This window comes from Paraburkholderia sp. SSBN10T (genome assembly GCF_056619545.1).
Genome location: NZ_JBWQQI010000002.1, coordinates 56,712 through 112,599 on the forward strand (window position 1 = coordinate 56,712; position 55,888 = coordinate 112,599).

General features: G+C 64.3%; 53 protein-coding genes and 1 pseudogene (1 of these 54 running past the window's edge). 35 read left to right on the plus strand and 19 right to left on the minus strand.

Annotation, left to right across the window (positions count from 1 at the left end; translation table 11 throughout):
* Positions 1 to 61: 61 nt before the first annotated feature.
* Complete coding sequence (locus tag AC1ECK_RS02860; RefSeq protein ID WP_480315679.1) at positions 62 to 520, minus strand: YraN family protein; 459 nt, start codon at positions 518 to 520, stop codon at positions 62 to 64.
* On the opposite strand from AC1ECK_RS02860, the gene rsmI reads away from it, so the two are divergent.
* Positions 519 to 1,421, plus strand: a complete 903-nt coding sequence (rsmI, locus tag AC1ECK_RS02865) for a 16S rRNA (cytidine(1402)-2'-O)-methyltransferase (RefSeq protein ID WP_480315681.1) — start codon at positions 519 to 521, stop codon at positions 1,419 to 1,421. The two genes, AC1ECK_RS02860 and rsmI, sit on opposite strands and share 2 nt — an antisense overlap.
* A gap of 128 nt (positions 1,422 to 1,549) precedes the next feature.
* Here rsmI and AC1ECK_RS02870 read toward each other — a convergent pair whose 3' ends face one another.
* A complete protein-coding gene (locus tag AC1ECK_RS02870) occupies positions 1,550 to 2,152 on the minus strand; it encodes a septal ring lytic transglycosylase RlpA family protein (protein ID WP_480315683.1) in 603 nt (200 codons plus the stop codon).
* Between the two features lie 622 nt (positions 2,153 to 2,774).
* Here AC1ECK_RS02870 and AC1ECK_RS02875 point away from each other — a divergent pair.
* From AC1ECK_RS02875 to AC1ECK_RS02885, 3 genes are all read left to right on the plus strand, one after another.
* Positions 2,775 to 3,419 (plus strand): MBL fold metallo-hydrolase, encoded by a 645-nt coding sequence (locus AC1ECK_RS02875; RefSeq protein WP_480315685.1) that lies wholly within the window; start codon positions 2,775 to 2,777, stop codon positions 3,417 to 3,419.
* Positions 3,416 to 4,084 carry a 3'-5' exonuclease family protein gene (locus AC1ECK_RS02880; RefSeq protein WP_480315687.1) on the plus strand — a complete coding sequence of 223 codons (669 nt, stop codon included), beginning with the start codon at positions 3,416 to 3,418 and terminating at the stop codon, positions 4,082 to 4,084. Before AC1ECK_RS02875 ends, AC1ECK_RS02880 begins: the two co-directional genes overlap by 4 nt.
* An 88-nt stretch (positions 4,085 to 4,172) precedes the next feature.
* Positions 4,173 to 4,631: an Lrp/AsnC family transcriptional regulator gene (locus tag AC1ECK_RS02885; protein ID WP_074263115.1), complete on the plus strand. Its 459-nt coding sequence runs from the start codon at positions 4,173 to 4,175 to the stop codon at positions 4,629 to 4,631.
* A gap of 90 nt (positions 4,632 to 4,721) precedes the next feature.
* Here the strand turns inward: AC1ECK_RS02885 and AC1ECK_RS02890 are convergent, their stop codons facing one another.
* The 3 genes from AC1ECK_RS02890 to AC1ECK_RS02900 all read right to left on the minus strand — a co-directional run bounded on the left by AC1ECK_RS02890 (position 4,722) and on the right by AC1ECK_RS02900 (position 7,543).
* The gene (locus tag AC1ECK_RS02890) at positions 4,722 to 5,918 is read right to left on the minus strand and encodes a cation diffusion facilitator family transporter (RefSeq protein WP_480315689.1); all 1,197 of its coding nucleotides are present in this window, start codon (positions 5,916 to 5,918) and stop codon (positions 4,722 to 4,724) included.
* Between the two features lie 268 nt (positions 5,919 to 6,186).
* The gene (locus tag AC1ECK_RS02895; protein ID WP_480315691.1) at positions 6,187 to 6,486 is read right to left on the minus strand and encodes an H-NS histone family protein; all 300 of its coding nucleotides are present in this window, start codon (positions 6,484 to 6,486) and stop codon (positions 6,187 to 6,189) included.
* 388 nt (positions 6,487 to 6,874) lie between these two features.
* Complete coding sequence (locus AC1ECK_RS02900; RefSeq protein WP_480315693.1) at positions 6,875 to 7,543, minus strand: HugZ family pyridoxamine 5'-phosphate oxidase; 669 nt, start codon at positions 7,541 to 7,543, stop codon at positions 6,875 to 6,877.
* Between the two features lie 218 nt (positions 7,544 to 7,761).
* Here AC1ECK_RS02900 and AC1ECK_RS02905 point away from each other — a divergent pair, with 218 nt between their 5' ends.
* Both AC1ECK_RS02905 and AC1ECK_RS02910 read left to right on the plus strand, forming a co-directional pair.
* Entirely contained in the window at positions 7,762 to 8,973 is a 1,212-nt protein-coding gene (locus AC1ECK_RS02905) for an MFS transporter (RefSeq protein WP_480315695.1), read from the plus strand.
* A 255-nt stretch (positions 8,974 to 9,228) separates the two neighbouring features.
* Complete coding sequence (locus tag AC1ECK_RS02910) at positions 9,229 to 10,884, plus strand: collagen-like triple helix repeat-containing protein (protein WP_480315697.1); 1,656 nt, start codon at positions 9,229 to 9,231, stop codon at positions 10,882 to 10,884.
* A 183-nt stretch (positions 10,885 to 11,067) separates the two neighbouring features.
* Here AC1ECK_RS02910 and AC1ECK_RS02915 read toward each other — a convergent pair whose 3' ends face one another.
* The 3 genes from AC1ECK_RS02915 to AC1ECK_RS02925 all read right to left on the minus strand — a co-directional run bounded on the left by AC1ECK_RS02915 (position 11,068) and on the right by AC1ECK_RS02925 (position 14,887).
* Positions 11,068 to 12,063, minus strand: a complete 996-nt coding sequence (locus AC1ECK_RS02915) for a cupin-like domain-containing protein (RefSeq protein WP_480316448.1) — start codon at positions 12,061 to 12,063, stop codon at positions 11,068 to 11,070.
* A 151-nt stretch (positions 12,064 to 12,214) separates the two neighbouring features.
* Positions 12,215 to 13,360, minus strand: coding sequence for a branched-chain amino acid ABC transporter substrate-binding protein (locus AC1ECK_RS02920; protein ID WP_480315699.1), 1,146 nt, complete (start codon positions 13,358 to 13,360; stop codon positions 12,215 to 12,217).
* Positions 13,361 to 13,780: 420 nt separating this feature from the next.
* A complete protein-coding gene (locus AC1ECK_RS02925) occupies positions 13,781 to 14,887 on the minus strand; it encodes an NAD(P)H-dependent flavin oxidoreductase (protein WP_480315701.1) in 1,107 nt (368 codons plus the stop codon).
* A 246-nt stretch (positions 14,888 to 15,133) separates the two neighbouring features.
* On the opposite strand from AC1ECK_RS02925, the gene AC1ECK_RS02930 reads away from it, so the two are divergent.
* Both AC1ECK_RS02930 and AC1ECK_RS02935 read left to right on the plus strand, forming a co-directional pair.
* On the plus strand, positions 15,134 to 15,832 hold the full coding sequence (locus tag AC1ECK_RS02930) for a dienelactone hydrolase family protein (RefSeq protein WP_480315703.1): 699 nt from the start codon (positions 15,134 to 15,136) through the stop codon (positions 15,830 to 15,832).
* Positions 15,833 to 15,847: 15 nt separating this feature from the next.
* Positions 15,848 to 17,338 (plus strand): amidase, encoded by a 1,491-nt coding sequence (locus tag AC1ECK_RS02935; protein ID WP_480315705.1) that lies wholly within the window; start codon positions 15,848 to 15,850, stop codon positions 17,336 to 17,338.
* Between the two features lie 33 nt (positions 17,339 to 17,371).
* Here the strand turns inward: AC1ECK_RS02935 and AC1ECK_RS02940 are convergent, their stop codons facing one another.
* The 4 genes from AC1ECK_RS02940 to AC1ECK_RS02955 all read right to left on the minus strand — a co-directional run bounded on the left by AC1ECK_RS02940 (position 17,372) and on the right by AC1ECK_RS02955 (position 21,695).
* Positions 17,372 to 18,661: an MFS transporter gene (locus AC1ECK_RS02940; protein ID WP_480315707.1), complete on the minus strand. Its 1,290-nt coding sequence runs from the start codon at positions 18,659 to 18,661 to the stop codon at positions 17,372 to 17,374.
* Between the two features lie 227 nt (positions 18,662 to 18,888).
* A complete protein-coding gene (locus AC1ECK_RS02945; protein WP_480315709.1) occupies positions 18,889 to 19,200 on the minus strand; it encodes a high-potential iron-sulfur protein in 312 nt (103 codons plus the stop codon).
* A gap of 113 nt (positions 19,201 to 19,313) precedes the next feature.
* Positions 19,314 to 20,420 carry an NAD(P)/FAD-dependent oxidoreductase gene (locus AC1ECK_RS02950; RefSeq protein WP_480315711.1) on the minus strand — a complete coding sequence of 369 codons (1,107 nt, stop codon included), beginning with the start codon at positions 20,418 to 20,420 and terminating at the stop codon, positions 19,314 to 19,316.
* A 297-nt stretch (positions 20,421 to 20,717) separates the two neighbouring features.
* On the minus strand, positions 20,718 to 21,695 hold the full coding sequence (locus tag AC1ECK_RS02955) for an AAA family ATPase (protein ID WP_480315713.1): 978 nt from the start codon (positions 21,693 to 21,695) through the stop codon (positions 20,718 to 20,720).
* Between the two features lie 311 nt (positions 21,696 to 22,006).
* Here AC1ECK_RS02955 and AC1ECK_RS02960 point away from each other — a divergent pair, with 311 nt between their 5' ends.
* Both AC1ECK_RS02960 and AC1ECK_RS02965 read left to right on the plus strand, forming a co-directional pair.
* Positions 22,007 to 22,498: a hypothetical protein gene (locus AC1ECK_RS02960; RefSeq protein ID WP_480316450.1), complete on the plus strand. Its 492-nt coding sequence runs from the start codon at positions 22,007 to 22,009 to the stop codon at positions 22,496 to 22,498.
* 28 nt (positions 22,499 to 22,526) lie between these two features.
* Positions 22,527 to 23,324, plus strand: coding sequence for an endonuclease/exonuclease/phosphatase family protein (locus AC1ECK_RS02965; RefSeq protein ID WP_480315715.1), 798 nt, complete (start codon positions 22,527 to 22,529; stop codon positions 23,322 to 23,324).
* A gap of 139 nt (positions 23,325 to 23,463) precedes the next feature.
* On the opposite strand, the gene AC1ECK_RS02970 is transcribed toward AC1ECK_RS02965, so the two are convergent.
* A complete protein-coding gene (locus AC1ECK_RS02970) occupies positions 23,464 to 24,432 on the minus strand; it encodes an aldose 1-epimerase (protein WP_480315717.1) in 969 nt (322 codons plus the stop codon).
* A 295-nt stretch (positions 24,433 to 24,727) separates the two neighbouring features.
* Between AC1ECK_RS02970 and AC1ECK_RS02975 the strand changes: the two genes are divergently transcribed.
* From AC1ECK_RS02975 to AC1ECK_RS03060, 18 genes and pseudogenes are all read left to right on the plus strand, one after another.
* The gene (locus AC1ECK_RS02975; protein WP_480316452.1) at positions 24,728 to 25,780 is read left to right on the plus strand and encodes a LacI family DNA-binding transcriptional regulator; all 1,053 of its coding nucleotides are present in this window, start codon (positions 24,728 to 24,730) and stop codon (positions 25,778 to 25,780) included.
* A gap of 115 nt (positions 25,781 to 25,895) precedes the next feature.
* Entirely contained in the window at positions 25,896 to 26,918 is a 1,023-nt protein-coding gene (locus AC1ECK_RS02980) for an ABC transporter substrate-binding protein (protein WP_480315719.1), read from the plus strand.
* A 276-nt stretch (positions 26,919 to 27,194) separates the two neighbouring features.
* Positions 27,195 to 28,760 carry a sugar ABC transporter ATP-binding protein gene (locus AC1ECK_RS02985; RefSeq protein WP_480316454.1) on the plus strand — a complete coding sequence of 522 codons (1,566 nt, stop codon included), beginning with the start codon at positions 27,195 to 27,197 and terminating at the stop codon, positions 28,758 to 28,760.
* Between the two features lie 13 nt (positions 28,761 to 28,773).
* Positions 28,774 to 29,784, plus strand: a complete 1,011-nt coding sequence (locus AC1ECK_RS02990) for an ABC transporter permease (protein ID WP_480316456.1) — start codon at positions 28,774 to 28,776, stop codon at positions 29,782 to 29,784.
* A gap of 59 nt (positions 29,785 to 29,843) precedes the next feature.
* Positions 29,844 to 30,803, plus strand: a complete 960-nt coding sequence (locus AC1ECK_RS02995) for an ABC transporter permease (RefSeq protein WP_480315721.1) — start codon at positions 29,844 to 29,846, stop codon at positions 30,801 to 30,803.
* Between the two features lie 333 nt (positions 30,804 to 31,136).
* A complete protein-coding gene (locus tag AC1ECK_RS03000; protein ID WP_480315723.1) occupies positions 31,137 to 31,907 on the plus strand; it encodes a ferredoxin--NADP reductase in 771 nt (256 codons plus the stop codon).
* 582 nt (positions 31,908 to 32,489) lie between these two features.
* Positions 32,490 to 33,404 (plus strand): sensor histidine kinase, encoded by a 915-nt coding sequence (locus AC1ECK_RS03005; RefSeq protein WP_480315725.1) that lies wholly within the window; start codon positions 32,490 to 32,492, stop codon positions 33,402 to 33,404.
* Between the two features lie 10 nt (positions 33,405 to 33,414).
* Positions 33,415 to 34,071, plus strand: coding sequence for a response regulator transcription factor RqpR (rqpR, locus tag AC1ECK_RS03010; RefSeq protein WP_480315727.1), 657 nt, complete (start codon positions 33,415 to 33,417; stop codon positions 34,069 to 34,071).
* 292 nt (positions 34,072 to 34,363) lie between these two features.
* Positions 34,364 to 35,806 carry a branched-chain amino acid transporter BcaP gene (gene bcaP / locus AC1ECK_RS03015; protein WP_480315730.1) on the plus strand — a complete coding sequence of 481 codons (1,443 nt, stop codon included), beginning with the start codon at positions 34,364 to 34,366 and terminating at the stop codon, positions 35,804 to 35,806.
* Positions 35,807 to 36,074: 268 nt separating this feature from the next.
* Positions 36,075 to 36,581 carry a (2Fe-2S)-binding protein gene (locus AC1ECK_RS03020; protein ID WP_480315732.1) on the plus strand — a complete coding sequence of 169 codons (507 nt, stop codon included), beginning with the start codon at positions 36,075 to 36,077 and terminating at the stop codon, positions 36,579 to 36,581.
* Positions 36,582 to 36,591: 10 nt separating this feature from the next.
* Positions 36,592 to 38,973, plus strand: coding sequence for a xanthine dehydrogenase family protein molybdopterin-binding subunit (locus tag AC1ECK_RS03025; RefSeq protein ID WP_480315734.1), 2,382 nt, complete (start codon positions 36,592 to 36,594; stop codon positions 38,971 to 38,973).
* A 15-nt stretch (positions 38,974 to 38,988) separates the two neighbouring features.
* Entirely contained in the window at positions 38,989 to 39,786 is a 798-nt protein-coding gene (locus AC1ECK_RS03030) for an FAD binding domain-containing protein (RefSeq protein WP_480315736.1), read from the plus strand.
* Positions 39,787 to 39,815: 29 nt separating this feature from the next.
* The gene (locus AC1ECK_RS03035) at positions 39,816 to 40,703 is read left to right on the plus strand and encodes an AAA family ATPase (protein WP_480315738.1); all 888 of its coding nucleotides are present in this window, start codon (positions 39,816 to 39,818) and stop codon (positions 40,701 to 40,703) included.
* Between the two features lie 5 nt (positions 40,704 to 40,708).
* Positions 40,709 to 42,028 carry a vWA domain-containing protein gene (locus AC1ECK_RS03040; RefSeq protein ID WP_480315740.1) on the plus strand — a complete coding sequence of 440 codons (1,320 nt, stop codon included), beginning with the start codon at positions 40,709 to 40,711 and terminating at the stop codon, positions 42,026 to 42,028.
* Entirely contained in the window at positions 42,019 to 42,594 is a 576-nt protein-coding gene (locus tag AC1ECK_RS03045; protein ID WP_480315742.1) for an SRPBCC family protein, read from the plus strand. Before AC1ECK_RS03040 ends, AC1ECK_RS03045 begins: the two co-directional genes overlap by 10 nt.
* A complete protein-coding gene (locus AC1ECK_RS03050; RefSeq protein ID WP_480315744.1) occupies positions 42,567 to 43,589 on the plus strand; it encodes an XdhC family protein in 1,023 nt (340 codons plus the stop codon). The genes AC1ECK_RS03045 and AC1ECK_RS03050 overlap by 28 nt, the downstream gene beginning before the upstream one ends.
* A 307-nt stretch (positions 43,590 to 43,896) precedes the next feature.
* Positions 43,897 to 44,202: pseudogene (locus AC1ECK_RS03055) on the plus strand (type II toxin-antitoxin system RelE/ParE family toxin); the annotation flags it as partial.
* Positions 44,203 to 44,287: 85 nt separating this feature from the next.
* A complete protein-coding gene (locus tag AC1ECK_RS03060) occupies positions 44,288 to 44,587 on the plus strand; it encodes a helix-turn-helix domain-containing protein (protein ID WP_480315746.1) in 300 nt (99 codons plus the stop codon).
* Between the two features lie 184 nt (positions 44,588 to 44,771).
* Here the strand turns inward: AC1ECK_RS03060 and AC1ECK_RS03065 are convergent, their stop codons facing one another.
* Entirely contained in the window at positions 44,772 to 45,800 is a 1,029-nt protein-coding gene (locus tag AC1ECK_RS03065; protein WP_480315748.1) for a serine/threonine protein kinase, read from the minus strand.
* Between the two features lie 70 nt (positions 45,801 to 45,870).
* A complete protein-coding gene (locus tag AC1ECK_RS03070) occupies positions 45,871 to 46,083 on the minus strand; it encodes a hypothetical protein (protein ID WP_480315750.1) in 213 nt (70 codons plus the stop codon).
* A 578-nt stretch (positions 46,084 to 46,661) separates the two neighbouring features.
* Here AC1ECK_RS03070 and AC1ECK_RS03075 point away from each other — a divergent pair.
* Positions 46,662 to 46,847, plus strand: coding sequence for a hypothetical protein (locus tag AC1ECK_RS03075; RefSeq protein ID WP_429266243.1), 186 nt, complete (start codon positions 46,662 to 46,664; stop codon positions 46,845 to 46,847).
* 43 nt (positions 46,848 to 46,890) lie between these two features.
* Here the strand turns inward: AC1ECK_RS03075 and AC1ECK_RS03080 are convergent, their stop codons facing one another.
* Both AC1ECK_RS03080 and mgrA read right to left on the minus strand, forming a co-directional pair.
* Positions 46,891 to 47,904 carry a fatty acid desaturase gene (locus AC1ECK_RS03080; RefSeq protein ID WP_480315753.1) on the minus strand — a complete coding sequence of 338 codons (1,014 nt, stop codon included), beginning with the start codon at positions 47,902 to 47,904 and terminating at the stop codon, positions 46,891 to 46,893.
* 166 nt (positions 47,905 to 48,070) lie between these two features.
* Positions 48,071 to 49,114, minus strand: a complete 1,044-nt coding sequence (mgrA, locus tag AC1ECK_RS03085; RefSeq protein ID WP_480315755.1) for an L-glyceraldehyde 3-phosphate reductase — start codon at positions 49,112 to 49,114, stop codon at positions 48,071 to 48,073.
* 279 nt (positions 49,115 to 49,393) lie between these two features.
* Between mgrA and AC1ECK_RS03090 the strand changes: the two genes are divergently transcribed.
* Positions 49,394 to 49,600: a DUF3185 family protein gene (locus AC1ECK_RS03090; RefSeq protein WP_480315757.1), complete on the plus strand. Its 207-nt coding sequence runs from the start codon at positions 49,394 to 49,396 to the stop codon at positions 49,598 to 49,600.
* Positions 49,601 to 49,717: 117 nt separating this feature from the next.
* Here the strand turns inward: AC1ECK_RS03090 and AC1ECK_RS03095 are convergent, their stop codons facing one another.
* Positions 49,718 to 50,488: a phytanoyl-CoA dioxygenase family protein gene (locus AC1ECK_RS03095; RefSeq protein WP_480315759.1), complete on the minus strand. Its 771-nt coding sequence runs from the start codon at positions 50,486 to 50,488 to the stop codon at positions 49,718 to 49,720.
* A gap of 468 nt (positions 50,489 to 50,956) precedes the next feature.
* Between AC1ECK_RS03095 and AC1ECK_RS03100 the strand changes: the two genes are divergently transcribed.
* Entirely contained in the window at positions 50,957 to 51,310 is a 354-nt protein-coding gene (locus tag AC1ECK_RS03100; RefSeq protein WP_480315761.1) for a hypothetical protein, read from the plus strand.
* Positions 51,311 to 51,411: 101 nt separating this feature from the next.
* Here the strand turns inward: AC1ECK_RS03100 and metK are convergent, their stop codons facing one another.
* Positions 51,412 to 52,599: a methionine adenosyltransferase gene (gene metK / locus AC1ECK_RS03105; RefSeq protein WP_480315763.1), complete on the minus strand. Its 1,188-nt coding sequence runs from the start codon at positions 52,597 to 52,599 to the stop codon at positions 51,412 to 51,414.
* A gap of 278 nt (positions 52,600 to 52,877) precedes the next feature.
* Between metK and AC1ECK_RS03110 the strand changes: the two genes are divergently transcribed.
* The 4 genes from AC1ECK_RS03110 to xerC form a co-directional block, all read left to right on the plus strand.
* Positions 52,878 to 53,762, plus strand: a complete 885-nt coding sequence (locus tag AC1ECK_RS03110; protein WP_480315765.1) for a lipid A biosynthesis lauroyl acyltransferase — start codon at positions 52,878 to 52,880, stop codon at positions 53,760 to 53,762.
* A gap of 94 nt (positions 53,763 to 53,856) precedes the next feature.
* Positions 53,857 to 54,720 carry a diaminopimelate epimerase gene (gene dapF, locus AC1ECK_RS03115; protein ID WP_480315767.1) on the plus strand — a complete coding sequence of 288 codons (864 nt, stop codon included), beginning with the start codon at positions 53,857 to 53,859 and terminating at the stop codon, positions 54,718 to 54,720.
* A gap of 97 nt (positions 54,721 to 54,817) precedes the next feature.
* Positions 54,818 to 55,531 carry a DUF484 family protein gene (locus tag AC1ECK_RS03120; RefSeq protein ID WP_480315769.1) on the plus strand — a complete coding sequence of 238 codons (714 nt, stop codon included), beginning with the start codon at positions 54,818 to 54,820 and terminating at the stop codon, positions 55,529 to 55,531.
* A 38-nt stretch (positions 55,532 to 55,569) separates the two neighbouring features.
* Positions 55,570 to 55,888: the start of a tyrosine recombinase XerC gene (gene xerC, locus AC1ECK_RS03125; RefSeq protein WP_480315771.1), read on the plus strand. 605 nt of this gene lie beyond the right edge of the window; the window shows 319 of its 924 coding nt (coding positions 1-319); the start codon lies at positions 55,570 to 55,572; the stop codon falls past the right edge of the window.

Genomic DNA, 55,888 nt, shown 5'->3' on the forward strand with positions numbered 1-55,888 from the left:
CCGTGCCACCCGCACGCGAGCGCAAGTTTATCGCACTCAGGTGCAATCTCCGCGCAGCGGCTTAGACTTCGTCGGCGCGAAACGCATCGCGCAGCCACACGAGCCGCCCTCCTTCGAACGCGACCACATCGAAACGGCACGCCGGCACAGCGCCCACGCGAGTCGCCAGATAATGCCGCGCGGCCCGCACCAGCCGTTGCCGTTTCTGCCAGCCAATGCTCGCGGCCGCTCCGCCATAGCGCCGCTGCGCCCGCGCGCGGACTTCGACGAACACCAGCGCGCCGTCGCGCTCGCGCATCACCAGATCGATCTCGCCGCCGCGGCACACCACATTGCGCGCGACCAGACGCAAACGCTGACGTTGCAAAAACACCAGGGCGTGGGCCTCAAAAGCCGCTCCGACGTCTTTGGACCCAGCGCGCCCCAAAAAGTTGTGAGCGTTCGCGAGGGGTGCCGAACCCTCTGCCGCTGCGTGGCACAATGTCGGCCTTGCTCCGTCTGTCTGCGTCTTCTGCCTCATGACCCCTCTCTCCGAACTTGCGCAAGGGCAGCAATATCCTGCCGCCGCGCTCTATGTGGTGGCGACGCCGATCGGCAACGTCGCGGACATCACGTTGCGCGCACTGCATGTGCTGGGACTGGTGGACCGCATCGCCGCCGAGGACACCCGCAATACCGGCCAACTGCTGGCGCGCTACGGCATCTCGAAACCGCTCCTCGCCGTGCATCAGCACAACGAGCGCGCCGCTGCGCTGCGCATCGTCGAACATCTGCAGGCGGGCGAGCGGGTCGCTTACGTGTCCGACGCCGGCACCCCCGGTATTTCGGACCCCGGCGCAAAGCTCGTCGACGCCGTGCGCGAAGCCGGCTTCCCAGTGATTCCGTTGCCGGGCGCGAGCGCGCTCGCCACGGCCCTCTCCGCCGCAGGCGATTGGGTTGCCACCTTCTCGTTTCTGGGTTTTTTGCCGCCCAAGGCAAAGCAACGCGCAGCAATGCTGCAGCCGCTCGCGACGCATTCGCACGCGATGGTCTTCTACGAAGCGCCGCATCGCATCGTGGAAACGGTCGAGGCACTCGGCGAAGCATTCGGCGGCGCCCGCAAATTGCTGATCGCCCGTGAGCTGACAAAGTTACATGAGGCGCTGCATCAGTGCACCCTGGCCGAAGGGCCAACGTGGCTGGCCGAAGCCCCGAACCGGCAGCGCGGCGAATTTGTCCTGGTGGTGGAAGGTGCGCAGGCGCAAGCTGCAGGCGAACACGACCACGACGTGTTGCTGGGCATCCTGCTGGAAGAACTGACGGTGAGTAGCGCGGCGAAGGTCGCGGCGGCCATCACGGGTGTGTCGCGCAACGCGTTGTACACGCGCGCGCTCGCCTTGAAGAAAGATGAGGACGACGAAGGCGAGGAAAGCGAAGACTGAAGTGCCGCGCGAGCGGCGCTCTTCAAACCCACACGCGAGCGGCAGGCCTGGCCGCGCGTGGGGTGAAGCGTGGAGGTAAGCAGCAGATCGGGAAGCAAAGAAAGCGGTAAGCCGCCGCCTCAGTTACATCATTTGACGTCGTTGCCGCTCGACGCCAGCATCTCGGCCTGTTCCGTCTTGGCCTCCTGCGGCGTCAAACCTTCGATCTGCACGCGCGCCGTACCGGCGTGCTGCATATGCAACACCGTCGCCGCTGCCATGGACAGATCGATCACCCGTCCGCGCGCGAACGGCCCGCGGTCGTTGATGCGGACGACCACCGAACGGTCGGTGGCCGGATTGGTCACGCGCACATACGAGCCAAGCGGGAGCGTGCGGTGCGCGGCCGTGAGCGCATGCATGTCGAAGCGCTCGCCGTTCGCGGTGCGGCGGCCGTGGAAGAACCTGCCGTACCAGGAGGCGCGGCCGGTTTCGTGGTAGCCGGCTGCGCTAGGGCCTGAAGCCCCGAGGGGCTGGGCGTCGGCTAGCGAAGTAGCGCTGGCGCCAGAAGCCGCTGCGGCAGGCGAACCGAAGGCTTGCGGAGCGAATGCGCCCGCGCCGCCTGCTTGCGCGCTCCGGGTGCTGAGCGGCGGGTTACTTGCCTGATTGGCCGCGTTCGGGGGCACTGCGCACCCTGCGAGCACAAAAAAGGCAAAAAGACTCCCCATACTTCGGGACGACCGAGTTTTCATAAGACGTGCAATCACAATGTCGAGCCGCATCACGCGATAGCTGCGTGTTGCTGCGACTCCGGCGGAAGGCGAACGACTACGCGCCGCGCAGCAATGCGCAGTACGCCGAAGCCCGCACGCGGCATACGCTGCCGCTCCCGCACGGTTAATTTTCACGTCTGGCGCAACCTGTCCCCGGCAGCCTGACCAGACCCCACAAGCCGCCATCGAACGTGGCAATCACGTTCTTGAGCGCTCAATACGAGCGCGCAGGAACGGCGGCGTAGGCCCCACCCAGCGTCACGGCAGTAAACCGTTGCAGGCGCGTGGCACCTGGCTGGACGAGACGTGCGCATCGGACGCATCCGATGCTCGATTTGCCGTCGAGAACACCGACGGCACTTACTTGACGACGATCAGCGCTCCATTTTTCATGGGGACGCATCGCTTTTTGGCAGTACGTTTTCCGTACACTAGGGCGCATTATACCCAAAAGATAATTTCGAGATGTCAAGGTGCTGATAACTCTGATGAATTTTCACTATTGATGCAAAAATAGGCATTGCGGACCAGCCATCCGGCATATCGGCGGAGCCCGGCAGCGCCGGTACAATCAACGTTTTTGCCGCGGCTCACCGTCCTCATGAAAGTCACTCTGATCCCTGTCACGCCGTTCCAGCAGAACTGCTCGCTGCTCGTTTGCGAGGCAACGGGACGCGCCGCCGTCGTCGATCCAGGCGGCGATCTCGAGGTCATCCAGGGCGAGGTCAAACGCCAGAATGTCTCGGTGGAAAAGGTCTTCCTGACGCACGGCCATATCGATCACTGTGCCGGCGCGAAGACGTTGGCCATGCATTACGGTGTGCCGATCGACGGCCCGCATCCTGACGAACGCTTCTGGCTCGACAAGCTGCCGGACCAAAGCACGCGCTTCGGCTTCCCGGCCGCGCAGGCGTTCGAACCGGACCGCTGGCTGCAGGACGGCGACACCGTCCAGTTCGGCGATGAAACGCTGGAGGTCTACCACTGCCCCGGCCATACGCCCGGCCATGTGATCTTCTTTAGTCGCGCGCACCGGCTCGCGCTGGTGGGCGACGTGCTGTTCGCCGGCTCGATCGGCCGCACCGATTTTCCGCGCGGCAATCATGCCGACCTGATTCGCTCGATCCGCGAAAAACTCTGGCCGCTTGGCGACGACGTCACCTTCGTGCCCGGCCACGGGCCCACCTCGACGTTCGGCGCCGAGCGCCGCACGAACCCGTATGTCGCAGATGGAGTCAGCGCATGAGCGCCGAAATCTATGTGAGCACCGATGTCGAAGCGGACGGTCCGATCCCCGGCCCGCACTCCATGCTCAGTTTCGCCTCGGCGGCCTATACCGAAGACAAACAACTGATCGGCACCTTCTCGGCGAACCTCGAACTGCTGGAGGGCGCGAGCCCCCACCCGGTCCAGGACGCATGGTGGAAGACCCAGCCCGAGGCCTGGGCCGCCTGCCGCGTGGATCTGCAGCAACCCGCCAAGGCGTTGGAAGCGTACGTGACGTGGGTCGAGGCGCTGCCCGGCAAGCCGGTCTTCGTGGCGATGCCGGCCGGCTTCGATTTCACCTTCATGTTCTGGTACATGATGCGCTTCACCGGCCGCTGCCCATTTTCATGGTCGGCGCTCGACATCAAGACACTTGCGTTTGCGATGACCGGTCTGCCCTATCGCAAATGCATCAAGCCGCGCTTGCCGCAGCGGTGGTTCGACGAACACCCGCACACCCACGTCGCGCTCGACGATGCGATCGAACAAGGCGCCCTGTTCTGCAACATGCTCGCCGAACTGCGCGGCAACCAGGCCGCCCTGGCCGGCCACACGAGCGCGATTGCCGCAGCGGCTGCGGCCACCGCAGCCGCAAAAGATGGGGACGGCACAGGGCAAAATGTCGCCGTCAAACCGGCAAATTAGGTAATCTCCCTCGCTAGGGCCGTTTTACATTGCGTTTCGTTTTCACCGCCTCTACTATTAGGAACATGGCATGCCAACGGAGGCGCAGTTGACACTCGATACGTTCTCTCAAAAGATCCTGCGCCTGTTGCAGCTCGACGCTCGCCGCTCGGTGCAGGAGATCTCCGACCAGGTCGGCCTGTCCAGCACACCGTGCTGGCGGCGGATCAAGGACATGGAGCAATCGGGGGTGATCCAGCGCTACACGGCCTTGCTGGATCGCGAAAAGCTCGGTCTGCATGTGTGCGCACTCGCCCACATCCATCTGACGCGGCACACGGAGGGCGGGGTCGAACAGTTCGAGCGGGAGATCGCCACCTGTCCCGAAGTGACCGAGTGCTACAGCACCACAGGCGAATCCGATTACATCCTCAAGATCGTCGCGCCGGACATCAAGGCTTACGATGCGTTTCTGCACGAGCGCATCTTCAAGATTCCGGCGGTCGCGCAAGTACGCACGAGCGTCGTGCTGCGCGAGATCAAGTTCGACACGCAACTGCCGCTTTAGGAGCTTCGGTGCCGCGCGGCTAACTGGCTGCGATGGTCTCCGCGCGATAGCCCGCCGGCCTGTGCGCCGGACCTGCCGGTCCTGCCTGTCCTAGGCGATATCGTGGCGCTGCGCGGACGGTTGCGTGGACGCCGCGCTGGGCAAATCCGCATCCATGGCCCGCAACACGCTCAGGTGGCGTGCGCCGAGCCGGTTCTTCAATCCCGTCAGGTCCAGTTGCGCCAGGCGCTGCGCGTCGCTATCGCTGGCGGACAGCGTTACGTCGACATCGAGACCGGTGCTCAAGTAGTGAATATTCACCGCAGCGGCGTGCTCGCCCTGCGCGGCCAAGGCCGCCTCGACCTCCGCGACGACGCGCTCGCGAGGCGGCAAGTTGGCCGGCGGCCGCGCCACTGCATCGTTTTCCGGATCGACGTGGATCAGCGCATCGAGCACCCGGCTATCGGTCAGCACGCGCGAGCGCGCCGACTCGGCAATGTAGTGCCCTTCAGAAACGGAGATCAACGGATCGACCAGGATGTGCGCATCGACGAGCGCGAAGTCGCCCATCTTGCGCGTGCGCAGTTCGTGCACGTCGCGCACGCCGGGTGTGGACATCAGCAGCGTGCGGACATCGTCGGTCGCGGCATCGTCGAGGGCGCGGTCCGAGAGATCCTGCAGCGCATCCCAGCCAAAGGTCCAACCCATTCGCGCGACCATGAAACCGACAATCGCGGCCGCAATCGGATCGAGAAGCCGCACGCCGGCCAGACTGCCGATAATGCCGATCGCGACCACCAGCGATGAAGCCGCATCGGAACGCGCATGCCAGGCGTTGGCAATCAGCATGGCCGAACGCACGCGTTGCGCTTCACGCAGCATGTAACGAAACAAGGCTTCTTTCGAGACGAGTACCAGCACGGCAACGGCGAGCGCACTCAGATGAACCGCCGGAATATCCTGCAAATCCGCAAGGCGCGTTCCGGCGCGCCACAACATCCCGACGCCCACGGCAATAAGCAGTGCGCCGAGAAACAGCGAAGCGACTGTCTCATAGCGGCTGTGGCCGTAATTGTGATCGGCGTCCGGCTGCGCACCACTGTGACGATTGGCAATCAGTACGACAAAATCCGAAACCAGGTCGGCGAGCGAATGCACGCCGTCGGCGACGAGTGCCTGCGAATGGGCAATCACGCCGATGACGATTTGCAGCGCCATCAACACCGTATTGAGCGCGATACTGACAAACGTACTTTTGCGCGCGACGTCGTGTTTTTCTGCGGATTGGGCGTCGAGAGTGGAGAGCATGTGTGCGGACTGGATTTTGAATGTCCGGATTCTAACCGCCGCACTGTGACAAATTCTCTAATCCCCTAAATTTTTCTTTTAAATCAGATGCTTATCTAAACACGAAGCATTCGTGTTCCATGTAAGGCCGAATGGTTGCACGAAGCACAGGAAACCTGTGTCCGCGCAGTGAGCAGGATAGATAGTGGAAGACAAAAAAAACCGCGCACCTGAAGGTTGCGCGGTTCTTTGGCCGGTAGCGCGATAATGCACTACCGGAGTAGTGCAATTAACGCTGGATCAGAAACTTCTCACGATCCTGACCGGCGATCCAACGCGGCGGTTTGCCGCGGCCGGACCATGTGCTGCCGCTATCCGGATCGCGATATTTCGGTGCGACGCCGGCACGCGGGCGGCCCACTTTCGCATTCTTGCCACGGCCGCCGCCCAACTCAGCGAGCGTAATGCCGTAGTCGGCCATCTTCTGCTTGATCTCGTTCAACACTTCCGCGTATTCACGCGACTTTGCTTCTTCGATCTGCTTTTCCAGCTTCTCTCGCTGCGCGAGTAGTTCCTTGTAGGAAGACATAGGTTCCCTTATGGTTTGGATAAATGACTACCAGTCTGAGCCGGTTTGCCCTTTGAAGGTGTTCATGCCTCGGAATTTGCAGGCGAGATTAACACAAAATAGAAAGCGCGGAAAAGTCGAACTCTTAAATTAATTAAGTTTCGTTTCGAAAAATTTCCGTTAGCGACGACGTTAGCAAACCTTTCATTTACTTCTTTTTCGCAGGATATGGAAAAACTAGCCGCCGAGGGAGTAAATGCTGGAATCAACTCTCAAATTATGAAAATTAATATGTGGATTGCACCAAAACATTTCACGGGATGAAAGCTTTTCCGTAGATTCATAGAAAAATACGAGATAAATAGTCCGGATGCATCAACGACTCGGTGTTTTCCCGCAATAGGAGTCGTCATGAATCGTTCATATGCCACGCTATGCAATCTTCTAGTGCTACGTGCAAGGAATCGGTGTCTTCGGCGACGCTTTTAAATGTGAAGCGGCTTCGCAAAGCCCCCTTCTTGAGATCCGCGCCATAGCGGTCGATGCCCAGCAGTTCCAGGTCACGCGTCCGCCGAGGGTGAGCGTCGAACCACGCCAGCAACGCGCACTCGTCGTCGAGCGGGACGGGGTCCAGCGGATCGAGCTCGGCGCCGTCGAGCCAGCCCATGGCGCCAAAGCCACCGATATAGCGCAGCCGCTCGAGCGTCATCACCCAGAAATCGAAATCGCCTAGCGCGAGGTAGCGCTCGGCGTCCGGGTGATAGCGCAAGTAACGGCGCACCGCGGCAGGCTCCAGTTCGACCATCTCGAACGAACCGAGCAGCGTGACCCGCTGACCGTTGAGCACGTCGCCATCCGGAGCGTGCGCCACCAGAAATCCGGCACGCGCATCAGCCTGCAGGTTGCGCGTGTGTTCGGCGAGCCGGCTCACGAGGATGGTCGGACGGTGCCGCGCATCGGGCGCAAACGGCAGAATCGACGGATAGGGAAAGCCCTCGGGCCGGCGCGAGTGGGTCGCGAGCGTGCCGGCCGCGGCCTGATGCAGCAGATGGAGCGGGGCGTGAGCAGGGATATTCAAGTGCGCGTCCTCGGTGGATGGCGTGTCCTCGAGCGTCTGCTGTGAAACAGCGCGGTCGTGAGAGCGGATAGATAGAGATATTAGTTCACCGCTCGTCTGCAGGACTGCGGCTGCTTCGTTAGAATCTGAAGTTCGCTTTCAGGCGGCTTTCTCGGCGTCGCCCGTTTCCTCATTTCCGATTCTTGCTCCTCCTAGCCGTGTCCGCCAACGAGACTTCCGTGTCCGACCGTCCATCCGGTTTCACCGCGCTTCCCGCCGCGCATCGCGACCTGCCGGCCGCCTCGCTCAAGCGCGCCCGCCTCGCGACCATGGCGCTCTTCTTTATCGCCGGGATGATGTACGCGTCCTGGGGGGTGCATGTGCCGACCGTGCGCGACCGCTTCCACCTGAATCCGGCGCTGCTGTCCTTCGCGCTGCTGGCGGTGGCGGGTGGTTCGATCACTGCAATGGCGACCAATGCGTCGTGGATTGCCCGTGTCGGCACCCGTCGCGCGTGTCTCGCCGGCGGCCTCGCGATGGCGCTCTGCGCGGCGCTGATCCTCGTCGTGCCGTTTTACTGGCTGCTGCTGGCGGTGCTGGCTCTGTTCGGCGCCGGCATGGCGACGCTGGACGTCGCCATGAACGCCGAGGCAAGCGCGGTCGAGCAGACGCTTGGACGGCCGATCATGTCCTCGCTGCACGGCATGTTCAGCGTCGGCGGGATGGTTGGCGCGGCCGTCGGCGGAGCGCTGCTGGCGCGCGGCATGGCGCCCGCCGTGCACCTGGCGCTGACCGCCGTGCTGAGCGCGCTGGTCCTGCTGATAGCCTGCCCCGCGGTCTTGCCGCACGTGCCGCACGCCGACCATCCGGATGCCGCGACGCCGCGCGCCAACCGCTGGCGCTCCCCGGCGCTGTGGGCGCTCGGAGCCACAGCCCTGGTTGCGTTGATCGCCGAGGGGGCGATGTACGACTGGGCCACCATCTATATGCGCGACGTTGTCATCACGACACCCGCGCTTGCGAGCGCGGCCTACGCGGCGTTTTCCGGCGGCATGGCGGCGGCCCGTTTTGCCGGCGATGCCGTGCGCGCCCGTTTCGGCGCGCCGCAACTGGTCATGGCGAGCGCATCGCTCGCGTGCGCCGGGATGATCGGCGCGCTGCTGCTGCCGTATTCGTTCACTGCGCTGTTTGGCTTCACGTTGATGGGCCTTGGGCTGGCGAACATGATGCCGGTGCTGTTCGCGGCGGCCGCGCGGGTCGAAGGCATCCACGCGGCCGAGGGGCTCGCGCATGTCGCGGGACTCGCCTATTTCGGCCTGCTGCTCGGGCCCGTGATCATCGGCGGCGTGACGCAGGTCACCAATCTGCCGATCGGGCTGTCGGTGGTCGCGGTGTGTTCGGCGCTGATCGCGTTCGCCGGACCGAAGGTGCTGCGCCGTTTGAAAATCTGATGCGGATTGGCTCAGCACGCCGCTGAGCGGCGTGTGCCGCCGCCGGAAACACACCCCCGTGAGTTACGTTACACGCGCCGGGTGCGAGGCCATGTTCCGTGACACATGGTTGCCCGCGGCACTCGCCGTGACGTTCTCACTTCCTTCCTTCGCCTTGATTTTTAAGGATTTATCCTTGCTGGACGATCACGTCTTACGAATGGCATAGGCCTTGCAGTTAGCTCCCCATCAGTTCAATACCGGGGGAGCAGAAACATGAATCGCAATTTCCAAATGACGGCCATCGCCATGTGTGTGTCGTCAATGATGGTTCTTCAAGGTTGCGGATCGACCTTGACCAAGCAGTCGCCCAACCTTGGCGGTGGTTCCGGCAGCGGCGTCGTGACCGGTGCGGGTAGTGGTTCCGGCAGTGGTTCGGGAAGCGGTTCTGGGTCTGGTTCCGGATCGGGTTCGGGTTCTGGGTCTGGCTCGGGTAGCGGCACGCCAACGCCCACTCCGACTCCGACTCCGACTCCGACTCCGACTCCAACGCCGACACCGACACCTACGCCTACACCGACGCCTACACCCACGCCAACGCCCACACCAACCCCATCGCCCAGCGCCAACGCCATCGGTGCGCTCGTCCAGAACACGGGCAACGTCGTCACCGCGACTGGCCAGACCGTTTCCGCACTGGGCAGCCAGATCGGACTCACCCCGATCCCCGGCGGCAACACGGCGACCACCACCGCGCTCGGCAACGTCGTGTCGAATCTCGGCAACGGCGTCACCGCACTCGGCACGGGCGCCACGAACGGCCTCGGTCAGTTGGGCGTCTCGACCGATCCGCTCGGCACGACCCTGTCGAGCAGCGGCAACCTCGTCTATGACGTGGGCCAGGCAGTCAACAGCACCGGCCAACTGGTCACCAGCCTCGGCAGCGGTCCGACGGCACCGCTCAGCCCGCTGACTACGCCGCTCGGCACGACCGTCTCGGCGGTTGGCAACGCCGTCAGCGGACTGGGCACCACGCTCGGCACGACGCTGTCCACCGGCCCGATCGAGCAGGTCACCCAATCGGTCAACACGGCCATTACGCCGATCACCACCACGCTCGCGCAGACGACGCAAACCGTCGGCGACACCACCGGTCTCGGCGCGCCGCTGAACGGCCTGCTGTCGACCATCGGCCACGGACTCGACAACGCGGGCAACCAGATCAGCAGCGCAACCACCAACCCGATCGGTCAAAGCCTCGGCAATGTCGTCACCAACCTCGGTAACACCGTCACGTCGGCGGGCGGTTTGCTGACTAGCGGCGCGAGCAGCAGCAACCCATTGGCGCCGATCACCGGCATCCTGACCGGCACGAGCAACCCGCTCAGCGGAACCCCGCTCGCGCCGATCAGCAACATCCTGACGGCGTTGCCGGGCACGCTGAGCGGCGGCCTCACGGGCGGCAGCTCCGGCAATCCACTCGCGCCGATCACCGGTGTGCTGACCTCGGTCACCTCGTCGTTGACAGGCGGCCTGGGGGGCGCCAGCGGCTCGGGCAGCCCACTTGCGCCGCTCACGGGCGCCCTCACCTCGGTGACCAGCGCGCTCGGCGGCGCGACAGGCGGCGCAGGTGGCACGGGTGGGTCAGGCAATCTGCTGGCGCCGGTCACGTCTGCGGTCTCGTCGCTCACCGGCGCGCTGGGCTCGGTGACCGGGAGCGTCACCGTATCCGGTTCGGCAAGCGGGAACGGCGCAGCCAGCGGCAGCGGCAGCGCCAGCACCAACCTGCTCTCGCCGGTCACCGGGCTTGTCAGCTCGTTGACAAGCGGCCTGAGCGGCGCGACTTCAGGCAGCGGCTCCAGCGGCAGTTCCGGCAGCGGCTCGGGCAGTAGCTCGGGAGGCCTGCTAGGCGGGCTGTTGCCGAAAAAATAAAGGCAGCGAAAAAGAAGAAAAAGCAGTACCAGGGGGGCGGCGGACCGGGCAACCGGTCCGCCGTTTTTTATGCCGCACTCGACGAACGCCGGGCAGGGTCATGAAGCGTGAGAGACACGAACCCCGGCAAACCACGACATAACGCACGTTATGCCGCAGAACGGACAGCGCCGTGCACCACACTTACAGCTCGTGGTAGGTGTCGTAGCTATTGCAGAAGTCGTTGCGCACGACGAAGTTCGTATAGGTCATCGTCACGGCTGCCTCGAGTCCTTCCACGTAATGCCACCAGCCGATCGGCAGGAACAGCAGATCGCCAGGTCCGATCGTGCATTCGATCAGGTTCGCCTGCTGCAAAGCCGGATAGCGCGCCACATCCATTGCGCCGCCGTCCACCTGCGAATAGCAGTGCAAGTCGTTATACATATACGGCGTATCCGACATCGGAATCAGCTTGACGCGCTTGCGCCCGAGCACCTGCGCCATGAAGTTGTTGGTCAGGTCGTGGTGAAACGGTGTCTTCGTACCGGCGGGACCGAACCAGAAAAAACCGCTATCCGGCGAAGTAGGATCGAGATACTCGCGAATGGTCGGCACGTCTTGCCAGAGCGCCGCAAGCGAGGCCCGATTGATCGACGTGTTGTTCGCCGTCATATAAAAGTCATTGGTCGCGCCGCTCCGTTCGACCAGATCGACATATTCGCGAAACGGCATCTTCCGCTTCAGATTCGGCTGGTTGACTTCGTAGTTGGGATCCGAATCCCGGCCAAACTGCACCTCGACCTCGCAATCGCCGCAGCGCGCCCGGAAGTAATCGAAGCTCCATTGGGTGCGCGCCGGCCACGTATCGAATGCGCCGGTGATAATCACCGGGCGATTCTGAAAGTAGTACTGCTCAAAGAATTCGTCGCGCGAGAGCCGCTCGCGCCGCTCGACCGCGGTACCGCTCGCGCGCATCCGGCTGAGCTGACCGTACACGGATAAGGTCCAGTCGCGCTTGCGCAAACGATTGCACAAGCGCGCACTGCCCTGCAGATACGGACTTGCAACCGCGGCATTGATTTCCCTGGCTGCTTCGTCCGCATCGAAACCCTGGTTGAGCATGGCCGTATGCAGCACAGGGGCCGGCGCGCCCAGCAACAGATTTTCGGCAATCCAGCGACGCATGTCGTCGTTCATGCGAGTCACAGTCGTCTCCCCGTGTTCAATCGTCCGAACGTTAGACTCTCACGCAGCGGCCCAAAAGAAAAGGCGCGCATTCCTAACGGAATACGCGCCTCGCATCATCCTGCAAACGGCAGGCAAAACGCCTGCCGTCTGTGGTGAACACTTACATCTTGACCACGTCCAGCAGCGTCTTCTTGCCTGCCTTGTAGTCATACAGCGAGATCACGCCGTGCTGCAGGTCACCCTTCGCGTCGAACGTCGTTTCGCCAATCACGCCCTTGTAGTCGGTCGTCGGCATCGCTGCCAGGATCTTTGCCGGATCCGTCGAGTTAGCACGCTTCATAGCATCGACGATGATGTACACAGCGTCATACGTGAACGGAGCGTAAATCTGGATCGGTTGGCCGAAACGCTTTTCGTACTTGGCTTCGAACGCCTTGCCGCCAGCCATCTTCTCGAGCGCCATACCGGCTTCCGAGCAGACGATGTTGTCGGTTGCGTCGCCAGCCAGGTCCGACAGCTTGTCGGTACACACGCCGTCACCCGCCAGAACCTTCGCACGCAGGCCGAGCTGCTTGGCTTGCTTGGCGAACGGGCCGCCGGTTGCGTCCATGCCGCCGTACATGATGGCGTCAGGGTTTTCACCCTTGATCTTCGTCAGAATGGCGCGGAAGTCGACAGCCTTGTCGTTGGTCGCGTCATGCGACATCACGTTCAGGCCGAGCGACTTGGCGGTCTTCTCGAATTCGTTTGCCAGACCTTGGCCGTAAGCGGTCGAGTCGTCGACGATCGCGACGCTCTTCACCTTCAGATCCTTGGCGGCATAGTTAGCCAGTGCCGGGCCTTGTTGCGCATCGGTCGCCACGACGCGGTAGGTCGTCTTGAAGCCCTGTTGCGTGTAAGCCGGGTTGGTTGCCGACGGCGAGATCTGCACGATGCCTGCATCGCTATAGATCTTCGAAGCCGGAATCGAGGTACCCGAGTTCAGGTGGCCGACCACTGCGACGACCTTGTCGTCAACCAGCTTCTGTGCAACCTGAGTAGCGGTACGCGGGTCAGCCGCGTCGTCTTGCGCGTCCAGTTGCAGCGTGACTTTCTGGCCGCCAATCGACAGACCCTTGGCGTTGATTTCTTCAACCGCCAGACGGGCGCCGTTTTCGTTGTCCTTACCCAGGTGAGCGATACCGCCGGTAAGCGGTGCGACGTGGCCGATCTTGATGACCTCGTCCGCCACCGCGCCCGTTGCCAACGACGCAAACAACATGGCAGCAGCGCTGATCGGCAACAGCTTTTGAATCTTGATGTTCATGTAAGTCTCCAGTTTCGGTCCCAAAAACAACGTAATCGCCCTGTGCCCCCGCTTCCTTCTCGTGTCGCTCAGTCCCGTGGACGATCACGCCGGTTGCATCGTTTTATGCACTTGGCCAGCACGCCAGACAGCCTGTTTGTGGCAAGCGGCTATGCGTACTTGCGCGCAAGTGTAGGCTATCAAATTAATTTGTGGGATTTTTTTGAGTAAGTGGGATCAACACCAATAGCGTTTATCCCACAAGGTCGAACGGGGGACCGGTGAACGCCCCGGAGAGCACCAGCCCATGCGGGTTTCCACAGGGACGGGGGAGGTGTTGCGACGGCAGTTTGACGGTTTTTCAGGTCTATGCCGTTAATTGACTGAATAACGATTGAACGCCGCAAACCGTCGCGCGAGGCGGCGGGCGCGGCGGACTTTTCAGTCTGCAAGGCGGCCAATCTCGGCCGCCGCCGCGCGCCATTCGGCGTGCAACTGTTCGACCAGTTCCGTGGCCGGCAGCCCCTCGGGGCGCTTGCGTCCAAGCGGCGCACCCTGCCCCGACCACAGTGACAAATAGTCGCCGTTGTCGGCCCGCCCCGCGGTCTGGCGCAGTTCCTGGGTGAGCGCGTTCTGCACCGGGTAGGGCGCCACCGTATCCAGGTGCTCGCCCAGATGCTGCATGAGCGGATTGCGTATGCCGCGGGCATGCCGGCCGGTGATCGCCCGGGTCACGCTGGTCGCCGTATCCGGGGCTGAACGCACGCGGGCCTTCCAGTCCGACGGGATCGTGCTCTCCGCGCAGGTCAGGAACGCCGTGCCCATCTGCGCCGCCTGCGCGCCGAGCGCCAGCGCGGCGACGATACCGCGTCCATCCATAATGCCGCCGGCGGCCAGCACCGGCAGTCCGGTCGCGTCCACCAGTTGCGGTACCAGCGCCATCGTCCCCACCAGGGCATCTTCGAAGCGGCCGATGAAGGTGCCGCGATGCGCGCCCGCTTCGGCGCCTTGCGCGGCAATCGCGTCGGCGCCGAGATCGCGCCAGGCCACGCCTTCGGCCACGTGCGTCGCGGTGCCGATCACATAGCTGCCGGCCGCGTGCAACCGCTCGATATCCTCGCGCGGGATCAAGCCAAAGGTGAAGCTCACCACCGGCACGCGCAACTCGATCAGCATTTCGAGCTGCTCGCGGAAGTCGGGCGCGTAGCGTTCGAGCGGCTTGCCGGCCGGCAAACCGAGCTCGGCGCGCAGCGGGTCGATCGCCGTGAGCGCGCGGCGCACGGTGGCTTCGTCCGGTGCGTAAGGCTCCAGCACAAACAGGTTCACGCCGAACGGCCGCGCGGTCAGTGCGCGGATCGCGGCCACCTCGCTGGCGAGCTTTTCCGCAGAAAAGGGCGCGGCAGCCAGAAACCCCAGCGCACCGGCGTTCGATACGCCCGCCACCATCGCCGGCGAGGTCGGTCCACCCGCCATCGGCGCCTGCACGACCGGCACGCGCAAATCGAAACGTTCGGCAAACGGCGAGGCAAAACGGTGTGTATTCGTCATGATTGAATCCTTCCCCGTGGGGGCGCCCGCGCGAGCTGCGGGTCAACGCTGCCGACTCTACTGGAGCACCGGGTCCACGAAAAATGAATTATCGAGAACGTTTCCATCGTAGGTCGAGAAAGCAGTCCTGTGAACCGCGGGCGGCGGCGCCTGCTGCCGCGCTGCAGCACCTTTCTTTTAGTGGCAAACTGACCGGCCCACGGCGGCCCTGGCCGCCTGCACCACCGTAATCTGAAGGAGAGTAATGTGAGCGTGACTTCCCGATGGATCGACATTCCGGCCGGCAATGACAGTTTCGGAGGCTATCTGGCGCTGCCCAAGAGCGGCAAGGGCCCAGCCATCATCATCATTCAGGAAATCTTCGGCGTGAACAGCCATATTCGGGCGGTTGCCGACCAGTACGCCCAGGACGGCTATGTGGCGCTCGCGCCGGACCTCTTCTGGCGCACCCAGCCGCGCGTCGAACTGACCTACGCCGGCGCCGACCGCGACAAAGGCATTGAAATCATGCAGAAGACCGACGTGGGCCTTGCCGTGGCCGACATCGGCGCGACGGCGGCCGCCCTGCGCGCGATGCCGGAAGTGACCGGCAAGGTGGCGGCAATCGGCTACTGCTTCGGCGGCCGGCTCGCGTATCTGGCCGCCGCGCAACACACCATCGACCTCGGCGTGAGCTACTACGGCGGCGGGATCCAGAACCTGCTCGACGAAGCCGCGAAGATCAAGGTGCCGATGCTGTTCCACTACGCCGAGCTCGATCACGGCATTCCGCTGGAAGCGGTGGGCCAGGTGCAGGAACGTTTCGCCGGCCGTGGCGACGCGCAATTCCATATCTACGCAAACGCCGATCACGGCTTCAACTGCACCGACCGCGCGTCCTACAACCAGCACGCCGCGGCGCTGGCGCACGGCCGCACGCTGACCTTCCTCGGCGAACACCTGTAACGGGCGCGGCCGGGAGTGCTGTCCGACTACCTCGCCCATGACGCGATCGGCCTCGCCGAGCTGGTCCGCACGCGTGAAGCCAGCGCGCGCGAATTGCTCGATATGGCCATCTCGCGCGCCGAAGCGGCCAATCCCGCGATCAACGCGATCGTCCTCAAGGACTACGAGGCGGCCCGGCAACGGGCCTCGCGCAATCATGCGCACGCGCTCGGCGACGGGCCGCTTGCGGGCGTGCCCTATCTGATCAAGGATCTGGGCGCACCCGTGGCGGGCTTGCGAATGTCGATGGGCAGCCGTCACTACCGCCACTTCGTGCCCAGCGAAGACGCGCCGGTGGTCGCGCTGGCCCGCGCGGCCGGCCTCAACATCTTCGCCAAGACAAGCACCTCGGAACTGGGGCAGATGCCCTATACCGAACCCGAACTGTTCGGCCCCTGCCGCAACCCGTGGAGCCTCGACCACACGCCGGGCGGTTCGAGCGGCGGCGCGGGAGCCGCGGTCGCGGCGGGCATCGTGCCGCTCGCGCACGCCTCCGATGGCGGCGGTTCGATCCGCATTCCCGCTTCCTGCTGCGGCCTGTTCGGCCTCAAGCCGTCGCGCGGACGCATTCCCAGTTTGTACGCGCCGGCCGCCGGCGAGCTCGGCGTCGATCATGCGGTCTCGCGCAGCGTGCGCGACAGCGCGCTGCTGCTCGACTTCATGACAGGGCAAGCGCAGCAAAAACCACCTGGCGCACCCGGCACGTTTCTGGGCGCGGTCAGCGAGCCGTGCCGGCCATTGAGCATCGCCTATGTGACCGACCCGATGCTCGCGCCCATGCTGTCGGCCGACGCACGCGCGGCGCTCGACGACGCGGCGAAACTCGCGGCGTCGCTCGGACACCATGTCGAACCGGCCACGCTCGGTATCGATTTCGAGGCGGTGCGGCATGCCTACCTGATGTTGTGTTCGTTGACGGCGCGCGACATGGTGCTGAACGCGGAGCGCATCACCGGCCGCAAGCCGGTGCGCGACGAGTTCGAAATCGCCACTTGGGCGATGGCCCAGATCGGCCGCAAGCTCGGCGAGCGCGCCTTGCCGGCGGCTCTCGAGGAACAGCGCCGGATTACCGTGAAACTCACCGATCTGCTGTCGCGCTACGACGTGGTGCTGTGCGCCACGCTGGCCTCTGCGCCGATCAAGATCGGCGAGATGCAGCCCACCGCAAGCGAGCGCCTGCAGATGCGCGCGGTCGTCACGCTGCCGCTCGAATTGCTGCTGAAGAGAATGCTCGCGGAAGCGTCCGACAAGGCGTTCGCCTGGGCCGGTTGCACGGAGGTGTTCAATCTGAGCGGCCAGCCGGCGATGTCGGTGCCGCTGTACTGGAATGCACGCGGCTTGCCGGTGGGCGTGCAGTTCGCGGCGCGCGAGGGCGGCGAAGCCACGCTGTTCCGGCTCGCCGCGCAACTCGAGGCCGCCCGGCCCTGGTTTGCCAAACGTCCTCCATTGATGCCGGCGCGCAGCTAAACATAACTAAGCACCACAAGCCGGACGCAGCGCTCAGGCGGGACGGCGACGCGCGTCGAGATCGACATGGCGCATGCCGGGAATATAGGCAAGCGCGACGATCGACAAGACAAGGCCGCCCATCACGTAGTAAGTCGGCGCGAGCGGGGAGCCGGTGGTTTCGATGAGCCACGCGACGATCAACTGCCCGAACGCACCGAACAGCATCACCGCCAGGTTGTACGAAAGAGACAGCCCCGTCGAACGCACGTTGGCCGGAAACAGTTCGGCGATCATCGCGCCGAACGGACCGTAGTAACCGGACAGCGTGATCGACAGAACCGCTTGCACCAGAATCAGTTTCGGCACGCTCGGCGCGGCCGCGAGCGATGCGAACAGCGGGTAGATCAAGACGAGCGTCAGCACCAGCGACCACATCGCAAGCCTTTTGCGGCCAATCCGGTCCGACCATGCGCCGGTCAGCGGCGAGAGCAGCATCAGCAGCAGGTTGCCGACGATCACCGCGTAGAACGACTGCCCATAGGGCAGCCTCAGTTGCTTGACCGCGAAGGTGGGCAGATAGTTGATCAGCACATAAAGGGTGACCGTCACCGCGATCACGGTGCCGAGCCCGCATAGCACTTCGCGGCTATGATGCGCGAGCACTTCGCGCAGGGTCGCGCGCCGCGCCGTCTGTTGCGCGTGCAGAAACGCTTCGGAGTCCGCGAGATGATGGCGGATATAAAAACCGATCGGCCCGATCACGAGCCCCAGCAAAAATGGCACGCGCCAGCCCCACGACTTCAGCGCTTCAGGCGAGAGACCTCGCGTGATCGCCGCGCCGACCGCGGCGCCGAGCAGCAACGCAGCCGCCTGGCTGGCCATCTGCCAGCCGCCGTAGAGGCCGCGCTTCGAGAACGGCGCCGCTTCGATCAGGAGTGCGGTGGAACTGCCGAACGCGCCGCCCGCCGAAAAACCTTGCAGCAAGCGCCCCAGCACGATCATCAGCGGTGCGCCGATGCCGATGGCCGAATACGGTGGTGCGATCGCTACGAGCAGCACACTGAGCGTCATCAGCGCCATCACCAATGACAACGCCGCCTTACGCCCCGCACGGTCAGCGTAAAGTCCGAGCACGATGGCGCCGACGAGCCGCATGACGAACACGGCGCCGAAACTGGCGGTAGTGAGAAGCAGGGAGGAATAGCCGCTACGGGCGGGAAAGAACAGCTCGGCGAGCACCACCGTCATCAGGCCAAAGACCGAGAAGTCGTACCACTCGAGTGCATTGCCGATCACGGCTGCCGCTACCGCTCGCGTGTAGAGGCTCTTTGACGCTGCCATCAGGATCTCCAGCCTTCGAAAGGTGTCGCGTGCTGCCTTGAAGACAAGCCGCTAGCGCCATGCCAAACGCATTGCGAGTGTAAAGATCGCTGTAAAGGTTTTCAAGCTGGAAAAAGGGGTCTGCCGCACGCTGCGGCAGACCCCTTGGCTAACCATGCCGGCAAGCGCGCCCTGATGCTGCAGCGCATTCGGCACGGCACGTCCGGTGCACGGCCCTCACCGGGATCTCAGGCCTTCTTGTTATATGCGCTGCACCAACCCTTGGCCGAAACCTGCTTGCCGCCGAACATCGGGCAGCCGCCCCACGGGTCGGCGGCTTTTCCCTGATAGAAGCTGCAGTTGCCACAGTCCTGGCCGGCCGCGTACTTGGCGTACTTGGCCTTGTCGACCGTGGTGGCGTCAAGCTTGTAGCCGAGCGCCTGAGCGGTCGGATCGGTTTCGGTAACTTTGGGGGCGTCGGCGAAGGCCTGGCGCGACAACGCGAGCGTCGACGCAACGCCAATGCTCGTAATCAGGAAACTACGACGGGATGACTTCATGGGGACTCACTCCATTTGTATTGGACTCGACGCCGTTCTAACGACAGCGGTCCCCAAGCATAGCAACGAAGCCGCCACGCGTGACAGCTCAAATGATGGAGATAAGCAAATTGTTAAGCCCGCCCGGCCAGTTCGCACACGCGCTGCGCAATCGCGAGGCACGCGGTCAAGCCCGGCGATTCGATCCCGAACAGGTTGACCAGTCCGCGTACGCCATGCGCGGCCGGCCCTTGAATCACGAAGTCGGCAGCCGGTTCGCCCGGACCAGAGAGCTTGGGACGAATGCCCGCATAGGCCGGCTGCAACGCGCCGTCGGGCAGCGCCGGCCAATAGGCGCGGATCGCGGCATAGAAGGAGTCCGCACGATGCGGGTCCACATCGTAGTTGATCGCATCGACCCATTCGACATCGGGGCCGAAGCGCGCCTGGCCGCCGAGATCGATGGTCAGGTGCACGCCGAGACCCGCCTCGTTCGGCATCGGATAGATCAGCCGGCTAAACGGCGCGCGCCCCGAGATGCTGAAGTAATTGCCGCGCGCCAGATAGAGCGGCGGCACATGCCGCGCATCGAGTCCGCGAATCTGCCGGGCGAGCGCATTGGCCTGCAGGCCTGCGCTATTGATCACGCATGCCGCGCTGATCGTGGTGGGCGCGGCGCCGCCGACCTTCACCACGAAGCGCCCGTTGCTCGACTCGATCGCCTCGACCGGCGCATGGAACGCGCACACCGCGCCGTCGCGTTCGGCATCGCCCTGCAGCGCGAGCATCAGTTGATGACTGTCGACGATCCCCGTGCGCGGCGAAAACACCGCCTCCACGCATTCGAGTGCCGGCTCCAGCGCTTGCGCTTCGGCCCCGCCGATTCGCAGCAGGTCGAGCACGCCGTTTTCCTTGCCGCGCGCCATGATGCTTTCCAGTTGCGGCACCTGGTTGCGCGAAGTCGCCACGAGCAGCTTGCCGCATCGCGAATGCGGCACGCCGTGTTCTTCGCAGTAGTCGTAGAGCATATCGCGGCCGCGCACGCACAGCGTCGCCTTGAGTGAACCGCGCGGATAGTAGATGCCCGCGTGAATCACTTCGCTATTGCGCGAACTGGTGCCTACGCCGATCGCCTCGGCCGCTTCCAGCACTATCACTTCGCGACCGCGTGCCGCTAACGCACGCGCTACCGCCAGGCCCACGACACCGGCGCCGATTACCACACATTCGATCTGATCCATGTCTCTTGACGCGGCCTGCCGCACCGCGCGACCCCTCGTCCATCTGATGAAGATGAAGAGCGGCGACGGCTGTCTCGTGCCGCACACCGCTCGCTGTCGAACGCGTCCTGCCCACACGACACAATTGCACGGCACCGTACAGAAACGAATGCCCGCAGTCGCAACGACTGCGGGCATCGATCCGGGTCCTGAGTCTGTGTGACGGACAGCTTCAGTGTACGCCCTCGGCGCCCGGCCCGCTCATCTGATATGAGCGCCGCATGTGACACTGCCATGACGCGACGCCTCGCGCGTCGCTCAAAAGCCGATTGGTTTGCGCCGGTTGCCGTGGTCGAGCCGGATGTCGCCGGCGTCGATCCAGTCGCGGCCGTCGATGCGCGCAGCCCCGAAGCCGTTCAGAATCGCGCGGCGCATTTCGCGCGGCGACGCGTGCTTCAGCGCATCGAGCGCAGGCTCGCCCAGTTCGGCGGGAAAGCGCTGGCCCCAGCCGTGGGCGGAGCGGATTTCAGCATAGATGGACTGGGCGATGCGGCGCGCGCCTTCGTGATCCGGCGGCGGAATCTCGTAGACGTTCATCCGGTTCAGGAGCGGCTCGGGAATGCCACGCTCGTCGTTGGCGGTCGCGATCCAGATCACATGACCCGCGTTGATCGGAATCTCCGCGAATTCGTCGATGAAGGTTTGCGCCGTGTCATGCTCGAGCAGCGCATACAGCGCACCGAGCGGATCGTATTGCGAATCGCCGGTGGCCTTGTCGATCTCGTCGACGGCAATCACGGGATTCGCATAGCTGCCGTGCACGAGGGCCTCGAAGACCTTGCCCGGCTTGGCATTCTTCCATTGCGACGAAGCACCCGAGAGAATCCACCCCGCCGTCAGCGAACTCATCGCGACGTAGTGATATGAAGTCCCCAGCAGCCGCGCAAGCTGCTTCGCAAAATGCGTCTTGCCGATGCCGGGGTCGCCGAGCAACAGGATCGGCATCAGTTCGAGACGGTCCTCGGTTTCGAGGCACAGCGCGACCTGCTTGCGCACATCGTCGAGCGGCTCGCTGAAGTTGGGCAGCGCCTCGACCAGATCGTCGATGGACGGCATCCGGTTCGGCTTCACGCAAAAGCGCAGATTGCCGGTCTTCAGCATCTTCTCGTAGGTCGCGCGCAGCGCCTCGCTCGCCCCTTCGCTCAGATCGTTCAGCGCGGTTTCGACCCGCTCGAGGTCGTAGACCTTGCTAAACGACGCCACCGCGATTTCCTGTTTGACCATTGCTGTTGTCATAGCTCACCCCGTCATGCTGGTCCTGCGGCTACGGCGCCGGCCAGGCGCCGTTTCAATTCCAGTGTAACGATGCAATATTCGGGCGCAAGCGAGCAGCCATGCGGGTCTGCTGCTAACACCCAGACCCTTGGACCTTGTGCCGCCTCCAGCCAGGCAGGGTTGCGGTTGAACGGGTCGATTGCGTCTCCATCTGAAATGCAGTGTTGCTGAACCCGCCCCTCGCACGGATGTCAGAAAAAGGTTGCGATCTTCAGGCGTAAGATGAACGCCTGTCATCCCACCGGACCCAGTGCCCCGGAGAGCCGTCAATGATGTGGAAAACCAGTCTCGCCGCCGTGCTGTTCGGCACTTCGTTACTTGCTCATGCGCAGCAGCCCGCGGCCCCGCAGGTCGTGCAATGGCAGTTGCAGGTGATGCGCGACGGCCAGCAGATCGACTCGTTCGAGGGCAGCACGACGGTCGGCCAAGCTCGCACCGATACTCATCATCAGGTGGCGCAGCACAATGTCGGCTGCAAGGATGTGCCCGGCGGCAGCATCGACCTGTCGCGCACACTGACGGTCTCGCCGCAGCAAGCCGATGCGCAAGAAGTCACACTGGCCATCGACGCGCAGGAAACCCTCGAGGACGACGCCGCACAGCAAACCGATACCGGCTGCAAGCTGCCGCCGCAGCCGCGCGAGGTGACGGCCAATCATCCCGGCCTGAAGGTGCCGGCGGGCCAATGGGCCACCTGGCAGATCGTCGACAAGAATCCGAACCTTGTGTATCGAGTCCGCGCCAACCTCGCCGGTCACTCCTGATATCAACGAAAAACGTGGATCACGCGGCATGCGAAACCCCGAAGAACTCATCCGCGAGAGCGTGCAACCCAAGGATTTCATCGCAGTGAGCTGGAACCTGCACAAGGGGCGCACGCCGCTCGGCTTTCAGGCCTGGCAGGCCATGCAGCGCTGGGTGCAATCGACCCACGCCGACGCCTATTTTTTGCAGGAAGCGATGGCGCGGCGCATGCCGTCGCCAGTGCTGTCAGGCGGTTTCGGCGCACCGCTGCGCGACCCGCTCGACGATGTGTGGCATTGCCAGGCCACCGAAATCGCCCGCTCGCTGGAGTTGCAGATCGCCCTCGGCCCGAACGTCTTCAAACCGTCGTGGCGGCACGGCAATGCCATTCTTTCGCCACACCCGCTCGATCTCGGCGGACGCTGGGACATCTCCGCGCACCGCTTCGAAAAGCGCGGCCTGCTGGTAGCGCGCGCCACCTTCGCCGGCCATTCGGTGACGCTGTTGTGCGCGCATCTGGCGCTCACGCGCGCGGCAAGATTGCGGCAGATGCACTGGATCGCGCACTGGATTGCGAAAGAGGCGCCGCAGGGGCCGCTCGTGCTCGCCGGCGATTTCAACGACTGGCGCAACGACTCGGTGCCGCTGTTCGGCGAACACGGTCTGTATGAGGTGGCCACCCTGCTCGGCGAATCCGGCCGGACCTTTCCGGCGTTTTCACCGGCGCTCGCGCTCGACAAGATGTTCGTGCGCGGCATGCGGCCGGTCGAGTGGATCCAGCCGACCCAGGAGACGGCCTGGCTATCCGATCATTTGCCGTATATGGCGCGTTTGCGAGTGGAGTGAGCGCAGCGCTCAGGCAGCGCCGTGACTCGCCGCTGTCGATCAGAGTTGGCGCTTTAGCGGTTACTCTGATCCCATGCAGAGCGGTCGACCAGAGTTAGCGCTTACTCCGGTCCCATGCAAGATGGTCGCTGTTGATTCCCTACAGCCGCTGCGGCGTCCAGTTGACGCTCGCCGTCATCTCTTCATCCGGCATCAGCACGCAGCCGCCGACGTGCTCGCGCGGGTCGCTGGCATTGAAGCAATCGGTCGTGTTGGTGACCGGTTCGACACACAGCAGCGCTTGCGCGGCCGGCGCAAATACCACCAGATGATCGAACGGCGCTTGCGCCGTCAACGTCAGTTGCCGGCCTTCGTCCGGCCACGCAATCGTCGCGCTGCGCGACCAGCCGGCAAAGTTGTTGTCGAGATCGAACGCATCGGCGGACATCCCTTCGCGCAGCGCATCGACCGCCGCATGCGGGCCCAGGTGAGTCGGCAGCACCTCGCCGTCGGCGTGCCACATGCCCTGCACCTGCGCATGGACGCGCGTCTGTTCGGTACGCGGGTAATACGGGTGATGCCCCATGCCGAACGGCATCGGCTGTCCGGCCAGATTGCGCGCAGACAAGGTCACCCGCAGCGTATCTCCCGCCAGTTCGATCCGTTGCAGCGCGCGGTAGCGAAACGGCCAGTCTCCCGGCGCCTGCGGATCGGGCACATGCTCGAAGTGCAGTTCCACAGAACTCGCCGTGCGTGCGCCGACCCTCCATGCGCGACGCCACGCGTGACCGTGCAGCGCGTGGGCGAAGCGGTTGCCGTCGCCGGCCAGATCGACGGTACGGCCCGCGAACACGAAGCGCGCATCGCGGATGCGGTTGCAATACGGCAGCAGCGGGAAGCTCGCCATGCGCAGCGGATCGCGTTCGTCGAGCGCCGCCTGGGTGGCGGGCCGCAACCAGTGCACCGGGCCGGCGGCGGCGCGCTCGTAGTACGCCGCAATCGAACCGCCGACGTGCGGTGCCACCAGCACGCGCATCGTCCCGCTGGCAAGCTCGATCAGTTGGGGATCGTCGAGGGCGAGCGCGTCTGCTGCAGGCAAGCGAATCGGCTTCAAGGAAACATCGCGCATGGTGAAGATCAGAAGGGCCTCGGGCGGAATGCGGCGCACCTCGGCTCACAGCGCCCGCGCGACCGAGAATCGCACGCCACAAGCCTCAGGTCAATATTATTAGTAATAATATCCTCACATCGAAGGCGATAAAAAGCCTTACACACCGTCCCACATGACGGGTTTTTGAGCGTTGTCGGCCGGATATTATTAGTGGTACCGTCAACACAATCATCACGCCCCCGGCGTCCCTTGCTTTATCCGCCGCTGCCGCGCGGCCCGCACAATGAAAAAATCGACCCAACGCCGCCCTACGATGACCGACATCGCCAAGCTCACCGGCGTGTCGCAATCGACGGTCTCGCTCGTCCTGAACAACGCGACCGGCGCGAAGTTCTCCGAGACCACCCGCAACAAGGTCCTCAAGGCGGCACACGATCTCGGCTACCGGCTCTCGCCGCGCGAACCGGTGCTGGCCTCCAAGGACGAACGCAACCTGATCGTCTATCTGGCCGACGAAATCTCGACGAGTCCGCACCCGGTCGTCAATATCGACGGCGCGCGCGATGCCGCCTACGCGAGCGGCAAGATGCTCGCGGTCTACTCGACCCATGGCAACGCGGATATCGAACAGCAGGTGCTCGAGACCACACTGTCGAATCCACATGTGTTCGGCGTGATCTACGCGACGGTCTACACGCGCAAGGTAACCTTGCCCGCTGCGCTGTCGCGCGTGCCGACCGTGCTGCTCAACTGCTACACGAGCGAGGGCGGCCAGTCCTCCGTGGTGCCCGCCGAAGTCGCGGGCGGCCATATCGCCACCGAGTACCTGCTGAACGCCGGCCATCGGCGCATCGGCTACATCAACGGCGAGCCGTGGCAGGACGCCTCGAAAGACCGCCTGAAGGGCTACCGCACCGCGCTCGCCACCGCCGACCTGCCGTTCGCTCCCGAGCTGGTGCGCGACGGCGACTGGAGTTCGGGCCTCGGCTTCGAACACACGCTCTCGCTGATGCGCGAGCCTCATCCGCCGAGCGCGATCTTCTGCGCCAACGACCTGACCGCGCTCGGCGCGATCGAAGCCTTGAAGCAGCTCGGCCTGCGGGTGCCCGAGGACATTTCGGTGCTCGGCTATGACGACCAGGAAATCGCCCGCCATACCCATCCGCCGCTCTCCACAGTCGTACTGCCGAACTATGAGCTGGGCCGCTGGGCGGTCGAAACCCTGCTCCAGGAAGAACAGAATCGCGCCGCCGGCGCGCCGGTACGACACCGCATGGTGAAGCTCGACGGTCCGCTCGTCGAACGCGCCTCAGTGAGGGTAATTACCGAGGCAAAACAGCCCGCAATTAATATTATTAGTGATTGACCGATAATAATTCCGAGTGGAATAATCAGCACGTCCGGTCAAACGGCGCGCTGGTGCCAACCGGCAGGAGAAACACTAAAAAGCAAAGACACCTCACCAGGTACTGGAGGAAGACATGGCATCGCTCGAACGGCAATCTCGTCGGCAGCGTCGTCGGCTGACCGCATCCCCGCTGGCCGCATCGCTGGTGGCATTGGCACTCGGTTTCGGCATCGCAACGGCCCATGCCGACGACGATGCCCTGCCCAAATTGCCCAGCAAGACACCGCTGAAGGTCGGCTTCGCGCAGACCGAAAGCAACAATCCGTGGCGCCTCGCGGAAACCAAGAGTTTCAAGGACATCGCCGCGAAGTGCGGCTGGCAACTGGTGATGACCGATGCCAACGGCTCGAACTCGAAGCAGGTGTCGGACATCCAGAACATGATCGCGCAGCACGTCGATCTGCTGGTGTTCCCGCCGCGTGAAGAGAAACCGCTCGCGCCGGTCGTGCTGCAAGCGAAGAAAGCCGGCATTCCGGTGATCCTGGTGGACCGCAACGTCGATCAGTCGGTCGCGGTGGCCGGCCGCGACTACATCACTTTCATCGGCTCAGACTTTATCGACCAGGGGCACCGCGCCGCCGACTGGCTCGTCAAGGCCACCAACGGCAAGGCCAAGATCATCGAACTCGAAGGCACCACCGGCGCCTCCGCGGCCAACGACCGCAAGAAGGGCTTCGACGAAGTGATCGCCAAGCATCCGGACATGCAGATCATCGCCTCGCAAAGCGGCGATTTCGCGCGCGACAAGGGCCGTCAGGTGATGGAGACGCTGTTGCAGGCGCACCCCGACGTGACCGCGGTCTACGCGCATAACGACGAAATGGCGTTGGGTGCGATCGCCGCCATCAAGGCCGCCGGCAAGCAACCGGGCAAGGACATCCAGATCGTGACGATCGACGGCACCAAGGGCGGCATGGACGCGATCGCCGCCGGCGAACTGGGCGCGAGCGTGCAGTCGAGCCCGTTCTTCGGCCCGCTCGCCTGCGATGTGGCGCAGAAATACGCGAAGGGCGAAAAAGTCCCGACCTGGGTGAAGGTGTCGGACCGCTTCTACGACAAGAGCAACGTGCAGCAGAGCATGCAGTACGGCTATTGAGGCCTGCCTGACGTAGAGAGGTAGCTGGGTAGCTGAAACGGGGCCGTCCCCTTATGGTCTCCGAGGGGAACGGGAAGGGTTCGGAGCGACGCGCCCGTGCCACGACGGGCCGTCGCTTCGCTTTGTCCTGCGGACGACTACTATGGGAACGTGTCGCGAGCCGCGCCCCGCGACACACGATGCCGCCGCACAGGATGCAGCAGGAGAAGACACGTGACGCAATCCCGCAGCCCCACGCCGCCGTCTCCCGGCGCCGGGCGTTCGCCGCTCCTGGAGATGCAGGATATCCAGATCAGCTTCGGCGGCGTGCCCGCCTTGCGCAACGCCAACCTGAGCGTCGCCGCGGGCGAAGTGCATGCGCTGATCGGCCAGAACGGCGCCGGCAAGTCCACCATGATCAAGATTCTCACCGGCGCGTACCGGCGTGGTGGCGGCACGGTGCGCTTCGAAGGCCGCGAGATCGATTTCCGCACACCGAAGGAAGCGCGCGAAGCGGGCATCAGCACGATCTATCAGGAGATCAATCTGGTGCCGTTCCGCTCGGTGGCGGAGAATATTTTCCTTGGCCGCGAGCCGCGCCGCTTCGGCCTGATCGACTGGCGCGCGGTGCAGCAGCGCGCCGCCGCGCTGCTCGAATCGTTCGGCTTGCAGATCGATGTGAAGAAACCCGTGCGCAGCTATTCGACCGCGATCCAGCAGATGGTGGCGCTGGCGCGCGCGGTGTCGTCGGACGCCAGGATGGTGATCATGGACGAATCCACCTCGTCGCTCGACGAACGCGAAGTGGAACTGCTGTTCACGGTGGTACGCAAGCTGCGCGACGACGGCCGCGCGGTGATTTTCGTCTCGCACCGGCTCGATGAACTCTACGCGCTGTGCGACCGCGTCACGGTGATGCGCGACGGCCAGACGGTCGCGCAAAGCACGATGGCGGAGATGGACAAGCTGCAACTGGTGACGACGATGCTCGGCCGCACGCTTGCCGCCGTCGTGCAGGAGGACAGCACGGCGCGCGAAGCCAACCTCGCGCGGCGCGGCGCGCAGGTAGTCGCAGCGCACAAGCTTGGCGCTCACCCGAAGGTGAGCGACGTCTCGCTCGAAGTGCACGCGGGCGAAGCGGTGGGCCTTGCCGGCCTGCTCGGCTCGGGCCGCACGGAGACGATGCGGCTGATGTTCGGCGCCGACCCGCTCGAACAGGGCACGCTGTCCATCGGCGGGGAAACCGTGGCGCTGAAATCGCCGCAGGATGCGATTGCGCGCGGGCTCGCTTACCTCACCGAAGACCGCAAAGGCGACGGCATCGTCCCCGAACTCTCGGTGCGCGACAACCTCACGCTCGTCTGTCTGCGCACGCTGGCCAGACACGGCGTCGTGGATGTGAAAAAGCAGCAGGCCATCGTGGAACGCTTTATCGCCTCGCTCGGCATCAAGCTGCGCTCGCCCGATCAGCCGATCCGCGAACTGTCGGGCGGCAATCAACAAAAGGTATTGCTCGCGCGCTGGCTGGCGGCCGAGCCGTCGCTGCTGCTGCTCGACGAGCCGACCCGCGGCATCGATGTCGGCGCCAAGGCGGATGTCGCGAAGATCGTGCGCGAATTGCGCGACGCCGGGCTCGCGGTGCTGCTCTCCGCGTCCGAGCTGGAAGAACTCACCGCCGTGGCGGACCGCGCCGTGGTGATTCGCGACGGCCGCACGGTCGCCGAACTCAACGGTGCGCAGATGAGCGAGAGCGCCATCATGGACGCCATCGCGTGGGGCAGCGACGGTTCATCGCAACTGGTCGAAGCGGCCCACTCGGCCCACATCGAAGACGCGCTGGAGGGCGATCGTCATGGCGCTTAAGTCGCTCAAGCCGTTGGGTCACGAAGCGGCTCAGCCGCTTGCCGCGCAGACGCCGTTGTCCGCTCAGGATGGCGCAGCGAAGGCGCAGGCGCAGAAGCGGCACCGCGTGGCCATCCAGCGCGAAGTCATCGTGCTGCTGGCGATGCTGGTGTTCAACCTGCTGTTCACGCCGCATTTCTGGTCGCTGCAAACCTTCAACGTCAACCTGACGCAGGTGGTGACGATCGTGATCGTCGGCATCGGCATGACGCTGGTGGTCGCGACGGGCGGCATCGACCTGTCGGTGGGGGCGTCGATGGCAATCTCCGGCGCGCTCGCACCGATGCTGTTCATGAACATCCCGGGCGCGGGCGGGATCGCCCTCGCCTTCGTGCTGCCGGTCCTTGCCGCGGCCGCCTGCGGCGTGTTCAACGGCCTGCTGGTCACGAGGCTCTCGGTGCAGCCGATTGTCGCCACGCTGGTGCTGTTCATCGCCGGGCGCGGCATCGCCCAGGTCGTCACCGACGGCAGCCTGCAGGCCTTCGACAACCCCGCCTTCCAGTGGATCGCGCTCGGCAAGGTGGCCGGCGTGCCGTTCCAGGTGCTGCTGATGTTCGCGCTGGTGGCGCTATTCGTGTGGGTGGTGCGCAAGACGCTGTTCGGCCAGTACCTGCTGATCACCGGCGGCAACGAGAAAGCCGCCTATCTGTGCGGCGTGCCGACCGCGCGCGTCAAGCTGATCGCCTACACCATCTGCGCGGCGCTGGCGGGGCTGGCGGGGCTGATTTCGATCTCGGTGAATTCGTCGTCGGACGCGAATGTGGTCGGCCTTGGCATCGAACTCGATGCGATCGCCGCGGTGGCGGTCGGCGGAACCGCGCTGACGGGCGGCAAGGCGTATATCGGCGGCACGCTGATCGGCGCGCTGATCATCCAGTTGCTGCGCTTCACCCTGCTCGCGCACGGCATTCCCGACGCCGCGGCGCTGGTCGTCAAAGCCGCGATCATCGTGGCTGCCGTGTACGTACAACGGCGCTCGCGCTGACCCGGCACCTCCATGCTGCCCAGGCTGCGCGCGCTCCCCCAGACTCCGGACTCGACGCGATGAAAAAGAATCTCCCCATCCTGCTCGCGCTGGCCGTACTCGTGGTGCTCGGCCTCGTGCGCTACGACCACTTCGGCTCGGCCTACAACATCAATTCGTTCTGGCGCTACAACTCGATGTTCGCGCTGATTTCGGTCGGCATGGCGTTCGTGATCATCACGGGCGGCATCGACCTGTCGGTCGGCACGGTCGCGGCGCTGGCCAGCGTGGTGGCCGCGCTTACCAGCAGCTATGGCGGCTGGGTGGCCGTCCTGGCAGGCGCCGCAGCAGGCCTCGCGGTCGGCGTGCTGAACGGGCTCGTCATCACGCGCCTGAAAATCCTGCCCTTCATCACGACGCTCGCCACCAGCCTGGGCGCACACGGCGTGGCGCTGCTGCTCGGCAAGAACGATGCAGTCTCGATTGCCGCCGGTTCGAACTTCGCCGGCTTCGGCCAAGGCGACCTGTTCGGCATGCCGATCCCCGGCCTGGTGGCGGCCGTGGCGGCGCTGGCCGGCTGGCTGGCGCTGCGCAGCACGCGCTTCGGACGGCATTCGCTCGCCATCGGCGGCAGCGAGGAGGCGGCGCGCCTGATGGGCCTGAACGTGGACCGCACGCTGGTGACCGCCTACGCGGTGAGCGGCCTGCTGGCGGGCATGGCGGGTGTGATCCTGGCGTCCCAGTTCGGCGCCGGACAGCCCAACGAAGGCGTCGGCTGGGAGCTGTTCGCGATCTCGGCGGTGGTGCTGGGCGGCACGCTGCTGACCGGCGGCGAAGGCTCGATTGCGATGACCATTGCCGGCGTGCTGCTGCTCGGGCTGGTGTTCAACCTGCTCAACTTCGAAAACGGCCTCGGGTTCATCAGCCTCTCGGCGTACTGGCAATCGGTGATTCGCGGGGTGTTTCTGCTGCTGGTCATCGTCATGCAGGCCCGTGTACTGAAACAGCGCTCACGCAAGCGGAGCGCCGTGGCGAGTTGAATGGAGCGTTGATTTTCCTCACCTTTTGCCAGTCCCGGCAGCAGGGACAATGCTGCACTGCGCGACGGGTTTCGGTATCATCTGAACCCCGGCTGTATCCCCGCCGACATGCTCCGCCGCCTGCCGTTCCAACGTCGAAACCGCAAACCCGGCAACCGCTTGAGCAGCCTCAACGCCGCGCCGCCACCCTCGGACCGCGAGCGCGGTAAAATAGCGGATTACGCATCATTTTCCTTAAGCAATCGGAGAGCAACGGGTCAGCGCAGCATCGCCCTTGCCGTGCCGGCCGGCTATTGGTCTGGCCGTCCTTGTTTTCGCACCATCCAAGAAGCCATGAGCAACCTGAATTCACAAACCGTCCTGAGCGTCCACCACTGGACCGATACGCTGTTCAGCTTCACCTGCACGCGCGACCCGTCGTTTCGCTTCGAAAACGGCCAGTTCACGATGGTGGGCCTCGAGGTCGACGGCAAGCCGCTGATCCGCGCCTACAGCCTCGCGAGCGCGAACTATGAAGAACACCTCGAATTCCTGAGCATCAAGGTTCAGGACGGCCCGCTGACGTCGCGCCTGCAACATCTGAAGGTGGGCGACCAGGTCCTGATCGGCAAGAAGCCGGTCGGCACGCTGATGGCGGACAATCTGCTGCCGGGCAAGACGCTGTGGCTGCTGTCCACCGGCACGGGCCTCGCGCCGTTCATGTCGATCATCAAGGATCCGGACATTTACGACCGCTACGAACGCGTGATCCTGACCCATACCTGCCGCTTCGTCGACGAACTGGCCTACAAGGAATACATCACGGACCACCTGCCGGCGCACGAGCACCTCGGCGAACTGGTGCAGGAAAAGTTGCTGTACTACCCCACCGTCACGCGCGAAGCGTTCCAGAACCGCGGCCGGATCACCGAACTGATCGAAACCGAAAAGCTGTTCGCCGACCTAGGCGTGCCGGGCTTCTCGCTGGAACACGACCGCGTCATGCTGTGCGGCAGCCCGCACATGCTGCGCGACACGCGCAAACTGCTCGACGACCTGGGCTTCCAGGAAGGCAGCAACAATGCGCCGGGTCACTACGTGGTCGAAAAGGCGTTCGTAGGCTAAGCCAGGCCACGCGCTTTGCGTGACGCATCTCGCCCAGCGCCGCGCGCTGAGCCTCAGGAAACCGGAGCCTTCGCGCTCCGGTTTTGCTTTTCTGGGCGTCCTTCGGGAAGGTCGCTCGCCTCCGTTGTCCTTCCCGCGCATTACACCAACGCGCCCCTACTCTGAGGCAGGTTGTGGCGATTCGCGGCAACGTATGCAATCGTCGGATTTGCCGCCGTGTCCAGTTACAAATACCGGGCGCGCCTTTACCTTCGATGTAGGCGTTTTTCCTACAGCCAAAACGCCTGTGACAAGTCAAGCGTTACGCAAAAAACCCACGCCAACCCTTATCCCATCTGCTTCTTTTCTTTTTTTTAAGATATGATCCCGGCCATCATCGCTTGCTGTCACACCCCACCAGGGTAACAGCGGATATGTTACTGAATGTAAATTTCGTTACGCTCCACCGTAGCGATTTGTCGGTTGCGTTGTCGTGTGCAACGGGCACATCTAGAGGCCAGAGATTCGCATGCGTTCCCTTGTCTTCGCGCCGTCAATGCGCGCCCGGTTTGCTGTATACGCAGCATCGTAAGCGGGAGAGTCATGGATACGTCGATTGTCGTTCCGATCACCGCGCATGTGCCGGCCTCCATCACCCGCGACGGGTTCGATGGGCTTAACGCTGCCGAACCGGCGTCTGCAGCAGACTCCGCCTCTATTCACCTCCACACTCCGCCGTCGCACAAAGACCGTGCCGCCGAGCGCGAAATTGCGCGCCTGCGGGCCCGCGTGCGCGAACTGTCCACTGAACTCGTGCACGCCCAGGAAGCCGCCTGCCACCGCGTGGCGAGCGAGCTGCACGACAGCGTCGGGGCCGAACTGACCGCCACGCGTTTTGCGCTCGCCGGTGTCGAAACCTGGCTGCCCGCCGACGCCCCGCCGCAATGCGCGGCGGCGCTGCAGGTGGCCAACCGCTCGCTCGATACCGTCTGTGAGGCCACCCGCCACGCCGTCGCCGAACTGCATACGCCCGCGCTCGAAGCCGGCATCGTCGGCGCGCTGTCGCAATGGACCGGCGACTTCGCCGCGCGCACCCAGTTGCGCACCAGCTTTGTCTGCGCCGCCGACGTGCGGCTCACGCGCCTGCCGGCGGACGCCGCGCTGGCGATTTTCCGGGTCGCCCAGGAAGCGCTGAACAATATTGCCAAGCACGCACGCGCCAGTGCGGCGGACGTTCGCATCGAAGCCAGCCGCCGCCACCTGACGCTCGTCGTCAGCGATAACGGTATCGGTCTCGCGCCGCGCGCCCGCATGCGCCGCGGCCATTTCGGCCTCGCCGGCATGCGGGCCCGGTGCGCCGCGTTCGACGGCACCGTCAAGATCAGCACGGGCTGCCGCGACGACGCCACACAAGCGCGCGGCACCACGGTGCGCGCGCGTTTCGCCTGGGATGCCATGCTTGCCGGCGCAGTGTGCGTCGAGCGTCGCGCCGCCGGCGCCGTCCCTCTTTCTTCGTGAGCGTGCCGTCATGAGCCTGCGTATCCTGCTTGCCGACGACCACGCAGTCGTGCGTCAAGGTGTGCGTCAGTTGTTGATGGACCGTGGCGTCGCGCGAGAGGTGGGCGAAGCCGAAACCGGCGCCGAAGCCCTCGCCGCGGTCGACAAGCACGTCTACGACGTGGTCCTGCTCGACATCTCGCTACCCGACATGAACGGCGTCGAAGTGCTCAAGCGACTGAAGCGCAAGGCGCCGCGCGCGGCGGTGCTGATGTTCTCGATGTATCGCGAAGACCAGTACGCGGTCCGGGCGCTGAAGGCGGGTGCGGCCGGCTATCTGTCGAAAACGGTGGACACCGTGCAGATGATCTCCGCCATCCAGCAGGTCGCGGCGGGCCGCAAGTACGTGAGCCCGGCGATGGCCGAGGCGCTCGCCGACTACGTCTCGTTCGACGGCGAACAGTTGCCGCACGAGAAACTGTCCGACCGCGAATATCAGACCCTTTGCATGCTTGCCTCGGGCAAGCGCCTGACCGACATCGCCAATGCGCTGTCGCTGTCGGTCAAGACGGTGAGTGTGTACCGCACGCGCCTGCTCGAAAAGATGAAGCTGAGCAACAACGCCGAACTCACCTTCTATGTCATGAGCAACCGCCTCGTGGACCTGAATCCGGCCGTGGCTGGATAAGGGCTACGAAGGACCGCCATCGGCTGCGGCACCACGCCGCGCCGTTTACACTTTCCGACGTTTTTAGGCGAATCCCGCCCGCTCGTGTCACTGTCGCGAAAAAGCCTTGCCGCAAGGGCCCGTTAAGGGCAACGCCGCTGCTCATTGCCTCGCCCTTGCATGCCTCACCGCCCGCCCCCACGGCACCCGCGCCTGCCATCCCGGAAAGGTGCCGTGTCTCACATCCGCTAAAATCTCCGGTTTTTCCGACATTCGGCGCGCAAGACGCGTGCACTACTGGAGACCCACGCCAATGTCCCTGTTTCGCAAGAAAAGCGTCGAGCATATGCTCGCCGCCAGTACCCAAAGCGGCGGCTTGAAGAAAACCCTCGGCGCGCTCGACCTCACTTTCCTCGGTGTCGGCGCCATCATCGGCACCGGCATTTTCGTATTGACCGGCACCGGCGCCGTACAAGCCGGCCCGGCGCTGATGCTGTCGTTCATCGTGGCGGCCATCGCCTGCGGTTTCGCGGCGCTCGCTTATGCCGAATTCGCCTCGACGATTCCGGTCGCCGGCTCGATTTACACCTATTCGTACGCCACGCTCGGCGAACTGGCCGCGTGGATCATCGGCTGGGACCTGATGCTCGAATACGGGCTCGCCACCTCGGCCGTGTCGGTCGGCTGGTCGGGCTATCTGCAGTCGCTGCTGTCGGGCTTCGGCATTGCGCTGCCGGTCGCGCTGACGGCCGCGCCCGGCGCGCTGCCCGGTCACCTGACGTTCTTCAACCTGCCCGCCTTCCTCGTGATGATGGCGATTACCGCGCTGCTGTCGGTGGGCATCCGCGAATCCGCGCGGATCAACAACATCATGGTGGCGATCAAGGTGACCGTCGTGCTGCTGGTGATCGCAGTCGGCGTGTTCCATGTGACGCCCGCCAACTGGCATCCGTTCATGCCGAACGGCTGGAACGGCGTGTTCGGTGCGGCAGCGGTGATGTTCTTTGCGTTTATTGGCTTCGACTCCGTTTCGTCCGCGGCGGAAGAGGTAAAGAATCCGAAGCGCGATCTGCCGGTCGGCATCATTGCCTCGCTCGGCGTGTGCGCAGTGCTGTATGTGGCGGTCGCCGCGGTCGTCACGGGTATCGTGCCGTCGGCGCAGTTCGCCAATATCTCGCACCCCGTGTCCTATGCGTTGCAGGTAGCCGGTCAGAAATGGGTGGCGGGCTTTATCGATCTGGGCGCCGTGCTCGGCATGCTGACCGTGATTCTGGTCATGGCCTACGGCCAGACCCGCGTGATCTTCGCGATGTCGCGCGACGGACTGCTGCCCGCCAGGCTGTCGCGCGTGCATCCGCGTTTTGCGACGCCGTTCTTCACCACGTGGCTGGTCGGCATTTTCTTCGGCCTGATCGGCGCGCTGGTGCCGCTCAACGTGCTCGCGGAACTGATCAATATCGGCACGCTGGCGGCGTTTTCGATGGTCTCGATCGCGGTGCTGATCCTGCGCAAGACCCATCCGGAACTGCCGCGCGCCTTCCGCTGCCCCGGCGTGCCGGTCGTGCCGGTGCTCGCCGTGGCGTCGTGCCTGTTCCTGATGGTGAACCTGAAGTTGGTCACCTGGGTCGCCTTCTTGGTCTGGCTGGTGATCGGCATGGCGATCTACTTCGGCTACTCGCGTCGGCACTCGAAGCTTGGGCACGCAGCGCAGCACTCGGGCGCGGTTCGCAGCAGCACTGAACAACCCCTGGTGTAGAACTGAACGCCGCCCACCGGCGTCCATCCTCCTGAAAACGGCACGTCTGCTAACGCAGCGTGCCGTTTTTTATGCCCGGCAGCCGCGCCCCGCGCACCGTGCCAGGCAGCGGACGATTTCCCCCGATAGCAGCTCTCGCCGATTTGTGCTTTACTTTTCGGTGGAACCATAAAAACACAGCACCAACCGAAGCGAGCCCTCATAGCAGGCAGGCGGAAGGTAGTGACGATGGGCCCGCGCCGGTCTCGATCCCCCAAGGAGACAGTTCATGGCGATCAGCATCAGTCTGACGGTCAACGGCGCGCCCGTTACCGCCGAAATCGAACCCCACACCCTGCTTGTCCAGTTCCTGCGCGACCAGCTCCGGCTCACCGGCACGCATATCGGCTGCGACACCGCCCAATGCGGCGCCTGCACGATTCATCTGAACGGACGCGCGGTCAAATCGTGCAACATCCTCGCCGTGCAGGCTGAAGGCACGGAGATCACCACCATCGAAGGGCTCGCCAAAGACGGCGAACTGCATCCCATGCAGGCTGCGTTTCGCGCCTGCCACGGCCTGCAATGCGGCTTCTGCACGCCGGGCATGGTGATGAGCGCGACCTCGCTCGCGCAACGGCAGCCCGATCTCACCGAAGCGGACGTGCGCGCCCAGCTCGACGGCAACCTGTGCCGCTGTACGGGCTATCACAACATCGTCAAGGCCGTGCTCGAAGGCGCTGCCGGCATGAAGTCCGGCGCAGCCACGCTGGCGACCGACAAAGTCACCGCCTGAGGAGCCGACGATGAACGCACCCGACCCGCATCCGCTGATTGGCGCTTCTGTCCAGCGCAAGGAAGACTACCGGTTCCTGACCGGCAACGGTCAGTACACCGACGATGTCGTCCTGCCCCAGCAAACCTACGCCGTGTTCCTGCGCTCGCCGTACGCGCATGCGCGGATCAAGAGCATCGATACGGCCGCGGCGAAGCAGTCGCCCGGCGTCGTGGCGATTTTCACCGGCGCCGACATGGCCGCCGACAGCGTCGGCGGCCTGCCTTGCGGCTGGCTGATCCACAGCGTCGACGGCAAGCCGATGAACGAACCGCCGCATCCGGTGATCGCGCATACCAAGGCACGCCATGTCGGCGACCAGGTGGCGCTGGTGATCGCCGATTCGGTGAAAGCCGCGAAAGACGCGGCCGAGCTGATCGAAGTGGACTACGACGTGCTGCCCGCCGTGGTGGACACCGCGCATGCGGCCGACCCCGGCCAGCCCGCCGTGCACGACGAAGTGCCGGACAACGTCTGCTACACGTGGGGCCACGGCGACAAGGCCGCGACCGATGCCGCCTTCGCCAAAGCGGCGCACGTCACGACGCTCGATATCGTCAACAACCGCCTGATCCCGAACGCCATCGAACCGCGTGCGGTCAATGCGAGCTGGTCGGCGCAGGACGACAGCTACACGGTGTACGTGGCGAACCAGAATCCGCACGTCGAGCGGCTGCTGATGGCGGCCTTCGTGCTATCGCTGCCGGAATCGAAGCTGCGCGTGATTGCGCCGGATGTCGGCGGCGGCTTCGGCTCGAAGATCTTTCTGTACGCCGAAGATGTCGCGCTCACCTGGGCGTCGAAGAAAATCCGCCGGCCGGTGAAGTGGACGGCCGAACGTTCGGAGGCCTTCGTATCCGACGCGCATGGCCGCGACCATGTGACGAAAGCCGAACTGGCGATGGACGCCGACGGCAAATTCCTCGCCATGCGCGTGCACACCATCGCCAACATGGGCGCGTATCTCTCGACCTTCGCTTCGAGCGTGCCGACCATCCTCTACGCGACGCTGCTGGCCGGCCAGTATGCGACGCCCGCGATCTACGCCGAGGTGAAGGCGGTCTTCACCAACACGGTCCCCGTGGATGCCTATCGCGGCGCCGGGCGCCCCGAAGCCACCTACGTGGTCGAGCGGCTGGTCGAAACCGCCGCGCGCGAGATGAAGCTCGATCCGGCGGAGATTCGCCGCCGCAACTTCATTCGCTCGTTCCCTTATGCGACGCCGGTCGGCCTCACCTACGACACCGGCGATTACGAAACCTGTCTCGCCCGCGCGCTGGAACTCGCCGACGTCAAGGGCTTCGCGGCCCGTAGACAGGCGTCGGAGCAAAACGGCAAGCGGCGCGGCCTCGGCTACTCGTGCTACATCGAAGCCTGCGGACTCGCACCGTCGAACATCGCGGGCGCGCTCGGCGCACGGGCCGGCCTGTTCGAAGCGGGTGAGGTTCGCGTGCATCCGACCGGTTCGGTGACGGTATTCACCGGCTCGCATAGCCACGGCCAGGGCCATGAGACGACGTTTGCCCAGGTGGTGGCGGACCGGCTCGGCATTCCTCTGGCCAATGTCGAAATCGTGCACGGCGACACCGGACGCATTCCGTTCGGCATGGGCACGTACGGCTCGCGCTCGATCGCGGTGGGCGGCTCGGCGATCATGAAGGCGCTCGACAAGATCGAGGCGAAAGCGAAGAAGATCGCCGCGCACCTGCTGGAGGCGTCGGCAGAAGACATCGAGTTCAAGGACGGCGTGTTCCGCGTCGCCGGCACGGACAGAACCAAGGCCTTCGCCGATATTTCGCTCGCCGCCTACGTGCCGCACAACTATCCGCTCGACAAGCTCGAACCAGGTCTCGACGAAAGCGCGTTCTACGACCCGAGCAACTTCACCTATCCGGCCGGCGCCTACATCTGCGAAGTGGAGGTGGACCCGGATACCGGCGAATCCCGCATCCAGCAGTTCACCGCCGTCGACGATTTCGGCAACGTGATCAACCCGATGATCGTCGAAGGCCAGGTACATGGCGGCCTCGGCCAGGGCATCGGTCAGGCGCTGCTCGAACGTTGCGTGTACGACAACGAGAGCGGTCAGTTGCTGACCGGCTCGTACATGGACTACGCGATGCCGCGCGCCTCCGACCTGCCGAGCTTCACCGTGGAAACCGCCAAGGGCACGCCGTGCACGCACAATCCGCTCGGCGTGAAAGGCTGCGGCGAAGCGGGGGCGATCGGCTCACCACCCGCGGTGATCAACGCGATTCTCGACGCCCTCGCGCCGCTCGGCGTGAAGGATCTGCAAATGCCCGCTACGCCGCATCGCGTATGGTCCGCGATCCGCGCTGCGCAACAACCCTGAACGGAGCAAGCCGATATGTACGCATTCGACTATCAACGCGCGGCCGATCCGAAAGCGGCGGTCGCAGCGCTCGCCGGCGACAGCGAAGCCAAATTCCTCGCCGGTGGCCAGAGCCTGCTGCCGACGATGCGCCTGCGCCTCGCTCAGCCCTCCAGACTGATCGACATCACGCGCATCGCCGCGCTCAGGGAGATCCGCGTCGATGCCGGCACGGTGACGGTCGGCGCGGCGGTCTGCCATGCGGATGTCGCCGAGCACGCCGAGATCCGCCGGGTCTTGCCGGGACTTGCCGGCCTCGCGAGCCATATCGGTGATCGCCAGGTGCGCGCGCTCGGCACGCTTGGCGGGTCGCTCGCGAACAACGACCCTGCCGCCTGCTACCCGGCGGCGGCGTTGGCGTTGGGCGCGACGATCGTCACGGACCGGCGCCGCATCGCGGCTGACGACTTCTTTGTCGGCATGTACGAGACCGCGCTCGCTCCGGACGAACTGATCACCGCCGTGGAGTTTCCGGTGGCCGAGCGCAGCGCCTACGAGAAATTCAACAATCCGGCTTCGCACTTTGCGCTGGTCGGGGTGTTCGTCGCGAAACACGCGGACGGGGTGCGGGTGGCGGTGACAGGCGCGGCGGCCTCGGTATTTCGTGCGACGGAGCTGGAGCGCGCGCTGACAGCGGACTTCACGCCGGCGGCCGCGCGAGCGGTGACGATATCCGCAGATGAGCTCAACACCGATATGCACGCGAGCGCCGAGTACCGGGCACATCTGATACCGGTGCTGGCGGCACGGGCGGTGGCGGCCGCGAACGGTTAGTGCGGGGGCCGCACGGCTTCGGGAGGATCATGCAGCCCGCTTCAATCGACGACACCCTCGCCCAGCTCGCCGCCCAAGGCTATTTCGCGAACCGCGAACTGGCGACTGCGCTATTCCTCGCGCTGCGCATGGAACGGCCATTGTTCGTCGAAGGCGAGCCTGGGGTCGGCAAGACCGAACTGGCCAAGGCCGCGGCGGGCCTGCTCGGCACGTCGATGCTGCGGCTGCAATGCTACGAAGGGCTCGATACGGCCAGCGCGCTCTACGAGTGGGACTACCCGCGCCAGATCATGGCGCTGCGGCTCGCGGAAGCCGCCGGCGAGCGGCCCAGCAACGATACGCTGTACCGCAGCGAATTCCTGCTCAAGCGTCCGCTGTTGCAGGCGCTGATGCCCGACGAACAGCATCCTGGCGCGCGCCGCGTGCTGCTGATCGACGAGATCGACCGCGCCGACGAACCGTTCGAAGCGTTTCTGCTCGAGCTGCTGTCGGATTTCCAGGTGTCGATTCCGGAATACGGCACGGTGTGCGCGGATCAGCCGCCGCTCGTCGTGATGACCTCGAACCGCACGCGCGAAGTGCACGACGCGTTGAAGCGCCGCTGCCTGTATCAATGGATCGGCTATCCGGAGCGGGACCGCGAACTGGCGATTGTCGCGGCCCGCGCGCCGCAAACCAGCGCGGAACTGCAACGGCGTGCGGTCGATTTCGTGCATCGGTTGCGCGGGATGGATCTGTTCAAGGCGCCGGGAATTGCGGAAACCATTGACTGGTGCCGCGCGCTGGCCGCATTGAGCGTCACCGAGCTCGATCCGCAATCGGTGCAGGACACGCTCGGCGTGCTGCTCAAGTACCAGGACGATCTGGCACGGATCGACGCGGCGCAGATCGCGCAGTGCCTGGCGATGCCGGAGTAACGGCGATGCAATGCACTCCTGACGATAATCCGGCGACGAAGGGTTTGGGCGCCGGGAACGCCGCAGGTTGTCCCCCGGGCGCGGCCGCGGCTACACCGTCCACGCTCGCGCACAACGTCGTCCACTTCGTGCGCGTGCTACGCGGCGCGGGCCTGCCGATGTCGCCGGCGCAGGCCGTCGACGCTCTCGCGGCCTTGCAGTGGATCGACCTCGGGCGGCGCGACGACGTCCGCGCCGCGCTCGCCGCCCTGCTCGTCTCAGCGCCCGACGAACACGAGATCTTCAACGCCGCCTTCAACCTGTTCTGGCGCGATCCCGACTGGGAGGGCAAGCTGCGCGCGCTACTGTTGCCGAAGGTCCGTAACGGCCTGCCGCCGCCGAAGCGCAACAACCGCCTCGCCGATGCGCTTGCGGCGCGTCCGCCCGCTTCGCGCAACGCTCACGCCGCCCATGAAACCGAGCAGCACGAATTGCACGCCCACGTCACCTTCAGCGCCGAAGAGCGCCTGCGCCACCGTGACTTCGACACGCTCAGCGCCGACGAATGGCGCACCCTGCGTCACGTGATCCGCGGCCAGCGCCTGCCGCTCGCCACCGAACCGACCCGGCGCCTGAAGGCCGCCTCGCGCGGCACTCACGCGGATCTGCGCGCCAGCGCCCGTCACGCGGTGCGCTCGGGCGGCGACTGGACCGTGTGGAAATACCGCGCCGTAGTCGAGCGCAAGCCGCCGCTCGTGCTGCTGCTCGACATCTCCGGCTCGATGAGCGCGTACTCGCGCGCCGTACTGTATTTCTGCCATGCCTTGTTGCAGTCGCGCGAACGGCTGCAGGTCTTCCTGTTCGGCACACGTCTGAGCAACGCGACGCGCGCGCTGCGCGAGCGCGACCCCGATGTGGCGATCGCCACGCTCACCGATCAGGTGGTGGACTGGTCGGGCGGCACGCGCATTGGCGCAGCGCTCGCCGAGTTCAACCGGCGCTGGGCACGCCGCGTGCTGACCGGCAGGGCAACCGTGCTGCTCGTCACGGACGGTCTCGATCACGAGGCCATCGACGTGCTGGACACCGAGATGGCCCGTCTGCGCCGCTTCGCGCACCGCATCGTCTGGTTGAACCCGCTGTTGAGGTATAGCGGCTTCGCGCCGAAAGCCCGCGGCGTGCAGGCGATCCTGCCGTATGTCGACGCCCATCGCCCGGTCCATAATCTCGATAGCCTTGCTGCATTCGGCCGCGACCTGGCGCAACTGACGCGCGCGCCCCGCGCCACTCTCACCGCGACATCGAACGGAATACCAATACCAGCCGGAGCCCCCAGATGGAATTGACCGAAAGCTACACGCTGCCCGTCTCCCAGCAGCGCACGTGGGAAGCGCTGAACGACACCGAGATCCTGCGCGGCTCGATTCCAGGCTGCGAGAGCATCGAGGCGGACGGCGAAAACGCGTTTGCGTTGTCCATGAGCGCAGCGGTCGGTCCCGTGAAGGCCCGCTTCAAAGGGCGTATGCTGTTGACCGATATCGATGCGCCGCAAACCTACACCATCGTCTTCGAAGGTCAAGGCGGGGTGGCCGGCTTCGGCAAGGGCAGCGCGCGCGTCAGGCTCGAAGCGCTAGGCGCCGACGCCACTAAACTGACCTACACGGCGAGCGCGCAGGTGGGCGGCAAGCTGGCGCAAATCGGCTCGCGGCTCGTCGACGGCGCGGCGCGCAAACTGGCCGGCGAATTTTTCAGACGCTTCAACGCGCAACTGATCGGTGAGGGAGAAACAGCAGCCGGCGCCGATGCCGCGGCCGCAACCGAAACAGCCTCAACCGAGGGCGCGGACCCCGAATCCGGCGCCGCTCAAGCGAAAGGGAAGAAATCATGGACAGCGTGGATCTCGAAGTCCTGAAGTCCAGTGCACGCTGGATCGAGCAGGGACATCGCGCGCTACTGGTGACGGTGGTCAAGACGTGGGGCTCGTCGCCACGCCCCGAAGGCGCCATGCTGGCCGTGCGCGAGGACGGCCTCGTGGTGGGATCGGTCTCGGGCGGCTGCATCGAAGACGATCTGATCGAACGGGTACGGCAACGCGGCATCGAGCAGGCCGTGCCGGAGACGGTCAAGTACGGCATCTCTGCCGAGGAAGCGCATCGCTTCGGCTTGCCCTGCGGCGGCACGATCCAGTTGGTGCTCGAACCGCTCGGCAAGCAAAGCGGCATCGCCGAACTGTGCGAGGCGGTCGAAGACGGCCGCCTGCTCGCGCGGCGCGTGGATATGGCAACCGGCGTCGTGCAGCTCGGCCCTGCCCAGGCCACCGACGGCGTCGACTTCGACGGCGAGCGTCTGCTGACGATCCACGGGCCGCGCTATCGGATGCTCGTGATCGGCGCGGGACAATTGTCGCGTTATCTCTGCCATATTGCGGTTGGCCTCGACTATCAGGTGACCGTCTGCGATCCGCGCGAAGAGTACACCGACGAGTGGGACGTGCCCGGCACGAAAATCGTGCGCACCATGCCGGACGACACGGTGCTCGACATGAAGCTCGACGAACGCTGCGCGGTGATTGCGCTGACACACGATCCGAAACTCGATGACCTCGCGCTGATGGAGGCCTTGAAGACGCCTGCGTTCTACGTGGGCGCGCTGGGTTCGCGGCGCAACAACGCGGCGCGGCGCGAACGGCTCAAGGAGTTCGACCTGAACGATGCCGAACTGGCGCGGCTTCATGGGCCGGTGGGAATCTATATCGGCAGCCGGACGCCTCCGGAAATCGCGGTGTCGATTCTGGCGGAAGTGACGGCGGCGAAGAACGGCGTTTCCTTGCCGACCTTGCTGCAGGTCGAAGGCGCTAAGGCGGCGCGGGAAATTGCGGCAAGCGGCGGGGCAGCTTGTAGCGTGTAGTGGTTTTGGTGGCGTGACGAGCGGCGGGCGGCGTCCCTATGCGCTGCCCGAAACGCCGGCTCCGAGCTTCATTTCTTCACCGTTTGACTTCTCCATTTATTTCGCATTCCTCTTTAGCGTTAGCCGTTCGGCTGACTGGTAACTCTCCCTCAAATCCCTAGCATGACCTCATGCACGGCTCGTTCGTAGCGCCGCACACGCGTTCGCTGGACGAGGCGCTTTGATGTCGTTTCCGGCCTCGGCGTCTTGTGCACACAAATTGACAATTATTCCTTTGACGGAATATTCCTTTGAGGTTATATTCATCATGAGTTGGGACATCGAATACACCGATCTTTTCGGTGCGTGGTGGGAAAGTTTGACGGAGAGCGAGCAGGAATCGGTCGACAAAGGGGTTCGGTTGCTGATCAACGTCGGTCCCCACCTGCCTTACCCACACAGTAGCCAGGTCAAGGGGTCGAAATACAGCCGCATGCGCGAATTGCGAATCCAGCACGCAGGCAGACCATTCCGCGTGCTGTACATATTCGACCCGCTGCGCACCGGCATCCTGCTGCTCGGTGGCGACAAGACCGGCAAAGATCGCTGGTATGCAGTCAATATCCCGCGTGCTGATGCGTTATATGGTGCGCATCTGGCGCGGCTAGATCAAGAAGGAGTCAATGATGGTGAGAAAGTACTCGGAATTGCAGGCAAAGATGTCGCCCGAAGCGCGAGCCCGGGCGGAGCGAGGAGCCAAAGATCTGATCGCAGAAATGGCGCTGGCCGAATTGCGCCGTGCGCTGGGCCTCTCGCAGGAAGAGCTGGCCAGCCTGATGAACGTGAAGCAACCGAGCATCGCCAAACTCGAGCAGCGAACGGATATGTATGTCTCCACGCTGCGTGACCACATTCACGCGTTGGGTGCTGAATTGATCATGATCGCGCGCTTCCCGGATCGCGATGTGAAAATCAGTTCGTTGGGCTCAGCATCTGCCGCGAAGGACACAGCGGCCTGAGTCCCGGCGGCCAAACCAGATGCGCGGTAACGCGCCCGGAGCCCGCGCACGGGCCCCGTCCTTACGTTACGTCACGTCAACCCGCACGCCACTGCCGCCACCACCGCAACCTTGAATTGCATGAGCACGCGCGCATTGCGCTGCCAGTCAATTTCCGCGTGCTCGATATGCCCGAGGCCAACCGTCAAACCGGCCAGAGCGGCCCTTCCTGCATCGCACCAAGCTGCTCGCGCATCTCGAGGATGCGGTCTTCCCAATAGCGCTGCGTGTTGAACCACGGAAACGCCACGGGAAACGCCGGATCGTCCCAGCGGCGCGCCAGCCATGCCTGGTAATGAATCAGCCGCAGCGTGCGCAAGGCTTCGACCAGATGCAGTTCGCGCGGCTCGAACTCGCAGAAGTCTTCGTACCCGGCGAGCAGATCGGCCAGCGCACGCGATGCTTCCGCCCGCTCGCCCGGCAAGAGCAGCCACAGATCCTGCACCGCCGGTCCCATGCGGCTATCGTCGAAGTCGACGAAGTGCGGGCCGGCATCGGTCCACAACACGTTGCTCGGATGGCAATCGCCGTGCATGCGTATAGCGCGGACCTCGCCGGCTCGCTCGAACGCGCGCTCGACGCCTTCCAGCGCAAGATTCACCACGGTTTCCCAGGCGGTGCGCACGTCGTCAGGAACGAAGCGCTGCGCCAGCAGGAAGTCGCGAGGTTCGTAGCCGAAAGTCTGGATGTCGAGAGTCGGCCGCGCCGTATAGTCCTGGGTCTGGCCCACGGCGTGGATGCGGCCGATGAAGCGGCCAAGCCATTCGAGCGTGTCGCGCCGGTCCAGATCGGGAGCGCGGCCGCCGCGCCGCTCGAAGATCGAGAAGCGAAAGCCGTCGAAAGCATGCAAGCTGCGGCCTTCGAAGACGCGCGCCGGCACCGCCGGGATTTCGCGTTCTGCGAGTTCGGCCACAAACGCATGCTCTTCGAGAATCGCCTCGTCCGTCCAGCGCTCGGGCCGGTAGAACTTCGCAACGACGGGTGGGCCGTCCTCGACGCCAATCTGATAGACGCGGTTTTCGTAGCTGTTGAGCGGCAGCATGCGCCCATCGGTACGCACGCCGACCGTGCTCAGGACGCTGTCGATAGCGTCCAGCACACATTCCGGCGTGAGCCGGGCAAAAGGCACGGCGCCGCTGGCGCCGTCCTGCGGATCGTCAGTTTCGTGGTTCATGCCCGCATTGTGCGCTGCGCCGCCCTCAAAGACGAGCGTCACGGCCACACACGCGGTTCATGCGCCACGTTCAATGAATCTGCGCACTGGTCGGGCGCACCAGATCGCCCGTATCGATCAGGTCTTCGAGGAAAAAGGGTTCCGTATTCAGTTGCGGCGACGTGCCGGGCTCGCCGGCATACCACGCCACCATCGCCATGTCGCCCAGAATGCGCATGACGATCCCGCGCGCGCCCTGCGGCACGGCGATATGCACGGATCGCACGATAGAACCGACTTGCATGATATTTCCCCGTTCTCCCATTGCCGGCTATCTGACGATCGTGCCGGTCGAGGTGATGATAAAAAGCGCCGCTTCGCCGAACACGTTGCGAACGCACCTGAATTGCTCCGCGTCGCACGCGGCGGTGGTTCAGTTCATTGTTGCCGTTTTACCGGTTTAGGGGAAGCGCAAAGTAAGGGCACATGGCCCTGCACTTCAACGAATTCGCCCGCTAAAAGGCGGCACATTTCGAGCCGCTGGCTTTACTGTAACGCATGACCATGGGGCCATCATAAACCTTGCCGAACGATGTATCGAAAACATGGGCGGCTGTTGCGTACCGGTTTCATGCGTGGCGCAAGCGCACCAGAAAGGCACATGTAAGCAAACGCCAGACGAACCGGCATTGCGCCGGCTTGTCGCGAGACGTTGGAGAACCGCGCCGGGCAAGCCTTGCGGCAGCGGCGGCGCACCGCCGCAGCGCCGCAATCGACACAGACACTGCCCTAACCGTCGCCTATACTCGAAACAAGCTTGGCAGCCGGATCAACCTTAAAACTACGGCGCTGCCACGGCGAACACCCCATAAGGAGACGAGCATGACGACCTACTTTACGATCGCCGATTTCATCCTGATCATCCCGATGGCGCTAGCCGGCGCGCTGTTTGTCGGCGCCCTGCCCTGCAAAACGGAGTTCAGGCACAACCTGTTTCGCTTGATCGGCGCGTTAATGGGAGTGGGGGTCGCGGTCCTGCTGGTGGAAGGACTACCGGCGCTCGTCTAACCCCGCAGCAGCGGCTACGGTTGCCGCTGCGGTTGGCCACGCCTTAAGGCGCTGCCGCATCGAGCGCGCCCGGTCCCCTGAACTGACGCAGCGCGCTGCGAAAGTAGGCGGGTTCGGCCGACGCATCTGCGTGGCCGTGCATTTCCCGCTCGAGCGCATCGAGCGCGGGAAGAGCTGTCCACGGCAACGTCGGATGCTGATGATGCAAGCGGTGCAGGTGGTGGTTCATCAGCACACCTTGCCATGCCCGCGCCACGCGAAAGTTGCGCGAGCGTCCCGGCTCGTCGAGTCCCACGCCATGATGCGGCAGGTTATCGGCAAGCGACAGCCATACGCCCCGTAAATACATCGTCACGGCCAGTACTGGCCACCATGTCCCGTACAGATAGAAGGCCAGCGCGAACAGTGCGAGCGTCAATAGCCAGTCGCGGCGGATGCGCGCGCGTCGCGCGGGGTCAGCCGCGAAGTTGCTGAAAAGACGCTGCACATCGGCGCCAAGCGGGCCGTCCGCGCCGATCGCGCGCGCCACGAGCGAACGCACGGCCTCGCGCGGTGCAAAAGCGAGCAGCGGCACCACCAGTTCGCCCGCATACAGGCCGCCTAACAAACGTCCGTAATAGCTGAGCCGCACGCGCCAGGCGGGCCGCCCCGCATCGAGCACATCGGGCCGGTCGAACGGCTCACGCGTAAAGCGATGATGCATCAGGTGTCCGAAGCGTACGGCATCGAACGGCAGCGCGAACGAAATCGCGAGCACCCGTGCCATGCCCTCGTTCAGTTGACGCCGGGCAAACAGTTGTCCGTGAATCGCCTCGTGAATCAAGCCCCAGTGCGTAGGCGTGAGCGCGACCAGCGGCACGATCAGCAACAGCGCCGGAAGGCCCCACGCCCGCAACAGGATGGGCAGCCCGAAGAGCTGCAGCGCTGTCGCAACGGTGACGACAACCAGCAGCGTGAGATTGGCGCGTAAGTCGATGGCAGCACGTTTAGGCGCACTTCGTTCATGCACCGTGGTTCGCGTTGCCGGGCCGGCCTGGGTGGCCGTGCGTGGGTCCATCTTCCCTCCGTCGAGACGACATCGCCCGCGACGTTAGCAGCGCTGTATGACAGCGGGAAGAATGGTGTTGCTCGTGTAACGGCGCGTGATACAGCACCGATGCCCATAAAGGAAAGCCGCCTTACGGCGGCTTTCCTGATCCAGCGTTGGCTGCGAAATTAGCCCATCAGATGGCCTGATCGGTCGACGGCTTTTCCCACAGGTTGATGCCGCCCTCGGTCGCATAGCGGTCGATCTCCGCCAGGTCCTCCTTCGAGAACTCGAGGTTCTTCAGCGCACCGACGTTCTCACGCACCTGCTCAGCCTTACTGGCGCCGATCAGCGCTGAGGTGATGCGTCCGCCGCGCAGTGTCCAGGCGAGCGCCATTTGCGCAAGACTCTGACCGCGGCGCTGGGCAATCTCGTTGAGCTTGCGCACGTGCTCGATGTTCTGCGCGCTCAGGTGGTCCTGCTTCAGCGAGCCGCCACCCGGCTTGTTGACGCGAGCGTCTTCGGGCACGCCGTTCAGGTACTTGCCGGTCAGCAAGCCTTGTGCGAGCGGCGTGAAGGCAATGCTGCCCGTACCGAGTTCGTCGAGAGTGTCGAGCAGTTCGTGTTCGACCCAACGGTTGAGCATGTTGTAAGCAGGCTGGTGAATCAGCAGCGGCACCTTGTATTGCGCCAGCAGTTGGGCCATTTCGCGGGTCTTGGCGGCCGAATACGACGAAATGCCGATATAGAGCGCCTTGCCCTGTTGCACTGCGCTCGCCAGCGCGCCGGCGGTTTCTTCAAGCGGCGTGTCGGCGTCGAAGCGGTGCGAATAGAAGATGTCCACGTAGTCGAGCCCCATGCGTTGCAGGCTCTGATCGAGACTCGCGAGTATGTACTTGCGCGAGCCGCCGCCCTGGCCGTACGGACCCGGCCACATGTCCCACCCGGCCTTCGACGAGATCAGCAGTTCGTCGCGGTACGGCTTGAAATCGTCCTTGAACAGACGCCCGAAATTCGTCTCGGCGCTGCCATACGGCGGCCCGTAGTTGTTGGCCAGATCGAAGTGCGTGATGCCGAGATCGAAGGCCGTGCGCAGAATCTCGCGCTGCGTGGAGAGCGGCGTCGTGTCGCCGAAGTTATGCCACAGACCCAGCGAGAGCGCCGGCAGTTTGAGACCCGACTTGCCGCAAACGCGGTATTGCATGTCCGAATAGCGTGCTGAAGCTGCTTCGTAAGCCATTGCTTGAATCCTTGATGAGAACGACAGGAAAGGTCGCGGGGCCGCCGCGCAAGCCGATTGCCGATGCTGCGCGGCCGCGTGCGGTTCAGTGCGGGGTAAGACGAGGTAAGTATCTTAGCCAATCGTCGAAAGGCTTGCAGGCACCCATTATGCAGGACGCAAAGCGGCCCGTCCGGGCCCGCGCCGACGCAGCATGGACGCGAGCATCGCGTTCCCCTACACTGCGTTGGCTATTTGACAGGATGACGCAACCATATTGCGTGGAACCAGAGGACGTTCATGACCAAAGCGATTTCGCTCGCATTGATTGTCGGCGGCGTGGTGCTGCTGTATTTCGGCGGCCAGGCGTTTCATTCGTTTAGCAGCGAGGTGTCGCGTGTATTCACCGGCTCGCCGACCAACAAGGCCATCATGCTGATTGTGGGCGGCGTGGTCGCCACGCTCGCGGGCCTGATCGGCCTGGCGACTTCAGGCGGCAAGCGTTAGAGCAAGTGGGTGGGCGCGCATCCCGCAGTTAGTGGGAGGGGTAGACAAGCTACGACCACCGGGCGGTGACAGGCTAGCGCCGTAGAGCGACGGGCGGCGCCCGTCGCTCTATCACAATCAGAACGCCACTTCGGGCTTCGAAGCGGAGCGCGAGCCCGGCAGCGGCACGTTGCTAGCGCCGTGATACGTGTACACGAGCGAGAACTTCACCGCTTCGCTGAGATTCTTGCCGGCCGAATGCAGCGTGTTGCAGTGGAAGAACACCACATCGCCCGCCTTCAGTTCCGGGGATACCGCGGTCTGGATCAGCGCCTGGTTCTCGGGCAAATCGGAGCGGAAAAACTTCGCTGCGTCGAAACGCTCGGACGTGAAGGTCGCACTATGCGATTGCGGCACGAGCCACAGCGCACCGTTATCCGCGGTTTCCGGACCGAGTGCGAGCCACACGGAAACCAGATCGTCTCGCTCGAACGACCAATAACGCGCATCGCGATGCCAGCCGGTCAGGCTGCCATAGGCAGGATGCTTGGTCATCATGCAATTGTGGTGCGCACGCGAAAGGCGCGGCTCTTCACCGAAATAGGTCTCCATCCAGCCACGGATTTCCGGCGCCGTCGCCCACTCGGCAAAGCGCGGATGACGTGCATACGCGTCGAGCAGGCGCCGCACCGTATGGCCGCCCGGCGCGTGCTTCGATTCCGGCGCGCCCGGATAGCGCAGATCCGCCTCGAACTCGATCGGCGCGGCCGCCTCCTCGAGCTGCCGCTGCGCAATCTGCTTCAGTTCTTCGCAGCGTTCGGGCGAAACCAGCCCCGGCACCACGACGAAACCCTGTTCCCGCAACATCTGAACCTGTTCTTTCTTGGAGTGAACTAACTGAACTGACATGGGGTATTCCGTTACCTTCTGCTGGCCGATCCCCGATTGTAAAACGTACGCGATCCCCGTGCGTGCGAATCCGGCCCCTCTTGCCTCGCATCAAAGCGGCCGCGGACACTGCCGGCCATACCCCCTTTTCCAGCCAGTAGCGCGCGCCCGAGCGAGTGCACTTCGCAGGGGCGAAACTGCACAGCAATCGACCGTCAAGGGTCCGATTCGCCCCCGTTCAAGCGGCGATCTGCCCCGTAAAAACCCGTAAGCGCCCGGGTTAAAACCGACTTTCGGTCGTCACGATTCGCGTGTAGCCTGCAGTCATGTTGATCGTAATTCCCGCTGTCTTCCTTTGCGCACGGCCAACCGCTGCCGTTGCCGCCACTCCCGGTCAGTCTCCGGGTCTGCGAGTCGCCCCCGCTGGCATGCTTGCTGCGTGTTTTTGCAGCACCTCCTCCGCGCGGCCCGTCGCCCACCTTTGAAGCCATGCACACACTCCTGAGTACCCGCCTTACCCGCGCCGCGCTGAAAGCGGCACGTCCCGCGCGCCGCCATGTGGTGCGCGCGCTGCGTCACCATGCCACTCGCACGCGTGCACTCGCCGGGCAATGGCGCGAGGCCAAGCCCGTGGATGGCATCCGTACCTGGTTTCAGACCTTCTTTACGGCGCTGCGCACGCAAGCCGGCTCGCGCCGCTTTTCGCTGCGCACGCTGTTGCGCAAACCGACGCCGCTGCGCGCATTGACGACGCAAGCGCCGAGCGTCCGCTATGCCGCCAGTCGGCGGCCGCGCCGGATGGCGGCGAACAGCGAGGGCTGGTTCGGCTTCGCGAGTCGCTGAAGCAGAGGAACAGCACGTTGTAATGGGCGCGATTGAAAAAAACCCCCGCCCGGCTTAACGCCGGGCGGGGGTTTTTCGTAGGACCAATCGAATCCGCTTACTTACGCGAGCGCAGCCACCGGCTCGGTACCTGCGGCTTCAGCCAGAGCCAGCGCCTTGTCCGTCGCTTCCCACGTGAATTCCGGCTCTTCGCGGCCGAAGTGGCCGTAAGCCGCGCTCTTCTCGTAGATCGGACGCAGCAGATCCAGCATCTGGATGATGCCCTTCGGACGCAGGTCGAAGTGTTCCTGCACGAGGCGCGTGATCGTCGCATCCGAGACGCGGCCCGTGCCGAACGTGTTGACCATCACCGAGGTCGGCTGAGCCACGCCGATTGCATACGACACCTGAATCAGGCAGCGCGAGGCCAGACCGGCGGCCACGATATTCTTCGCGACATAGCGGCCGGCGTAGGCAGCCGAACGGTCGACCTTCGACGGATCCTTGCCCGAGAACGCGCCGCCACCATGGGGAGCCGCGCCGCCGTACGTGTCGACGATGATCTTGCGGCCCGTCAGGCCGCAATCGCCTTGCGGACCGCCAATCACGAAACGCCCCGTCGGGTTGACCAGGAATTTGATGTCGCCCTTGATCAGTTCAGCCGGCAGCGTCGGCTTGATGACTTCTTCGATCACGGCTTCGCGCAGCGTGGCCAGCTCGATGTCCGGCGAATGCTGCGTGGACAGCACCACAGTGTCGATTGCGTGCGGCTTGCCGTCGACGTAGCGCACGGTAACCTGCGACTTCGCATCCGGGCGCAGCCAGGGCAGGCGGCCGTCGCGGCGCAGGTTCGCCTGGCGCTCGACCAGACGGTGCGACAGGTGGATCGGCAGCGGCATCAGTTCCGGGGTTTCTTCACACGCGTAACCGAACATCAGGCCCTGGTCGCCGGCGCCCTGATCGAGGTTGTTGTCGTGTGCGCGGTCGACGCCCTGGGCGATGTCCGGCGACTGCTTGTCGTACGCGACCAGCACCGCGCAACCGCGGTAGTCGATGCCGTAATCGGTGTTGTCGTAGCCGATGCGCTTGATCGTGTTGCGTGCGACCTGGATGTAGTCGACGTTCGCGGCGGTGGTGATTTCACCGGCCAGCACGACCAGACCCGTGTTGCACAGCGTCTCAGCGGCGACGCGCGAATATTTGTCCTGGGCCAGGATCGCGTCGAGAATTGCGTCCGAAATCTGGTCTGCGACCTTGTCGGGATGGCCTTCGGAAACGGATTCCGAGGTGAAGAGATAGTCGTTTGCCACGTTGCAGACTCCTGTTATGTGGTTACGGTTGAGAGTTTCACGTAGCCAGCTTCGGGAGCCTGAAGCGGCGACGCTTTAGCGGATTTCCTGACTGTTCGGCGCAAATCACGTGGATTGCGCCTGACAGCTTCGCCCCGCAAGTTGTCTATTAACTCGGCGAAGCCCTTATTATAGCGACTTCCTACATTTGTCACAGAGTACCCACGCGTGTTGTATTTCGACTCGTTTTCGGTTTACTTGAGCGTTGCGTCTTCAGGTGCCCGCCGCGGAGCGGCCGCATGCTGAGCCGCTTCGGAGCCAAACTCGCCATCGGCTTGCTGAAACTGTTTGCATTGTTGCCATACGGCCTGATCGCCCGCATCGGCGATGGCCTCGGCTGGCTGCTGTATCAGATCCCTAGCGGGCGCAAGCGTATCGTCCATATCAACCTGAAGCTGTGCTTCCCCGAGTGGAACGACGAACGCCGCAAGGACGTCGCACAGAAACACTTCCGCCACGCCATCCGAAGCTATCTGGAGCGCAGCGTGCAGTGGTTCGGCTCGGCGAAGAAGCTGGAAAAGCTGATCCAGCTCGACAGCGCGATCGACCTCACCGATCCCAATCTGCCGCCCACGCTGTTTCTCGGTTTTCACTTCGTCGGCATCGAGGCGGGTTCGATCTTCCTCAACTATTCATTGAAGCGGCAATGCGGCTCGCTGTATCAGCCGATGTCGAACCCCGAACTCGAGGAAGTCGCCAAGGCGGCGCGAGCCCGCTTCGGCGCGGACATGGCGAGCCGCGCCGACAGCGCGCGCATCGTGTTGCGCTGGCTGCGCGACAAGAAGCCGGTGATGCTCGGCGCCGACATGGATTACGGTATGCGCAACTCGGCCTTTGTGCCGTTTTTTGGCGTGCCGGCCTGCACGCTGACGGCTGTCGGACGGCTCGCCAAAGTGGGCAACGCGCAGGTGGTGCCGTTCATCGGCGAGGTGCTGCCGAACTACAAGGGCTACCGCCTCAAGGTGTTCAAGCCATGGGACCACTATCCCACGGGCGACGACGAGGCCGATGCACGCCGCATGAACGCGTTCCTCGAAGAACAGATTCCTCCTATGCCGGAACAGTATTATTGGGTCCACAAACGCTTCAAGACGCGTCCGCCGGGCGAGCCGAGCGTCTATTGAGGCAACGCCCTGCCGCAGCGTAGAAAATTCGCAATCGCAACATCATAAGAACGCCGTTCGGCGCACCTGCGTGCGCGTCCCTTACAATAGCGACATGAAACTGAAATTCACCAAGATGCACGGCGCGGGCAACGACTTTGTCGTGCTCGACGGCTTTACGCAGCCGCTCAACCTGAGCGAGAGCCAGGTGCGTGCGCTCGCGGACCGGCACTTCGGCGTCGGCGCCGATCAGCTCCTGCTGGTCGAAAGGCCCACCATCGAGGGCGTGGATTTCAGATACCGCATTTTCAATTGCGACGGTGGCGAGGTCGAACACTGCGGCAACGGCGCGCGCTGCTTCGTCAAGTTCGTGCGCGACACGCGGCTGACCGACAAGCGCAGCGTGCGCGTCCAGGTGCAGAACGGCATCATTACGCTGACCATGCAGGACAACGGCGAAGTCACCGTGGACATGGGCATGCCCGTGTTCGAACCGGCCCGCATGCCGTTCGAGGCGAGCGGTCTCGCAGGCCGCAACGAGAGCCGCGACACGCTCTGGCCGCTCGAAGTGAACGGCGCCACGCGCTGGATCTCGGTGGTTTCGATGGGCAATCCGCATGCCGTGCAGGTAGTGGACGATGTCGAGGCGTTCCCTGTGCTGATCGACGGCCCGGTGATCGAGCGGCATCCGCGCTTCCCGCAGCGGGTGAACGCCGGCTTCATGCAGATCGTCGCGCACAACGAGATCAAGCTGCGTGTCTACGAACGCGGCGTCGGCGAGACGCTGGCGTGCGGCACCGGCGCCTGCGCGGCCGTCGCCGCCGGCATCCGTCGCGGGCTGCTCGACTCGCCGGTAAAGGTGCACACCCATGGCGGCACGCTGACCATCTCCTGGAACGGCGAGCAAGACCCCGCGCCGCTCCTGATGGCCGGCCCCGCCGCGACCGTCTTCGAAGGTGAGATCGAGTTGGCCGACTGAACGGCCGAGCGTGTGGCCCGAGTTTGACCAGACGAGTGGCCGACTGACCCCATTGACCGATGCGCCCGCCCGAGGGCGTAGTCCTTTAGCCGAAACCATGAACGATCGCGAAGTCGCCGAATACCTGCTCGCCAACCCCGAATTCTTCGCGGAACACGCGGAAATGCTTGCGGCCATCCGGCTCGCGAACCCGCATGGCAAAGCCGCAGTCTCGTTGCAGGAACGGCAGATGGAAATGCTGCGCGAGAAGAACAAGCTTCTCGAACGACGCCTCGCCGAACTGCTGCGCTACGGGCACGAAAACGACAGCATTGCCTCGAAGTTCAACCGCTGGACCACCCGCGTGATGGCCGAGCGCGATCCGTACGCGCTGCCACGCACCATCGCCAACGGCCTGCGCGACGTGTTCGATGTGCCGCAGGCGGCGCTGCGCGTGTGGGACGTGGCTGAGCCGTACACCCAGGCGGACTTCGCGCGCCAGGTCGGCGAGGAAGTGCGCATTTTTGCCAACAGCCTCGCCACCCCGTATTGCGGCGCCAATACCGGCTTCGAAGCGGCGCAATGGCTCGTGCCGGCGCTCGCCGCCGTGCCTGCCGAAGGGGCTGGCGTCCAGGAAGGTGCGCACGCAACCGAATCGATCGCCCTGCTCGCGCTGCGCGACCCCGAGGGCAACGAAGAGGCGCCGACCTTCGGCTTGCTGGTGATGGGTTCGTCCGACCCGCGCCGCTTTCACGACGGCATGGCGACCGATTTCCTGACGCAGATCGGCGCCCTCGCCAGCGCGGCCCTGAGCCGTCTGCTGCCGCGCTGACGCGCCCGGCTGCAAGCTACCGCCCGCCGCTCACCACCGTGACCGCCGCCGATCCGATCGCCGACTACCTGTCGAATCTCGAACACGAGCGGCGGCTCTCGGCGCATACGCTGCGCGGCTATGCCCACGAACTGGAAGAACTGAAGCGGCTGGCCAAGGGCCGCGCACTCGAAAGCCTGACCGCGATCGACATCCGCGGCGCGGTTTCAAGGGCGCACGCAGCCGGCATGACGGCGCGCTCGATCAGCCACCGGCTGTCGGCGTGGCGCGCCTTTTACCGCTGGCTGGCGGGCCGCGTCGACTTGCCGGCCAACCCGGTCGCCACGGTGCGGGCGCCGAAACAGGCGAAAACGCTGC

What these genes read in the sequence shown, in the direction of transcription:
- AC1ECK_RS03060 (WP_480315746.1), top strand. Translation starts at nt 44,288, where the DNA reads ATGTCGCCCGAAGCGCGAGCCCGGGCGGAGCGAGGAGCCAAAGATCTG.
- AC1ECK_RS03065 (WP_480315748.1), bottom strand. Translation starts at nt 45,800, where the DNA reads ATGAACCACGAAACTGACGATCCGCAGGACGGCGCCAGCGGCGCCGTG.
- AC1ECK_RS03035 (WP_480315738.1), top strand. Translation starts at nt 39,816, where the DNA reads ATGCAGCCCGCTTCAATCGACGACACCCTCGCCCAGCTCGCCGCCCAA.
- AC1ECK_RS02870 (WP_480315683.1), bottom strand. Translation starts at nt 2,152, where the DNA reads ATGAAAACTCGGTCGTCCCGAAGTATGGGGAGTCTTTTTGCCTTTTTT.
- AC1ECK_RS02920 (WP_480315699.1), bottom strand. Translation starts at nt 13,360, where the DNA reads ATGAACATCAAGATTCAAAAGCTGTTGCCGATCAGCGCTGCTGCCATG.
- AC1ECK_RS02915 (WP_480316448.1), bottom strand. Translation starts at nt 12,063, where the DNA reads ATGAACGACGACATGCGTCGCTGGATTGCCGAAAATCTGTTGCTGGGC.
- AC1ECK_RS03045 (WP_480315742.1), top strand. Translation starts at nt 42,019, where the DNA reads ATGGAATTGACCGAAAGCTACACGCTGCCCGTCTCCCAGCAGCGCACG.
- AC1ECK_RS03020 (WP_480315732.1), top strand. Translation starts at nt 36,075, where the DNA reads ATGGCGATCAGCATCAGTCTGACGGTCAACGGCGCGCCCGTTACCGCC.
- AC1ECK_RS02965 (WP_480315715.1), top strand. Translation starts at nt 22,527, where the DNA reads ATGCGAAACCCCGAAGAACTCATCCGCGAGAGCGTGCAACCCAAGGAT.
- AC1ECK_RS03025 (WP_480315734.1), top strand. Translation starts at nt 36,592, where the DNA reads ATGAACGCACCCGACCCGCATCCGCTGATTGGCGCTTCTGTCCAGCGC.
- rsmI (WP_480315681.1), top strand. Translation starts at nt 519, where the DNA reads ATGACCCCTCTCTCCGAACTTGCGCAAGGGCAGCAATATCCTGCCGCC.
- AC1ECK_RS02880 (WP_480315687.1), top strand. Translation starts at nt 3,416, where the DNA reads ATGAGCGCCGAAATCTATGTGAGCACCGATGTCGAAGCGGACGGTCCG.
- AC1ECK_RS03095 (WP_480315759.1), bottom strand. Translation starts at nt 50,488, where the DNA reads ATGTCAGTTCAGTTAGTTCACTCCAAGAAAGAACAGGTTCAGATGTTG.
- AC1ECK_RS02940 (WP_480315707.1), bottom strand. Translation starts at nt 18,661, where the DNA reads ATGGCAGCGTCAAAGAGCCTCTACACGCGAGCGGTAGCGGCAGCCGTG.
- AC1ECK_RS02960 (WP_480316450.1), top strand. Translation starts at nt 22,007, where the DNA reads ATGTGGAAAACCAGTCTCGCCGCCGTGCTGTTCGGCACTTCGTTACTT.
- AC1ECK_RS02860 (WP_480315679.1), bottom strand. Translation starts at nt 520, where the DNA reads ATGAGGCAGAAGACGCAGACAGACGGAGCAAGGCCGACATTGTGCCAC.
- AC1ECK_RS03120 (WP_480315769.1), top strand. Translation starts at nt 54,818, where the DNA reads ATGAACGATCGCGAAGTCGCCGAATACCTGCTCGCCAACCCCGAATTC.
- AC1ECK_RS02980 (WP_480315719.1), top strand. Translation starts at nt 25,896, where the DNA reads ATGGCATCGCTCGAACGGCAATCTCGTCGGCAGCGTCGTCGGCTGACC.
- AC1ECK_RS02975 (WP_480316452.1), top strand. Translation starts at nt 24,728, where the DNA reads ATGACCGACATCGCCAAGCTCACCGGCGTGTCGCAATCGACGGTCTCG.
- AC1ECK_RS03090 (WP_480315757.1), top strand. Translation starts at nt 49,394, where the DNA reads ATGACCAAAGCGATTTCGCTCGCATTGATTGTCGGCGGCGTGGTGCTG.
- bcaP (WP_480315730.1), top strand. Translation starts at nt 34,364, where the DNA reads ATGTCCCTGTTTCGCAAGAAAAGCGTCGAGCATATGCTCGCCGCCAGT.
- AC1ECK_RS02890 (WP_480315689.1), bottom strand. Translation starts at nt 5,918, where the DNA reads ATGCTCTCCACTCTCGACGCCCAATCCGCAGAAAAACACGACGTCGCG.
- dapF (WP_480315767.1), top strand. Translation starts at nt 53,857, where the DNA reads ATGAAACTGAAATTCACCAAGATGCACGGCGCGGGCAACGACTTTGTC.
- AC1ECK_RS03050 (WP_480315744.1), top strand. Translation starts at nt 42,567, where the DNA reads ATGGACAGCGTGGATCTCGAAGTCCTGAAGTCCAGTGCACGCTGGATC.
- AC1ECK_RS02955 (WP_480315713.1), bottom strand. Translation starts at nt 21,695, where the DNA reads ATGACAACAGCAATGGTCAAACAGGAAATCGCGGTGGCGTCGTTTAGC.
- AC1ECK_RS03070 (WP_480315750.1), bottom strand. Translation starts at nt 46,083, where the DNA reads ATGCAAGTCGGTTCTATCGTGCGATCCGTGCATATCGCCGTGCCGCAG.
- AC1ECK_RS03030 (WP_480315736.1), top strand. Translation starts at nt 38,989, where the DNA reads ATGTACGCATTCGACTATCAACGCGCGGCCGATCCGAAAGCGGCGGTC.
- AC1ECK_RS03000 (WP_480315723.1), top strand. Translation starts at nt 31,137, where the DNA reads ATGAGCAACCTGAATTCACAAACCGTCCTGAGCGTCCACCACTGGACC.
- AC1ECK_RS02945 (WP_480315709.1), bottom strand. Translation starts at nt 19,200, where the DNA reads ATGAAGTCATCCCGTCGTAGTTTCCTGATTACGAGCATTGGCGTTGCG.
- AC1ECK_RS02910 (WP_480315697.1), top strand. Translation starts at nt 9,229, where the DNA reads ATGAATCGCAATTTCCAAATGACGGCCATCGCCATGTGTGTGTCGTCA.
- AC1ECK_RS03005 (WP_480315725.1), top strand. Translation starts at nt 32,490, where the DNA reads ATGGATACGTCGATTGTCGTTCCGATCACCGCGCATGTGCCGGCCTCC.
- AC1ECK_RS03100 (WP_480315761.1), top strand. Translation starts at nt 50,957, where the DNA reads ATGCACACACTCCTGAGTACCCGCCTTACCCGCGCCGCGCTGAAAGCG.
- AC1ECK_RS02925 (WP_480315701.1), bottom strand. Translation starts at nt 14,887, where the DNA reads ATGACGAATACACACCGTTTTGCCTCGCCGTTTGCCGAACGTTTCGAT.
- rqpR (WP_480315727.1), top strand. Translation starts at nt 33,415, where the DNA reads ATGAGCCTGCGTATCCTGCTTGCCGACGACCACGCAGTCGTGCGTCAA.
- AC1ECK_RS02970 (WP_480315717.1), bottom strand. Translation starts at nt 24,432, where the DNA reads ATGCGCGATGTTTCCTTGAAGCCGATTCGCTTGCCTGCAGCAGACGCG.
- AC1ECK_RS02895 (WP_480315691.1), bottom strand. Translation starts at nt 6,486, where the DNA reads ATGTCTTCCTACAAGGAACTACTCGCGCAGCGAGAGAAGCTGGAAAAG.
- AC1ECK_RS02950 (WP_480315711.1), bottom strand. Translation starts at nt 20,420, where the DNA reads ATGGATCAGATCGAATGTGTGGTAATCGGCGCCGGTGTCGTGGGCCTG.
- AC1ECK_RS02995 (WP_480315721.1), top strand. Translation starts at nt 29,844, where the DNA reads ATGAAAAAGAATCTCCCCATCCTGCTCGCGCTGGCCGTACTCGTGGTG.
- AC1ECK_RS03080 (WP_480315753.1), bottom strand. Translation starts at nt 47,904, where the DNA reads ATGGACCCACGCACGGCCACCCAGGCCGGCCCGGCAACGCGAACCACG.
- AC1ECK_RS02985 (WP_480316454.1), top strand. Translation starts at nt 27,195, where the DNA reads ATGCAGGATATCCAGATCAGCTTCGGCGGCGTGCCCGCCTTGCGCAAC.
- mgrA (WP_480315755.1), bottom strand. Translation starts at nt 49,114, where the DNA reads ATGGCTTACGAAGCAGCTTCAGCACGCTATTCGGACATGCAATACCGC.
- AC1ECK_RS02875 (WP_480315685.1), top strand. Translation starts at nt 2,775, where the DNA reads ATGAAAGTCACTCTGATCCCTGTCACGCCGTTCCAGCAGAACTGCTCG.
- AC1ECK_RS03040 (WP_480315740.1), top strand. Translation starts at nt 40,709, where the DNA reads ATGCAATGCACTCCTGACGATAATCCGGCGACGAAGGGTTTGGGCGCC.
- AC1ECK_RS03075 (WP_429266243.1), top strand. Translation starts at nt 46,662, where the DNA reads ATGACGACCTACTTTACGATCGCCGATTTCATCCTGATCATCCCGATG.
- AC1ECK_RS03110 (WP_480315765.1), top strand. Translation starts at nt 52,878, where the DNA reads ATGCTGAGCCGCTTCGGAGCCAAACTCGCCATCGGCTTGCTGAAACTG.